Raw genomic sequence first — 51104 nt, 5'->3', positions numbered from 1 at the left:
GCTGTCTGAGCCTACGGCGAGTTCACGAATCCGGTCCACGTTTTTAGCGAAAAACGGAAAGTCTTAGTACTTCTTAAGCCCCGAAGCCCGCACAGGAACAGGAAGTATCTGCCTGCCGCAGCCCCTGGAGGGGTTCCTCTTTCGCGTACGGTTTTTCACATCTCACTTCACAGTGTATCGCACTGAACCTAAGTTCCGGAGAAAACCATACGCATAGTAAAACTCGAAGAATTCTCACATACAGTTGCTGAACTAAAGCACTCTTTAATCTATAATATCGCTTGGGCGAAAAAGCAGATAAATGCAGCGTATCATCCTCTGATAAAAATAACTCTGCGATCATATTGTAAATTCACAATTATGATCAATATTTTTGAAAACTACTTGAGCTTTGCAGAAAAATGTGATATGCTAGGGAAAATTGAATAACGAAAACAACAGGTGACAGATTTTGTTCAGATAAAATGGACAATTCATGTATAATAGGGAAACAGGTGAGAATCCTGTACGATCTCGTCACTGTATTTAAGGAGTACAAGACTATGTGAATGGACACAGTCACTGGGAAACCGGGAAGGCTGTCTTGTATGTAGAATTATAAGCCAGGAGACCTGCCTGTTGTTGGTACGGGAACATGATGTTCCAGATCACGAGTAATTGATTGTACCGAGTGGAAGAGCATGAATCTGTTTTTCCTGATACGATCCTTTTACCTATGGTGAGAGGATTTTTTTTATATCATAAGAAAATACGAAGCATTTTCCTGTAATATAAAAAAATCCTTCTGGTGGGATTCTTTTTAATACATTATTTGATGTACTGGAGTATAGAAAGGTGAAATGGAGATACTTTCACAACTTGTAGGACAAGATGAAAATATCTGCTCATGTTGTCGTACCTTACAAAATTGCTGATGCAAAATTTGAACATACATCAGAAACATTATTTTTCTCACAGGTAAGGAGGAGACAAAACATGAGAAACAAAGCATTTAGAGCACTGGCATTAGGACTTTCTGCAACTACCCTGATGATGATGGGAACTGTACCGACTTTTGCAGAGGAAGAAACAGCTGTAGAGGCAGAGGCTGATACTGAGGAAACAGGAGAAGAGACAGCAGAGGAAGGCGCAGACGCAGACCAGGAAGCAGCTGACAATGTTGCAGCACTGATCGATAAGATTTATGTTCAGGAAAGAACGGAAACTACAGACGAGGACTGTGTAGCTGCAAAAGAAGCCTGGGATGCTCTGACAGATGCTCAGAAAGAACTGGTAGAAGGCGAAGAAGCAAGCCCGGATTATTTCGGACTGGATACCGGTGATGCGTCTGCTGATGATGCACTGAACCAGGATGAAATCGGTGAAAATGAGCTTCTGGTAGTAAGCTTTGGTACTTCCTATAATGACAGCCGTGTAGAAGATATCAAAGGAATTGAAGATGCTCTGAAGGAAGCTTATCCGGACTGGTCTGTAAGAAGAGCATTCACTGCACAGATTATCATCAACCACGTACAGGCAAGAGATGGTGAGGCCATTGATAATATGCAGCAGGCACTGGACCGCGCAGCAGCAAATGGTGTTAAGAATCTGGTAGTACAGCCGACTCATCTGATGCATGGTGCAGAGTATGATGAAATGAGAGAAGCTCTGGAAGAATATCAGGATCAGTTTGAATCAATCGCCATTGCAGAACCTCTTCTTGGTGAGGTTGGCGATGACGCAACGGTTATCAATGCTGATAAAGAAGCAGTAGCCAAAGCTGTTACAGATGCAGCAGTTGCAGATGCAGGATATGAGAGTATGGAAAAAGCAGCAGAAGACGGTGTGGCATTTGTATTTATGGGACACGGAACTTCTCATACAGCAAAGATAAGCTACAGCCAGATGCAGACACAGATGGATGAACTGGGATTTGCCAATGCATTCATTGGTACTGTAGAGGGTGAACCTGAAGATACGGCATGTGAAGCAGTCATTGACAAAGTAAAAGAAGCCGGATACACAAAGGTTATTCTTCGTCCTCTTATGGTAGTAGCAGGTGATCATGCAAACAACGACATGGCAGGTGTTGAAGAAGATTCCTGGAAGAGCTTGTTTGAGGCATCCGGAAATTTTGACAGTGTAAATGCTCAGATTGCTGGTCTTGGAAGAATTGATGCAGTAAAACAGCTTTATGTAGACCATGCAAAAGCAGCAATCGATTCTCTGGCAGAGTAAAGGAAGTTGTTATAAGATGCTGCGGCTGTTTTCTGATAAAGATACCGGATAGGAGAACGGTCACATAATGAGAAAATACGACTGTGAACAATAAAAAATACTGCCCGGAATCAATCTGCTGATTTCCGGGCAGTTGTTGTAGGAGGATAAATGAATGAAAAGAAGATGCGTGATGTTGTTTACTGTATTTGCTGTGTGCATTTCTGCTGTAACGGGAGGTTATCATACTGTTCTGGCAGAAGATGCTCAGGAAGAAACTGCGGAAGTATCTCCGGAGGAGACGGAAGAGGCAAAAGCGGAGGATGGTGTATTGGAAGACGGTGTTTACAGTGCGGAATTTGATACAGACAGCAGTATGTTCCATGTAAACGAGGCTAATGAAGGACGGGGCATTCTGACTGTAAAAGATGGAAAGATGACTCTGCATGTAAGCCTTGCTTCGAAAAGTATTGTGAATCTTTTTGTCGGACTGGCAGAAGATGCACAGAAAGATGGGGCAGAGCTTCTTAAGCCGACTACCGATACCGTTACATACAGTGACGGAATCACAGAAGAAGTGTATGGCTTTGATATCCCGATCCAGGCTCTTGATGAGGAATTTGACCTGGCATTGATTGGGACAAAGGGGAAATGGTATGACCATAAAGTCAGCGTTACAGATCCCAAGCCGGAAGAATCTGCGGAGACAGGGGAAGCAGAATTTCAGGAAGAACTGAATCTGGAAGATGGAATCTATACAATTGAAGTCAAAGATTCAAAATACAGAGTAATTGAGTCAGGAGAAGAAAAATGAAAAGAAATTCCAGAAAGTTCCTGGCGCTGTTTCTGACAGCAGCGGTGTCCATTACTCCGGCAGCTTATTCTTATGCTTCGGATCAGGAAGTAACTGCTGAGGAAAAACAAACACAGGAACAGAATGAAAAAACAGAAGGGACACAGATCAAAAGTAATACATCCGTTGAGGGGAGTAATGCAGAGGAAGCTTCCGTAGATCAGGACGATAATACCGAAAAAAATACCGCAGAGGATTCGAAAGAAAAAGAAGATTCAGCAGATACAGACAGTGAAAAAGACGATAAAGAAAAGCCTGATTCTGCGAATGAAACATCGGAAGCGGAAGAAAATAATGATGCGGATGAAGAATCGGAAGCAGATGGAAATAATGCAGCGGATGAAAAATCGGAAGCGGAAGGAAATAAGGAAGAGGCGGCGGAAGAAGCCGGGAGTGCGGATACCCCCATGCTTCAGAGCATTGTTGTCGATGATGCTGTATATGAAGACGGAGATTACAACATTGACATTACCAGTTCTTTCCGTATGTTTCGAATTGCAAAAGTAACCGCAACGGTAAGTGGTGAGAAAATCACAGTTACTCTTGACAGTGCCAATGCAACGTATGACAGGATTTATCTTGGATCTGCAGCCGATGCGGAAAAGAGCAGTTTTATTCAGGGAACCTCTAATGGAGACGGATATCGTTATGTTTTTGAGCTTCCTGTTGAGAAAATGGGACAGACGATTACTTTTGTTCCCGGAAAATCAGCAGACGGAAGCTGGTATACAACCAAAGAATGTTTCCTGACGGTTCCGAAGGTCATGACAAAAGATGAAACAGAGTCCACACCTGCCCCCACTGTGGAACCTACGCAGGCACCAACCCCTGTTCCAACAGAAGCACCTGATCCGACTCCTACGGAAGCACCCTCCATAGAACCGGATGCATCTGTGGACGATGCGGGAATGAAACTGGAAAAGGAAGACGGAAACGAGTTTAAGATGTTTGTCATTACAGATTCTTCCGCAAAATTATATGGGGATCAGATTGAAGTGACCATTTCTACAGAAAAGCAGAACTATGATAAGCTTTATCTGGGAAGCTATACAGACGAAAATAAAGAAAATATCATTACCGGTGTGCCGAATGAAAAAGGTGGTTACACCTATACCTTTACCGTCCCTGCAGAGAAAGGTGGTCAGAAGGTGAACGTTGCAATCTGTGCTCTGTCCAGCGGCAACTGGTATGCCAAGGGGGAACTGACGCTTACCATTCCGGAATTGACAAAAACGCCGGAAGAAACACCAACTGTAACTCCGGTACCGACAGAAGCACCGACTGTGACACCACAAGCAACGCCGACACCTGTTCCTGCACAGAAACCGGAAATACTGGAAGATGGAAAATATACGGTTAATGTAGAATCCAGTTCTTCTATGTTTCGTGTAGTAAACTGTGAACTGACATCCCAAAAAGGAAAAATGACAGCGGTTGTTACTCTCAGCGGTGTCGGATATGATTATCTGTTTGCAGGAACTGCCGCTCAGGCCGCTGCAGCCGGAGAGTCTTCCTGGGTTAAATTCAAAGAAAACGAAGAGGGACAGTATACATTCCGGATTCCGGTCAGTACTCTTGATGAGGGAATCAGCATTGCAGCACATTCCGTAAAAAATGATACCTGGTATGACAGAACTCTTACCTTTAAAACAGAAGGCATGGTAAAAATTGATACCGAAAATCCGGAGAAACCGGTTACTCCAACTGCAGCACCGACACCTTCTCCAACGCCGGTTCCGGATGATAAACCGGAGAGTGAATCCGCACACGAATCCGATCTGAGCGGTTCCACATCTGCAGTGGATAATTCCACAAGCCTGCCGGATGGTGTGTATACTCCGGATCGTTTCACCTGGTCAGGAGGAAGCGGACGTACCAATATTTCCTGCAGTAAGGTAACCATCAGCGGCGGAAAAGCGTATGCAACGATTTCCTTCAGCAGTACATCTTTTGTCTATGTAAAGGCAGCCGGAAATCAGTATACAGGAGCCGGAACGTTTACCATTCCGGTAACATTGAATCAGAATAATACGATTATCGGTATGACTACCAAGATGTCCGTACCTCACGAGATTACTTATCATATTTTTGTATATCTGGCAGGTGCTGATAAAAAAGGAACGGACAGCACAGATTCTTCTAATCCATCTTCCGAGGACAGTATGATCTCTACCGGTAATCTGAAGCTTGATGAAACGGCACCGGAAATTATCGGTCTGAATCTGGAATCAGAAGAGAAACTGGAATATGCGGAATATTTTAAGATTTTCCATTATGAAAATGATATTACTCTTCTGGAAATTGATATGGTAAGTGATACCGAACGTACCGCAGAAACTCTGGAGGATACAGAACAGGATTCCACTGCGGCTTCTGATGTTTCAGAAACAGAGGAGCAGCATGCAGAAGACGGTTCTTCAGAAGAAGCTGCCACAGCAACTGATACAACAGAAGAACTGTACAGCGGAAATGTAGTAAAATATCTGATCGTTCCGGAAAATCAGGAAGTACCGGCAGGACTTGACAAGGATACCATTATTGTGAGACAGCCGCTGGAGAAAATTTACAGCACTTCCGAGGCAGGCAGGGATACCCTGGAACAGCTGAAACTTCAGGATTTCATCGCTTCGGAAGGTGATTATACAGATATGGAATTCCGTGACATTATTCAGAATGAATGTGATCTTGTGATTCTTCCGGCAGATGTTCTGAAAAGTGAAGAGGGAGAGCAGATTCTGAAAGAAACGGCCCGGAAAATGTCACTTCTTAATATCCCAATGATCGTGGACCGTTCCGAAGACGAAGAGAATGAAATGGCAAAAGCAGAATGGCTGAAAGCGTATGGCGTACTGTTTGATTGCAGTGACCTTGCAGCAGAACTGATCAGTGAAGAAAAATAAGAAACAGGTTATTAAGTGAAAGCTGCTGTAATGGCAGCTTTCCTGATTCCTTGTTTCTTAAATAACGATGTACTGGTAATCGGAGATGATAAAAGAATGAACAGGAAATACTTAACGAAGAAAATTCTGGCAGCTGCGACTGTTACAGTAATGATGTTTGGAACAGTACCGTGCCAGTCAGTATGGGCGGAGGAAGCCCCGGAGATTGATGGTCTGACATTTGAGTCAGAGATGCCGCTGGAGTATGCGCAGAAATTTAAAATATACAATTATTCAGATGATTACCGGCTGCTGGATATCAATGATGGAACACAATATCTGGTGGTTCCTGAGGGAAAGGAAGCCCCGGAAAACCTGGACAGTGATATCACTGTTCTTCAGATGCCTCTGGACAGAGTTTATCTGACCGCTACTTCCGTAATGTCTCTGTATGATTCGCTGGATGCGATTGATCAGATCCGCCTTTCCGGAACACAGGCAAACGGCTGGTATATTGATGATGCAGTCAGCGCTATGGAAGCGGGAGATATCCTTTTTGCTGGAAAATACAATGAACCGGATTATGAACTTCTGATCAGTGAAGACTGTGATCTGACCATTGAATCCACGATGATTTTCCATTCCCCGAAAGTCAAAGAGATGATCGAGGATCTGGGAATTCCGGTTCTGGTGGAATATGCCACCTATGAACCGCATCCTCTTGGAAGAGTGGAATGGATCAAGCTTTATGGCGTTTTGACAGGAAAAGAGCAGGAAGCAGAAGAACGTTTTGAAGAACAGAAGGAAATCGTGGATGAAATGGGTAATTACCCAAATACCGGAAAAACAGTGGCTTATTTTTATGTGAGCAGTGACGGAAAAGTAGTTGTCAGGGATTCCAGTGATTATATTGCGCGCATGATTGAAATCGCAGGCGGACAGTATATTTACACGAATCTGATCAATGAGGAAAGCTCTCTTTCTTCTGTGAGTATGACTCTGGAAGAATTTTATAACAATGCAATTGATGCGGATTATCTGGTCTATAATGCCACCATTGACAGTCCGATTTCTTCTATCGATGATCTTCTTGCAAAAAGTGAATTATTTGCAGATTTCAAAGCGGTAAAAGAAGGGAATGTCTGGTGCAATGATAAGAAAATGTATCAGTCTGTTGACCGGATCGGCGATGCGATCAGGGATTTTCATCTGATTCTGACAGATGGAGATGAGAGCCAAATGACTTTTATGAATAAAGTGAATTGATTTTTTTGCAGAGAAAAGATAGGATAGACACGGTTATGGAAAATAAGAATGAGATATCATCCGGGACAACAAGTTTTCATATGGAAAATTTCAAAAGGCGCACGCGGTATTTTATGGTTTTTGCGGTGCTGGCAGCGGCATTTTTTGCCATTATTGTGCTGAATATCAATACAGGAACCGTACATATTTCTGTTCCGGATGTGCTGCGTATCCTTTCCGGAAAAGTCAATAATGAGACAGAATACAATATCATATGGAAGATCAGGCTGCCCCGTATTTTTATGGCGGCAATTCTGGGCGGAGCGCTTTCTCTGTCCGGTTTTCTGCTGCAGACATTCTTTGCCAATCCGATTGCAGGACCTTTTATATTGGGAATTTCTTCGGGAGCAAAGATGGTGGTTGCATTGATGATGATCGTGTTCCTGCAGTATTTCCAGTCGTTTTCTTCGTTTACAATGATCGCGGCTGCATTCCTGGGATCTATGCTGTCCATGGGATTTATTCTTCTTGTCTCCAGGAAGCTGAAGAATATGGCAACACTTCTGGTAGCCGGTACCATGATTGGTTATATCTGTTCTGCGGTGACGGATTTTGTAATTACATTTGCGGATGATTCGGATATTGTTAATCTTCATGGATGGTCCCAGGGCAGCTTTTCCGGTATGAACTGGAGTAATGTCAGGGTTTCTGTTGTGGTTGTTGGAATTTGCTTTGCCATTGTATTTCTGATGTCAAAGCCGATCGGAGCGTATCAGATGGGAGAATCCTACGCACAGAGTGCAGGGGTTAATATTAAAGTGTTCCGGATCAGTCTGATTCTGCTTTCCAGTATTCTCGCGGCATGTGTAACTGCATTTGCGGGACCGATTTCCTTCGTTGGAATTGCAGTTCCTCATCTGGTAAAAATGGGACTCAAAACTTCCAGGCCGATTGTGGTGATCCCGGGGGTTTTTCTCGGCGGAGCGGTGTTCTGTATGCTGTGTGACCTGATCGCACGAATGGCTTTTTCACCGTTGGAACTGAATATCAGTACAGTTACTTCGATATTCGGTGCACCGATTGTGATTATTATGATGCTGAGAAAACAGAAAGGAAAGCAGGTATGACAGACTATTATTTTCGTACAAAAGATCTTGCCGTCGGATATCATAAAAAGGTCCTGATTCATGACATACAGCTTGATATTGAACGGGGAGAAATTGTGACTTTGATCGGTCCGAATGGTTCCGGGAAATCAACGATTCTGAAAAGTATTACCCGTCAGCTGCAGATGATTGGGGGAACGGTCACTATTGACGGAAAAGACCTGAAATCTCTTTCTCATAAAGCACTCTCGCAGCAGATGGCAGTTGTACTGACGGAACGGATTAAGCCGGAGCTGATGACCTGTCAGGAAATAGTGGCAACCGGAAGATATCCATACACTGGCCGTCTGGGGATTCTTTGCCGTGAGGATGAGGATAAGGTGGATGAAGCGATGCGGGCGGTTCATGCACAGGAACTTGGCAGCCGGGATTTTAACGCCATCAGTGACGGACAGAAGCAGAGGATTCTTCTGGCACGTGCCATCTGTCAGGAACCGGACATTATTATTCTGGATGAGCCGACTTCTTTTCTTGATATCCGTCATAAGCTGGAGCTGCTTTCCATTCTGAGAAGTATGGCAAAAGAGAAAAAGATCACAGTGATCATGTCTCTCCATGAGATCGATCTTGCGCAGAAAATCGCAGATAAAATTATCTGTGTAAAAGGGGAAACGATCGCTCACTTTGGACACCCGGAGGAAATCTTTAAAGAGGAAATCATACGTGATCTTTATGAGATCAACAATGGGTATTATGATCCGGTGTTTGGAAGTATTGAATTACCGAAACCGGAAGGAAAAGCGGATGTTTTTCTGATCACAGGCGGTGGAACCGGCATACCGGTATTCCGAAAACTGCAGAAAGAAAACGTACCGTTTGCAGCTGGTATTTTGTATAAGAACGATGTGGATTATCGTGTGGCAAGAGAACTGGCGGAAGAGGTGATTACAGAAAAACCGTTTATCGAAATCAGTGAAAGTACTTATCAGAAGGCGCTGGATGTAATGAAATCATGCAGCAGAGTCATCAATACCGGAGTTCCCATCGGCAGCTGTAACCGGAGATTGGAGCACCTGCTCAGGGAAGCAGAACGGATGGGAAAACTTGAAGTTATGTAAATGAAAAAGAAGCACAGAATTATGATCATTCGTATCGATGCCAGATGCGCTAAGTATCATAATTCTGTGCTTTTTAGGATTTCGGGAGCACAAAGTGTAAAGAAATCCGTGTATTCGATGGGGCAAAATACCTTTTGCCTCCATCCTCATTGTATTAAAGCAATTTTCAAACAGGTTCTAAAGTGATTTCCAAGCAGGTTTTACATTATACGTCTGCTGTTTTATTCTTCTGCAGGGGATGCTGAAGAATTCTGAACCCTGCAAATTTCTGCATTTTTCCATGGACCATTATGGTAGAAGAATACAGAAAGTGCAGTGGCAATGCTCCATCCGATCGGCCATGCACACCAGATTCCTGTGGCCTTAAGTGCTGTTTTTGAAAGGAAAATGGCAAGCACGACACGCAGGATCAGATCGGTGAATGTGGATACCATAAACCGGTTCATGATGCCTGCACCACGCAGAGTACCGTCTGCTACCAACTTGGCTGAAACAACGAAATAGAATGGTGCAAGAATCCGAAGGAATGTGATTCCCGTCTGTACAGCGGTACCTGTGGGTGAATCCATAAACAGGTAAAGAAGCCACCGTCCGCCAAGGAAATAAAGCAGGCAGAGAGGCAGGCTCAGAAGCCATACAAGCTTGATTCCTGCACGAAAGCCTTCTTTGACTCGTCCCGGTTTATCGGCTCCGATGTTCTGGGCAGTATAGTTGGAGATACCATTACCGAGGGTAGTGAAGGAAGTAATCACAAGATTATTGAGCTTTACCGCGGCAGCGTACCCTGCAATGACACTGGCACCGAATCCATTGATGACGCTCTGAATAATAATATTTCCTGCGGAAATAAAGCTTTGCTGCAGAATACTCGGTATGGCAATGGATGCTACCTTTTTGAGAATCGGCAGAGAAAAGAGAGGTACATGTCCGGTGGCTTTAATGGATTTCAGGCGGCGCTGCACTACTGCAACGGCAAGGATACAGCTGATTCCCTGGCACAGGAAAGTTGCCCATGCAACACCTGCCACGCCCATATGAAGGGTGGTGACAAAAAAGATATCCACTGCAATGTTGACTGAGGAGGAAGCCGCGAGGAAAAGAAAAGGTGTGCGTGAATCTCCCAGCGCAGAGAAGATACCTGTGGCAATATTATAGAAGAACATGAAAGGAAGTCCCCACATATATATATCCAGATAAAGCTGTGAATCGCTGAGAATTTCTGCCGGAGTATTGATCAGATTCAGAAGCTGCCGGCATCCGAGAATACCGAAAACCATCAGCAAAAAGCAGAGAACAGCACTGGAGATCATGGAAGTATAGACTGCGGTTTTCATTCCATTGAAGTCTCTGGCTCCGAAAAACTGAGATACGATCACAGAGCATCCGATGTTGCATCCAAAGGCGAATGCAATAAAGATCAGAGTGATCTCATAGCTGTTTCCTACAGCGGCGAGGGCGTTTTCTCCAATGAATTTGCCTGCGACAAGACTGTCGGCAATGTTATAGAGCTGCTGAAAGATAATGCTGCCAAAGAGGGGCAGACAAAATTTCCAAAGTACATTTTCCGGTCTTCCGACCGTAAGATCCTGGTTCATGGTTGGTAAATCTCCTTTTTGTTTTTTCTATCCTGTGGTATTATACTGATTATAAAGTAATATGTAAAAAGTATATTTCATATATCAGCTATATCAAAATAATATGACTGGAGGACATGAGATATGGCGGTGACTTATGATTATTACCGGATCTTCTATTTTGTTGCAAAATATCGCAGCTTTACGCGGGCTGCACATATTCTGATGAATAGTCAGCCTAATATCACAAGGGCGATGAATAATCTGGAGCAGGAACTGGGCTGTACGCTTTTTCTGAGATCCCACAGAGGAGTGACGCTGACTCCGGAAGGGGAAAAGCTGTTTGCCCATGTGCAGATCGCGCAGGAACAGTTTCAGGCTGCAGAAGCAGAGCTTGCCAGTGATAAAGCATTGCAGAAAGGACATGTTTCTCTGGGTGTCAGTGAAATTGCCATGCATTGTCTTCTTCTTCCTGTTCTTCGAAAATTTCACCTGGCTTATCCCGGTGTACATATCCGCATTACGAACTGTTCGGCACCTCAGGCAATCAATGCCGTGAAAAGCGGACAAATGGAATTTGCAGTAGTAACTATGCCGGAAGAAATGGATAAAGCAGTGCACAAACTGCCGCTTGCGGAGGTTCAGGATATTGTTGTGGCAGGAGAGCAGTTTGCCGGATTGCGGGACAGGACGCTTGGTATTGAGGAAATAACGGAGTATCCTTTGATATGCCTGGGAAGAGATACAAAAACGTTTGAATTTTACAGTCATTTGTTTGCAGATTACGGGCTTGTACTGGAACCCGATATTGAGGTGGCTGCGACAGACCAGATTCTGCCGCTGGTAAAAAATGATCTTGGACTGGGATTTTTGCCAGGAGCGCTGGCAGAAGATGCAATCCATAAAGGGGAAGTGTTTGAGATTCACCTGAAGGAAAAGATACCTGCACGGCATATCTGTATGGTGTGGGATCCGGGGCGCCCGATTGGAATCGCTGCCAGGGAATTGGAAAAAATGATTCGTGAGTCGGCTCACCCGGAGAAACAGGGTTCCTGAATTATTCTTCAGATAAGACGCCGGTTTTCTTCATAAGATCGGCAAGTTCCTGGTATTTGCCTGTGACGTAGCCGTAGTTTTCTTTTTTGTGAGGCAGCTGGCAGTTGGTACAGTCTTTGATTCCTTTTTCCGTGATGCGGAAATTCCCGCCGCATTTGGTGCCCAGAGCATAAAGCGGACAGTAACAGAACAGACAGTTAAAATTATCCGGATCAGCACCTGCGTGGCAGGGAAAGTATTCACATTTTTTGTGGCTGAAATAAGAATATTCTTTGTCTTCCCAGTATTTCTTTTTCATGATAAGCTCCTTTTGATGAAATGGAATTTTGAGGATGCAGAAATTGTGTTCAATAAAAGTGAACAGATTCCTTTATAAAAAATAAGATGACAGGATTGCAGGAAAATGCGGAGCACTTTCCTGTAATATAAAAAAATCGACGTCAAATAACGTCGAAAGTGTAGTAGGAGGGACGATCTGCTTCGGGGTAGACAATGCATCATTCAAATATGCGGAGGGAATGAACGCATCCGAAGCAGTATCGCCTGCCATTTAATCATGCCTTCTCAGGCAGCTGCTGATAAGCAGCGTATAATTCATACGAACAGGCGAATTCCATAAAAAAATGCCTGCTTCCTAAAAAGCAGACAACGCCATGTGATTGCGGATATCACAGGTTGGTTGTTACACTTTACACGGAAGTTTAACCTCGCCATATAAAGCAGGTTTCCTGACTTCAGAATCATCGCTCATTCTCCCCTTCTCATACAATTGTACAATGGGATATCGAGAACTTACTCCTCTGTTACAGTGACCGGATCGTTCAGGACTTTCACCTGATTCCCTTTTCTGTCCACCACGCGGATAGTGGCCAGCACTTCATATGTTCTATATGGAATTATACTGGTATTATAATAACACTAATTGCATCAGGTGTCAACTGTGTTTAGCTGATTTTTGCTGCCGGATTATTTTCTTTCCGGCAGCATAGACATCTTATGAAATTCTTTTATCACAAGGACGATTGCGAGAATTCCTGCAGCAGCATCGGAAATAGGACCTGCAAACATGATACCGTCGATTCCCATGAAAATCGGGAAAATGATCATCAGAGGTACCAGAAAAATAATCTGTCTCGTCATGGAAAGAAAAATTCCCTTCGTGGCTTTTCCGATGGAAGTGAAGAAATTGGAAGTTACCGGCTGCAGTCCGTTAAAGAAGGTGCAGAACAGAAAAATCCGGAAAAATTTTACGGCAAACTGGTAATATAATTCATCTCCGTTTCCGAACAGACTGATAATCTGACGTGGGAACAGCTGGAAACAGATAACCCCGAGAATGGCTACGACAGTAGCAGCACCGGCGGCTTTTAAGTAAGTCTCTTTTACGCGGGAATATTTAACGGCACCGTAATTGAAGCTGATGATCGGCTGCGCTCCCTGAGAAAGTCCGATGACGATGGAAAGAAACAGCATGTTGACTTTCATAACGATTCCTACCACTGCCAACGGAATATCGCTGCCGTACTCGGAAAGAGAACCGTAGTGACGCAGTGTATTATTCATAAGAATCTGCACGACCGTAATGGCAAGCTGGTTCAGGCATGCGGCAGAACCAAGGGATATAACGGCTTTCAGACATCTCGGATCAGGGATGAAATCTTTGATCTTTAGTGAAGAGTGCATGTACTTTGGCAGGTATACGAGTACCAGAATTGCAGAAAAAATCTGGCCGATGACGGTTGCCCATGCAGCTCCCTGAATTCCCCATCCGAATACAAAAATAAAAATCGGATCGAGAATGGTGTTGATGACAGCTCCGGAAAGTACCATGATCATGGAATATGTAGGTTTGCCGTCTGCACGGATTAGGTGATTTCCCCCTGTGCCAAGCATGTAGAAAGGAAAACCAAGGGAAGTGATTCCTACATAAGCCAGAGAATATTCCAGTGTCTGGTCAGTGGCACCGCATGCCAGAACGACCGGTTTCAGAAAGAGACGGATGACCAGGCAGAAAAGAATACCGGAGAGAAGCAGTGTCCCGAAAGCCGTACCGGCAATCTTTTTTGCATGCTCTTCCTGACCGCGGCCAAGGGCAAGGTTGAAATTGGCTGCACCACCGATACCAAGAAGCAGGGCAATCGCTACAGTAATCGTGGTCATGGGAAAGGCGACATTGGTAGCTGCATTTCCAAGCATTCCTACTCCCTGACCGATAAAAATCTGGTCAACGATGTTATAGAGTGCGCTGACCAGCATACTGATGATACTTGGAATTGCAAATTTGCGCAGAAGACTTCCGACCGGTGCATAACCGAGCGGATTTTCGGCGTTTAATGAGTTGGCATTTGTCTTCATAGATGAATCCTCCTTATGTGAATCAGCAGGAATCCCGGTCATATATGACCGGGATTCCGTACTTTGAATTTTCATCTTGTCTGCAGAAAAACTTTCAGCTGTGGAAGCTGATTATTGAGAATCAGACTTTCCGGGAACATGGCCTGATGAACAAATTCTTCTGCATAAGTAAAATCTCCGATATGGTCTGAGCCGTGACTGTCACTGGACAATACAACAGGAACCTGATATCTGGCACAGCAGCGCAGAATTTCGTAATTGTTAGCTGTGGTATCTCCACGGTAGCCATAGGGAGCAAGGGAAGCTTCGTTGATCTCAAAAATAACCTGATGTTCTTTGGCACAGACAGCCAGTACTTCATAATCTACCGGATAATGAGGATTGTCACAATGTCCCAGAATTTTTACATGAGGATTTTTCATGACATTCAGATAAGCCCGGGTATTTTCCTCCCGTGTCCCGCTGCGGTAATTCTGTGCATGCATACTTGCAATGGCGTAATCCAGCCTGGAGAGAAGGTTCTCTTCCAGATCCAGTGTTCCCTCTGTGTCCAGAATATTTAATTCAATTCCATACAGCAGTTCTACTCCGAATCGTTTCCTGGGGGAAAACGTAAGACTGCGAAAATAGGAAGGTGTTCCTGCAGCCAGAGTGGCGGGACCGTGGTCTGTGATGCCGAGAAGCTTTATGCCCCGTGCAGCTGCCTGCTTCGCCATTTCGGAAATGGTACAGGTGGTGCCGTGACCACTGGCAATGGAATGTGTATGCAGATCGGAAAGATACATAGTCTCAATCCCTTTCTTAATAAACGGAAATGCCTGTCCACACAGACATCCTGAATGACAGAAGTTGATTATCATGCATTTGTGCTCCTGCTTTTCGGCGAAAAAAGAAACACTATTTTCAGTATGGCAGAGGGGAAATAGATTGTCAAGGAAAAAATACAGGGGAAAAGAGTGAAAAAACAAAGAGAAAAAGAGTGATAAAAATGCAGGGATAAACAGAAACTGAAAATTGTTTCTGAGAACGGAGAGAATGATCACACAGAGCGAAAATAACAGAGGAGCAATGTCTGTAAAAGTTAGGAATAGAAGGAGATTAAAAATGGAAAACAACAAAAAACAAAATCAAAAACCAATAAAAACCACATGAAAATGAACGAAAAGCGTTGGATTTTGTTGACATCAGGTGCTGCCAGGCGTATAATGTTCATTATAAAACATAGCGGTTCTAAGCGTTATGAGAAAGGAGCAATGTGGACATGTTTCATACCACAGATATTCCCAAATCTTCCAGAATCACCAGATTAGTAGACAATCTGTATGCGAAGATGCCGGAGATTGAGTCTGCCAGAGCGAAGCTTATCACCGAATCTTATCAAGCTACGGAAGGCATGCCGATCATTACAAGACGTGCGGAGGCTTTTGCTCATATTCTTCGTCATATTCCCATCATTATCCGTGATGAGGAACTGATCGTAGGAAGCAGCACACTGGCACCGAGAGGCTGTCAGACTTTTCCAGAATATTCCTTCCAGTGGCTGGAGGATGAACTTGACACTGTTGAGACGAGGAACGCGGACCCGTTTTATATCGCAGAAGAAACCAAAAAAGAATTAAGAGAAGTACATAAATACTGGAGGGGAAAGACCACCAGTGAACTTGCGACTTCCTATATGGCACCGGAGGCGATCAGGGCCATTGACCATAATATTTTTACACCGGGCAATTATTTTTATAATGGTGTGGGACATGTGACGGTCAAATATGAAGAGGTGCTTGCCATCGGATATGAAGGAATCATCGCCAAAGCCCGTGCGGAACTGGACAAATGCCAGGTGGGTGACGGTGATTATGCAAGAAAATCTCATTTTCTGAACGCAGTAATCTTAAGCTGCCAGGCAGTGATTGAATATGCACAGCGATATGCAATGCTTGCCGATGAAATGGCTTCCCAGTGCAGTGATCCTGTCAGAAAACAGGAACTTTATGTGATTGCAGAAAACTGCCGCAGAGTGCCTGCGAAGGGGGCTTCCAGCTTTTATGAAGCATGCCAGTCTTTCTGGTTTGTGCAGCAGCTTCTTCAGGTGGAGAGCAGCGGCCATTCCATTTCTCCGGGACGATTTGACCAGTATATGTATCCTTATTACAAGAAGGATATGGAGAACGGCAATCTTTCCAGGGAATTTGCACAGGAACTTCTGGATTGTATCTGGGTGAAACTGAATGACCTGAATAAGGTGCGTGATGCGGCTTCCGCAGAAGGTTTTGCGGGGTACAGTCTGTTTCAGAATCTGATTGTGGGCGGACAGAATAAAGATGGAGAAGATGTCACCAATGATCTGTCGATTATGTGCATTCAGGCATCCATGCATGTGCATTTGCCAATGCCGTCTTTGTCTGTGCGTGTATGGAACGGATCTCCTCATGAATTTCTGATTAAGGCAGCAGAACTTACCAGAACCGGAATCGGACTGCCTGCTTATTATAATGATGAAGTGATCATTCCGGCTCTTCAGAATCGTGGAGCAACTCTGGAAGAAGCCAGAGGTTATAATATTATTGGCTGTGTGGAACCTCAGGTTCCCGGTAAGACCGATGGCTGGCATGATGCGGCATTCTTTAATATGTGCCGTCCGCTGGAACTGGTGTTTGCCAATGGGGAGGACCGGGGAGAGATGGTTGGACTTCCGACAGGGGATGTGACGAAGATGACTACCTTCCATGAGTTTTATGATGCCTACAAAAAACAGATGGAATACTGTATCTCGCTGATGGTAAATGCAGACAATGCCATTGATGTGGCACATGCGGAACGGTGTCCGCTTCCATTCCTGTCCAGTATGGTGGATGATTGCATCGGACGGGGGATTTCTGTTCAGGAAGGCGGTGCAGTTTATAATTTTACCGGCCCGCAGGGCTTTGGCGTGGCGAATATGGCAGATTCTCTGTATGCGATCCGCAAACTGGTCTATGAAGAGAAAAAGGTTTCCATGGAAGAGTATAAAGAAGCTCTGATCTGGAACTTTGGAAAAGGATTTGATCAGCAGACGATTACGGAAATGACAACTGACCTGCTGAAAAAAATGCAGGCAGAGGGTAAGCCGGTTGATGAAAAGACGGTTTCTTCTATATTAAATGCAGTCATGAATATGAAACCGACACCAGAGAAAAAAGCCAGATATGAAGAAATCCATAATTTGATCGATGAAGTCCCGAAATTTGGCAATGACATTCCGGATGTGGATTATTTTGCAAGGGATGTGGCATATACCTATTCCCGCCCGATGGAGAAATATAAAAACCCACGCGGCGGACAGTTCCAGGCAGGTTTGTATCCGGTATCCGCGAATGTACCGCTTGGAGGACAGACAGGTGCGACTCCTGACGGACGTTACGCTCATACACCTGTGGCCGACGGTGTTTCGCCATCGGCAGGTAACGATGTGAATGGACCTACCGCTGCGGCAACCTCTGTGTCCCGGTTGGATCACTTTATCTGTTCTAACGGTACTCTCTTTAATCAGAAATTCCACCCGTCTGCGTTGTCCGGCAGAGAAGGACTGGAGAAATTTGTTGCATTGATCCGTTCCTATTTTGATCAGAAGGGAATGCATATGCAGTTTAATGTTGTCAGCCGTGAAACACTTTTGGATGCACAGGAGCATCCGGAGAATTATAAACATCTGGTAGTGCGTGTGGCGGGTTACAGTGCATTGTTTACCACCTTGTCCCGTTCGCTGCAGGATGATATTATCCGGCGTACAGAACAGGGATTTTGATGTGTTCTGCCGTCATTGACAAGGAACTGAGCGGAAATGTCTGCTTACGCAGAATACCGTGTTCCGGAAAGGAAAAAGATGGATTATCTGGATACAAAAGGCAGGATTTTTGACGTTCAGCGTTATTCCATTCATGATGGACCGGGAATTCGTACAATTGTATTTCTGAAGGGGTGTGTGCTTCGATGCCGCTGGTGCTGTAATCCTGAATCTCAGGAATTTCGTATACAGACGATGAAAGTGCAGGGGAAAGACAAGATCATCGGACGGGATGTGACAGTCCGGGAAATGATCGAACTTGTGGAAAAAGACCGCCCGTACTATTATCGTTCAGGCGGGGGTCTGACTCTCTCGGGAGGAGAGTGTCTGTGCCAGCCGGAATTTTCCAGAGATCTTCTGCGTGCGGCGAAAGAACGGGGAATCCATACGGCGATCGAGAGCATGGCATGTGCGCCTTATGAGCATATTGAGATGCTTTTGCCGTATCTGGATATGTATCTGATGGACATCAAACATACGAATCCTGCAAAACATAAAGAGTTTACAGGGAGATCCAATGAACGGATGATGGAAAATGCAAGAAAGACGGCATTATCCGGCAAAACAGATCTTATTATCCGTGTGCCTGTGATTCCAACTTTCAATGATACCGTGGAAGAAATACAGGGAATTGCAGGATTTGCATCCACTCTTCCCGGAGTAAAAAAGATTCATCTTCTGCCGTATCACAGACTGGGGCAGGATAAATATGATGGTCTGGGAAGGGAATATTTCCTGGACGGGATTCTTCCGCCGTCAAACGAAAAAATGGAAACGCTTAAAAAGGCAGTTCATGCAGTCTGCGGCCTGGACTGTCAGATAGGAGGATGAATATGGCATATCTTGATCATCTGCCGCCGGATGAGAAACAGCGCATTGTTCAGGAACTTGTCCCTGGCAAACAGATTTCGCTGGCGCATATTATAGCCAATCCGGATCAGATCTTATATACGAAACTTGGACTGGATCCTGCTGTGGAATATTCCAGATCTGCAATTGGGATTATGACAGTCAGTCCGTCGGAAACAGCAATTATCATGGGGGATATTGCAATCAAATCTTCCGGTGTGGAACTGGGGTTTGTTGACCGCTTCAGCGGCAGCCTGATTATTACGGGAACAGTATCTGAAGTAGAAGCTGCGGTGAGTGCAATCCTTGCTTATGTAAGTGAAAAACTGGGATTCACCATTTGCCCGATTACAAGGACATGATAAAATGAAGAAAATTGCACTGATGGGCCGGAGCGAAGCTGGCAAAACAACTCTGACCCAGGCCCTGAAAGGCGAAAAAATCCATTATCATAAAACACAATATGTCAACAATTTTGATGTGATCATTGATACGCCGGGCGAATATGCCCAGACCAAAAATCTGGGACATGCCCTGGCACTTTATTCCTATGAAGCGGATGTTGTCGGGCTGATCTGTTCTGCCACTGAGCCGTACTGCCTGTTTCCGCCCTGCTGTACCAGTATGGCGAACCGCGAAGTGATCGGAATCGTAACGAAGATCAATCATCCTGAGGCAAGGGTGGAACGTGCGGCTTCCTGGCTGCGTCTTGCCGGGTGCAAAAAAATCTTTTATGTGGATTCCAAAATCCAGCAGGGAATTCCGGAGCTTCTGGAATATCTGCGTGAAGACGGCGATATTCTTCCCTGGGAACAAAAACCACAGAAAACCAAAAAAACATCTGTTGTAAAACCCAACAAAAAACAACAACAGAAACCAAACAAAAACAACACGAAACAACAAGGCGCTCTTGACAAATCGTGCTGAAAGGAGTAAAATCTCCATAGAAACAAAAAGAAACCACTAAGCTTAAGGAGGAAGAAAGCATGGTAAACGAATTTGAAATTAAGAAACAGATTTGCGACATCGGAAGGAGAATTTACAACCGTAACATGGTGGCTGCAAATGACGGTAACATTTCCGTTAAACTGAACGACAATGAATTCCTTTGCACCCCGACTGGCGTATCCAAAGGATTCATGACACCTGAGTACATCTGCAAAGTTGACAGAGAAGGTAATGTTATTCAGGCTAACCCGGGATTCAAACCGTCTTCTGAAATCAAAATGCATATGAGAGTATATGACAAGAGACCGGATGTCGGATCTGTTGTACACGCTCATCCGATTTATGCTACATCTTTCGCAATTGCAGGTATCCCGCTGACACAGCCGATCATGCCGGAAGCAGTTATCTCTCTTGGATGCGTTCCGATTGCTGAGTATGGTACACCTTCTACAATGGAAATTCCGGACAACCTGGAAAAATATCTTCCATACTTTGATGCAGTTCTTCTTGAGAACCACGGAGCTCTTACCTGGAGCACAGACCTGAATGCTGCATACATGAAGATGGAATCTGTAGAGTTCTATGCACAGCTTCTGTACCAGACCAAACTTCTGGGCGGCCCGAAGGAATTTGATGAGAAAAATATTGAAAAACTGTATGCAATCCGTCGTAAATTCGGTATGCCTGGCAAACATCCGGCAAGCATCTGCCTGAACAAAGACGGCAAAAACTGCCATAACTGCGGCGGCGCATGTCATACAGAAGAATATAAGAACTTCCCGGGATATCAGTATGATTTCGTTGGCGGTGACTGCGATAAAAAAGCAGAAGCTTCCACTGCAGATGCTGAATTAGTAGCAAATATCACCAAACAGGTAATGGCTCAGCTGGGACTGAAATAAGAGAATTACCGTATAATAGAAGGAGGACAATCTCATGCCAATTAGTGAAAGCATGGTACAGGAAATTGTACAGGAAGTAATGGCAAAAATGCAGATTGCTGACGCTCCGGCCGGGAAACATGGCGTTTTTAAAGATATGAACGATGCGATCGAAGCTGCGAAAAAATCAGAACAGATCGTAAAAAGAATGTCCATGGACCAGAGAGAAAAAATTATTACCTGCATCCGCAAGAAAATCAAAGAAAATGCAGAAATCTTTGCCCGTATGGGTGTTGAGGAAACAGGAATGGGTAATGTTGGAGATAAGATTCTCAAGCATCACCTGGTAGCTGATAAGACTCCTGGAACCGAAGATATCACAACAACTGCATGGTCTGGAGACAGAGGACTGACTCTGATCGAAATGGGACCGTTCGGTGTGATCGGAGCAATCACTCCGTGTACTAATCCGAGTGAGACCGTTCTGTGCAATACCATTGGTATGCTGGCAGGCGGAAATACTGTTGTATTTAATCCGCATCCTGCAGCAATCAAAACATCGATTTATGCAATCAATCTGGTAAATGAAGCTTCTCTGGAATCAGGAGGCCCGGATAACATTGCTGTAACTGTTGAGAAACCGACACTGGAAACCAGTGACATTATGATGAAACATAAAGATATCCCGCTGATCGCAGCAACCGGCGGCCCTGGCGTTGTAACGGCAGTGCTTTCTTCCGGCAAGCGCGGTATCGGCGCAGGCGCAGGTAATCCTCCTGCACTGGTAGATGAGACAGCTGATGTTCGCAAAGCTGCACAGGATATCGTAAATGGATGTACCTTTGACAACAATCTTCCGTGTATCGCAGAGAAAGAAATCGTTGCAGTTTCTTCCATTATGGATGAACTGATGCACTATCTGGTTACAGAAAATGACTGCTACCTGGCTTCCAAGGAAGAGCAGGATAAGCTGACATCTGTTGTACTGGCAGGCGGTAAACTGAACCGCAAATGTGTAGGACGTGACGCAAGAACACTTCTTTCCATGATCGGAGTTGATGTACCGGCAAATATCCGCTGCATCGTATTCGAAGGACCGAAGGAACATCCGCTGATCGCAGAAGAACTTATGATGCCGATTCTCGGTGTTGTAAGAGCCAAGGATTTTGATGATGCAGTAGAACAGGCTGTATGGCTGGAACACGGCAACCGTCATTCTGCACACATCCATTCCAAAAATATTGACAACATTACCAAATATGCGAAAGCAATCGACACCGCAATCCTTGTTAAGAATGCTCCTTCTTATGCAGCTCTTGGATTCGGAGGAGAAGGCTACTGTACATTTACCATCGCAAGCCGTACAGGTGAGGGACTTACAAGTGCAAGCACCTTTACCAAGAGAAGACGCTGCGTAATGTCTGACAGCCTTTGCATTCGTTAATAGGAGGAGAAGAACATCATGGATATGAATAATATTAATATTGAAGAAATCGTAAAACAGGTTCTCTCCGGCATGACAGGAAATGCACCTGCAGCAGCTCCGGCTCCGGCAGCAGGCGGTGCGATCCCGAAAACCGCAAGAGTAGCAGTTCTGACAGAGAAAGAGCATTTTGAATTAAAAGAATACCCAATTCCTCCGCTCGGAGATAATGACCTTCTTGTCAAAGTAGAAGGCTGCGGCGTATGCGGTACAGATGCTCATGAATTTAAGAGAGATCCATTTGGTCTTATTCCGGTAGCTCTGGGACATGAAGGAACCGGCGAGATCGTTGCAATGGGCAAAAATGTAAAAGTTGATACAGCAGGCAAACCTGTAAAGGTTGGTGATAAGGTTGTTACATGTATGATCTTTAAGGATGATCCTGAAATCACCATGTTCGATCTGAATAAGAAAAATGTAGGCGGAGCTGATGTATACGGACTTCTTCCGGATGATGACATTCATCTGAACGGATGGTTTTCCGATTACATCTTCATCAGAGGCGGAGAATTTGGATCCACATTCTTTAATGTAAGTGATCTGGATCTGGATTCCAGAATCCTGATCGAGCCGTGCGCAGTTCTCATTCATGCAGTTGAGAGAGCAAAAACCACCGGAATCCTTCGTTTCAACAGCAGAGTTGTTGTACAGGGATGCGGACCGATCGGTCTGATCTGTATTGCAATCCTTCGCACTATGGGTGTACAGAATATCTGTGCAGTAGACGGTGAGCAGAAACGTCTTGACTTCGCTAAGAGAATGGGCGCTGATATGACTGTAAACTTCAAAGATCACAAGGGAATTGAAGCTCTTGCAGGTGCAGTAAAAGACGCATTCGGAGGACATCTTGCAGATTTTGCATTCCAGTGTACAGGATCACCGATCGCTCATGCAAATATCTACAAATTCATCCGCAACGGCGGCGGTCTCTGTGAACTTGGATTCTTTATCAACGGCGGAGATGCTACGATTAACCCGCACTTTGATATCTGCTCTAAAGAGATTACAATTGTAGGCTCCTGGGTATATACCTTAAGAGACTATGTAACAACCTTCGATTTCTTAAAGAGAGCAAAAGGCATCGGACTTCCAGTAGCAGAGCTGATCACAGACAAGTTCCCGTTAGAGGAGATCAACGAAGCTCTTAAGACAAATCTTGCAATGACAGGACTTAAGATCGCAGTAGTAAACAAATAGAAACTGTAGAGTGATGGTTACAATAAGTAATCCCGACAGTGAAGGAGAAGCAAGATGGCAGAAGCTGTAGGAATTTTAGAGGTGTTCGGGCTGACAACAGCTTTCGTAGCAGCCGACGCCGGATGCAAGGCAGCAAATGTCCGCCTGGAGGTGTTTGACAAGAACAAGCCGGCCAATGCAGACAGCCTGCCCGTACCGCTTCTGGTCTGCATTAAATTCCGTGGAAGTGTAACGGATGTAACGGCAGCAGTGGATGCCGGAATTGAAGTTGCGAACCGGATGACTGGTGTGGTACAGCATTATGTAATCCCGAACCCGGAAGAGGGTACGAGAAAGATGCTGAAGATCAGCGCCCTGGATAAGGATTAGCGATCCGGCATTATAGAAATCAGTTATTAATTCTGTAACCGTTTTGAGATGACAGCGGTTACGCCCCTTACATAAACAAGTGTTATTCAGGAGGAATGAATCATGGCACAGGAAGCATTAGGAATGGTAGAAACCAGAGGACTTACCGCTGCAATCGAAGCAGCAGATGCAATGACAAAAGCTGCAGAAGTTACTTTAGTTGGAACAGAGAAAATCGGTTCCGGTCTTGTAACTGTTATGGTTCGCGGTGATGTAGGAGCTGTAAAGGCAGCTGTTGAGAGCGGAAGCGCAGCAGCATCCAGACTTGGTGAATTAGTGGCAACACATGTAATCCCAAGACCTCATACAGACGTAGAAAAGATTCTCCCTACCATCTAACTTAAGATTTAAAGGAGTTCGCTCATGAGTAAATCATATGGTTTTATCGAGATCACAGGTGTGGTAGCGGCACTGGATGCCCTTGACATCATGTGTAAAACTGCAGACGTTGAGCTGGCGTCATGGGAACGTAAGCTGGGCGGACGACTGGTGACCATTATAGTGGAAGGTGATGTGGCAGCTGTAACGGAAGCTGTGGAAGCGGCTGTTGCGCATGCCATCAAGAAACCGGCGAGTTATGCAGTGATTGCACGGCCCCATGAGGAAATCGTAAAACTTGTGGAATTAAGTGCAAGCAGGTGGAAAAAGGTTAACAACGACGAAGAAGAAAGTAAATAAATTTGAAAGGTTCAACACCTATTAAGGAGGAAAATTATGACACAGGAAGCATTAGGAATGGTAGAAACCAGAGGACTTACAGCAGCTATCGAAGCAGCAGACCAGATGTGCAAAGCTGCTAACGTTGCTTTAGTTGGAACAGAAAAAATCGGTTCCGGTCTTGTAACTGTTATGGTTCGTGGTGATGTAGGAGCTGTTAAATCTGCAGTAGAAAGCGGAAGCGCAGCTGCATCCAGACTTGGCGAATTAGTAGCTACACATGTAATCCCAAGACCACACACTGACGTTGAGAAAATTCTTCCGGTTTTGAAATAATCAGAAATTTCAGTGAAATACATAACCAGGAAAGAAAGCAGGTGTATTCTTGGAAGCGAATAATATCGAGTTAATTACCAAAATGGTTATTGACGCCATTAATAAAGGCGAAAGAAAAACCAACGGATTTATGGTTCCGATCGGAGTTTCCGCGAGACACATTCACCTGACCCAGGAGCATGTGGAAGCATTATTTGGACCGGGATATCAGCTCACAAAGAAAAAAGAGCTGATGGGCGGACAGTTTGCATCCAATGAAACGGTTACGATCGTTGGCCTGAAGCTTCGTGCAATCGAAAATGTACGAATTCTCGGACCGGTTCGTAAAGCATCTCAGGTAGAAGTATCTGCGACAGATGCTATCAAACTGGGAATGAAAGTTCCGGTGCGTGAATCCGGTGATGTAAAGGGCAGTGCTCCAATTGCCATCGTAGGACCAAAAGGTGCTATTTACCTGCAGGAAGGCTGTATTGTGGCAATGCGTCACATTCACATGTCTCCGAAGGATGCGCAGGCAGCCGGTGTCAAAGACGGTGATATCGTATCTGTAAAAGCTGATAATGAGCGTGGTACGATTTTCAATCAGGTGAAAATCCGCGTTCATGACAGTTTTACACTGGAAATGCATATTGATACTGACGAAGCAAATGCAGCACAGATTGCCACTGGCAATACAGTAACCATTATAAAATAACATTCCTCCATGACAGAGCCGGTGGCAGTAATGTCACCGGCATTAGGAGGATTTAGGGGATTGTTCTGGAAAGAACAGTTTCGGAGATAAAAACGCGGAGGCTCATATGATTGTAGGCAAAGTAGTCGGAAGCGTAGTATCTACGCGCAAAAGTGAAAAGTTAATCGGACAGAAATTTATGATTGTTGAGCCAGTGAATCATATGAAAGCTGACCTCAATCGGATTGTTGCAATCGACATGATCGGTGCAGGAATCGGAGAATATGTATTGGTGGCACAGGGAAGCGCAGCACGAATTGGCTGCGGCGTAGAAACAGCACCGGTTGATGCCGCGATTGTCGGTATCATTGATGATGGTGCAGGATTGGAGTAACGCCATGGAAATCAAAGAATTACAGAAAATTATGCAGGAGAATGGTGTAGTAGGTGCCGGTGGCGCTGGTTTCCCGACATATGCAAAACTTACGGACAAAGCCGACACGATTCTCATGAACTGTGCAGAGTGCGAACCTTTACTGAAGTTGCACAGGCAGCTCCTCGAAAAGCATGCCTATGAGATTATGAAGACATTTAACCTGATAGCGGAAACCGTCGGTGCGTCGGAAGCTATCATTGGAATCAAAAAATCTTATGTACAGACAGTAAAAGCGTTAGAGCAGCATATTGAAGAATTTCCGAACATGCGGATCCATCTTCTGGAAGAAGTATATCCCATGGGAGATGAGGTTGTCCTGATCTATGAGGCAACCGGAAGAGTAGTAAGACCAGGCGGACTTCCTATTGAGCAGGGAGTTGCCGTATTTAATGTAGAGACTATTTATAATGTTTACCGTGCTGTTGAAAAACAGAGGCCGGTAACTGATAAATATGTATCCGTTGTTGCTGAAGTCAGCGATCCGGTCACAGTCAGAGTTCCGCTTGGCTGTACACTGGATGAAGTCGTTGCCCAGGCCGGCTCGGTTACGATCAAGGATCCGGTTTACTTTGTAGGCGGACCGATGATGGGACGAATTGGAAACGGTTCTGAACCGGTAACCAAAACAACGAATGCGATCCTGGTCCTTCCAAAGGATCATCCTATTGTAATGAAGAAGTTGAGAACTTCTGCTATAGATCTGAAACGCGCAGCATCCATTTGCTGCCAGTGTAATACCTGCACGGATCTTTGTCCGAGAAATAATCTTGGACATCCGATCGATCCGGCCCGTTTCATGAGAGCAGCATCCAATGGTGATTTCAGAGATCTGAATCCTTATCTGGATGCAAGTTTCTGCAGTTCCTGCGGTGTCTGCGAGATGTATTCCTGTCCGCAGAGCCTGGCACCGAGAACACTCCTTGCTGATATGAAGGGTGGACTCCGAAAAGCAGGTGTCAGACCTCCTCAGGGTGTTCAGCCAAAAGCTGTACAGCCTTCCAGAGAGTACCGTAAAGTTCCGGAAGAACGATTAATGGCACGTTTGGCTCTGACCAAATATGACAAGGATGCACCAATGGATGAAACTCTTGTGGGAGTTCCGAAGGTAAAAGTCCTTTTAAGCCAGCATATCGGTGCGCCGGCACAGGCAATTGTAAGCGTAGGCGATGAAGTAACCAGAGGACAGATGATTGCACAGCCGGCAGGCGGATTAAGTGTTGGTATTCACGCAAGCATCTGCGGAAAGGTAACAGAAGTTACTGACCGCCATATTGTAATTGCAGCAAAGTAGAAAGGACGTGCAGAACATGAGTAAAGCAATCGGAATGATTGAATTTAAAACCACAGCCACAGGTATAACTGCAGCAGATGCCATGGTTAAGACATCTGAAGTGGAGATTGTGGAAGCGCAGACCGTATGTCCGGGCAAATATATTGCAATTGTTACCGGCGACTTAAGTGCGGTAAAAGCAGCCGTTGATGCAGCGGTTACAACGTATGAAGACAAATGTATTGACAGCTTCGTGCTGGGCAATCCTCATGAATCAATTTTCCCGGCTATCTATGGAACCACTTCCGTAGAAGACATCAGTGCGCTGGGAATTCTGGAAACCTATGATGCAGCTTCTATTATTGAGGCGGCAGATCAGGCAGCGAAAACAGCAATCGTAGATCTTATCGAACTTCGTATTGCCAAAGGTATGTGTGGAAAATCCTATATGCTCATTACCGGAGAGGTTTCTGCTGTAGAGGCTTCCATTGAAAGAGCCAAAGAGCTTGTTGCAGAGAAGGGCATGTATCTGGATTCTTCCGTTATTGCTCATCCGGACAGGCGCATGATTGATTCCATCTTATAAGCATTACCATCCTTAGTAAAGGAGGGCAAAACATCATGCTGGCACTAGAAAGACGTAATCTGATCCTCGAGAAGCTGCAGAGTGAAAAAAGGGTAGTTGTCAGTGAACTCAGCCAGATGTTCGATGTTTCGGAGGAGACGATCCGCCGGGATCTGGACAAACTGGAAAAGGAGGGACTTGCAACCAAAAGCTACGGCGGTGCAGTGATCAACGAGGATGTAGGTATCGATTTGCCCTTTAACGTTCGTAAGAACCAGAATGTTGCGGGAAAGCAGAAAATGGCTGAGATCACAGCTTCACTGGTACAGGAGGGAGACCATATTTTTCTGGACGCCAGTACTACAGCTGTTTTTGTAGCGAAGGCGCTGAAAGAAAAAGAACGCCTGACAGTCATTACCAATTCGGTGGAAATTCTTCTGGAATTATCCGATGTATCCGGATGGAATATTATTTCCACCGGCGGAGTGATGAAAGAAGGATATCTTGCTTTCCTTGGATCCAAGACGGAAGAAGCAATCCGCTCTTATTACGTTGATAAGGTGATTTTCTCCTGTAAAGCCCTGGATCATAACTGGGGAATCATGGAGTCTCAGGAACCGTTCGGAACGACCAAAAAAGCAATGGTTGCCTCCGCACGTGATAAAATCCTGGTGATCGACAGTACAAAATTTGACCAGACCGCGTTTTCTGTAGCAGGAAATCTGCGGGATGTGGATGTGGTTGTAACAGATAAAAAACCATCGGAGAAATGGCTGAAGCATTTCGATGAACTGGGAATTAAATGCAAATATCCTTCAGAAGCATAGTATATGACAGGAATTTGCGCGGCATCGGATCATCCACAGATAAGGAGCACTAGATATGAAAACCTTTGAAATGAAAACAGTCATTCATTTTGGCGATAACTCCCTGGACAGACTTCGTGTACTTCCATACAAACGGGTTCTGATCATTACCGATCCGTTTGTTGTACAGAGCAAAATGATTGACCTGATAACTGCGCCACTGGAAAAAGGCGGAATCCAGTTTGATATTTTCTGTGACGTAGTACCGGATGCACCGGTAGGGAAAATTGCGGAGGGTGTTAAAAAGTTTCTTGAATTTCAGCCGGAAGCGATTGTGGCAGTCGGAGGCGGTTCCGCCATTGACTCGTCCAAAGCGATCCGTGAATTTGCTTTAAAAATCAATAACTATGGTAAGGTAGGACTGATTGCCATTCCTACCACCAGCGGAACAGGATCTGAGGTAACCTCTTTTGCAGTGGTCAATGACACAGATGCAAAAGTAAAATATCCTCTTGTTTCTGACAGTCTTACAGCTGACGAAGCAATCCTGGACGCAGAACTGGTAAAAAGTGTCCCGCCGGCCATTACAGCAGATACCGGTATGGATGTATTTACCCATGCACTGGAATCTTATGTAAGTACAGAACACAATGAATTTTCTTCTGCTCTTGCAGAAAAATCCATTGAAATCTGCGGTGTTTTCCTGCTTCGTGCTTATCTTGACGGCAGTGATATGCATGCACGCCAGAAAATGCATGTGGCTTCCTGTCTTGCAGGTCTTTCTTTTAATACTGCAGGACTTGGAATTACTCACAGTATGGCTCATCAGCTGGGTGCGATGTTCCACATTCCTCACGGCAGGGCAAATGCGATGCTCCTTCCGCATATTGTGGAATATAATGCGAACATCAATAAACACAGCAGAAGTCAGAAAGAGTATCTTCCGGCAGTGAAGAGATATGCAAATATCGCTCATATCCTTGGATTGAGCAATTATAATAAAGTCATGAGCGTTCGCTCTCTGGTAAACTGGATACAGTTTATGCTGAAAGAGATGAATATTCCAATGACCATACAGGAAATCGGAACGATCACTCCGGATGCTTATTTTGCAGCTGTTGACAAGATGGCGGAAGCCGCACTGGCAGATGCCTGCACAGCTAATAATCCGAGAGTTCCTACCAAGGAAGATATCATAAAGATTTATACCAAACTGTGGTCATTCTAAAGGAAAAGGTCCGGTTTTATCCCCGGACTTTTTTGGAAAAAGGGTAGACAATATGAAACGATCGAAAAGAATCGAGGCATTGGATCAGCGTGCTGTCAATAAAGATGGATTTATTGATGAATGGCCGGAGATGGGCTTTGTTGCAATGAGCAGCCCCTATGATCCAAAGCCTTCCATAATTGTAGAAAATGGAGTCATAACAGAACTGGACGGAAAGAAACGCGCGGATTTCGATTTCCTGGATCAGTTTATTGCTGACTACGCAATCCGTATTGACAGGGCGGAAGCGTCTATGGCAATTCCTTCTCTGGAGATTGCCAGAAAGATTGTCGATATTCAGACATCCCGCAAAGAGATTCTGGAAATTGTGTCCGGAATTACTCCAGCCAAGATGGTGGAAGTCATTAACTACTTGAATGTAGTGGAAATGATGATGGGTATGCAGAAAATGCGTGCCAGAAAGGTGCCTGGCAACCAGGCTCATATCACTAATCTGAAAGATGATCCGGTACAGATTGCCGCAGATGCGGCAGAAGGTGCACTTCGTGGTTTCAGTGAAGAAGAAACGACCATGGGTGTTGCCAGATATGCACCGTTCAGTGCGATGGCACTGCTGATCGGTTCTCAGGTAGGACGTCCCGGTGTACTGACTCAGTGTTCCGCAGAGGAAGCAACTGAGCTGGAGCTGGGTATCCGCGGTCTTACCACCTATGCGGAGACACTTTCCGTATATGGAACAGAAAAAGTATTTATCGATGGTGATGATACACCGTATTCCAAGGCATTTTTGAATTCTGCCTATGCATCCCGCGGACTGAAGGTACGTTTTACCTCCGGAGCCGGTTCTGAGGTACTGATGGGTTCCAGTGAACGCAAATCCATGCTGTATCTGGAATGCCGCTGTCTCTATGTGACCAAGGGTGCAGGAAGCCAGGGAATCCAGAATGGTTCTGTAAGCTGTATCGGTGTGGCTGCCGGTGTTCCGGCAGGTATCCGCGAAGTTATGGGCGAAAACCTGGTGGCAGCACTTCTTGGATTGGAATGTGCATCATCCAATGATCAGAGTTTTTCCAATTCCGATATGAGAAGAACTGCAAGAACCATGCTTCAGTTTATGCCGGGTACGGATTTTATTTTCTCCGGATATGCGGCAGAACCGAACTACGATAATATGTTTGCAGGTTCCAACTTTGATGCGGAAGACTTTGATGATTATAATGTTATGCAGAGAGACATGCAGGTGGACGGCGGTCTTCGTCCGGTAACAGAGGAAGATGTGATCCGCGTCCGCCGTGAGGCAGGTAAGGCAGTTCAGGCGGTATTTAAATATCTGGGACTTACAGAAGTGACCGATGAACAGGTAGAAGCTGTTACTTATGCGCATGGAAGCAAAGATACCCTGAAACGTGATGTTGCTTCTGACCTGATGGCGGCAGATGACATGATGAAACGGGGAATTACAGGCATCGATGTGGTAAAAGCCCTTGCAGAAAGCGGCTACACAAAGCTTGCTGAGAATATCTTGAATATGCTGAAGCAGAGAGTCATTGGTGATTATATGCATACTGCAGCGATTCTGGATGAGAATTTCCAGGTAATGTCCGGTGTAAATACTCCGAACGATTATATGGGACCGGGAACCGGTTATCGTGTTACCGGCAAACGCTGGGAGGAAATTAAAGCAATTCCTCACAGAATTGATGTAAATGAATTTTAGGAGGTCCGGCCATGGAAGTGAATGAACAACTGATACAAGCCATAACCAAAGCGGTCGTGGAGCAGTTGCAGCGAGGTGGTGCACAGCCTACGACCACGTCTTCCAGCGGACCGCAGAGTCTTGCCGGAAAGACAAGAATGCGCCCGAAACGTTCCTATGAAGGAGCGGTGAGAGCAAAACAGGGGACAGACCCGAAAGAAGTTGTCATTGGTGTAGGAGCTGCTTTCCAGACAGAGATTACCAAGACCATCGGTGGAATTCCGCTGGATGAGGTACTTCGCAATGTAAAAGCCGGAATTGAAGAGGAAGGAATGGTTTCCCGTGTGGTAAAAGTTCTGGATACTTCTGATGTAGGCTTTATGGCACTGCAGGCAGCAAAACTTTCCGGTTCCGGAATCGGCATCGGAATTCAGTCCAAGGGAACAACGGTCATTCATCAGAAAGATCTTTATCCGCTGACGAATCTGGAGCTTTTCCCGCAGGCACCATTGATGGACCTTGAAACCTACCGCAAGATCGGCAGGAATGCAGCGAAATATGTAAAAGGGGAAAAGGTTACTCCGATTGAGTGCACCAACGACCCTATGGTACGTGCGAAATTCCAGGTAAAAGCAGCACTGATGCATATCATTGAAACAGAGCAGCTTGATCCGGACAAAGGCATGATTGTATGGGAGGGCGCAAAATGAGTAACTATCCTTTAGGGCAGAACGAAGCCGATACCATCACATCCAAAACCGGGAAAAAACTTTCCCAGATTACACTGGATGAAGTAAAGCGCGGCAACGTTGCTGCGGAAGATATCAAGATATCTCCGGAAATGCTGAAGAGGCAGGGCCAGGTGGCAGCTGCCGCAGATAATCCTCAGATGGAGGCGAATTTTGAGAGAGCTGCAGAGCTTTCCAATGTTCCGGATGATGTCATTTTAACCATGTATAATAAGCTTCGCCCGAATCGTTCCACCAAAAAAGAACTGGTTCTTATGGCACAGGAACTGCTGGAGAAATACCATGCACCGCATTGTGCCAAACTGGTGCTGGAAGCTGCTGAAATTTATGAAAAAAGGGGAATTCTTCTTTGAAACTGATTGCAGGTGTTGATATAGGAAATTCCACAACTGAAGTATGTATTGGTGCAGTGGGAGAAAACGGATACTTCCGTTTTCTCTCCAGTGCTTCCCGAATGACCACCGGAACAAAAGGAACACTTCCCAATGTTCTGGGAATCAAGGCGGCGCTTGAGGAAGCGATGGACAGAATCCATCAGCCTCTCAGTGCCCTGGACCTTGTACGCTTAAATGAGGCCGCTCCGGTCATCGGCGATACAGCGATGGAAACAATCACAGAGACCATCATTACGGAATCTTCCATGATTGGGCACAACCCGTCGACACCGGCAGGTGCAGGGGAAGCTGTCGGAGAACTTCTTTTTCTGGAAAATATCTGGAAGGGAAAACCGGGAGTGCCGTACATCGTAGCGGCAGCCAGTAAGTTTTCCTATGAAGAAGTTGCCGCAAGGCTGAACCAGCACATCCCGGAACTGGATGTCCGGGGATTGATTCTCCAGGCAGATGAGGCAGTCCTTGTGGAAAACCGTCTGAGCAAAAAGATGCCGATTGTGGATGAAGTACGCCATATCAGCAGAGTGCCGGAAGGCAAACTGGCGGCAATTGAAGTGGCACTTCCCGGTACAAGTATCCGTATGCTCTCCAATCCATATGGAATTGCAACGCTTCTGGGACTGAATGCAGAGGAGACAAAGTCCGTTACCCCTATTGCCAAGAGCCTTGTGGGGAAGCGGAGTGCGGTAGTGATTCGTACCCCTCATGGAAATATCAGAGAAAATATACTTCCTGCCGGGGAAATTGTTTTTCACGGCGAAAAGGAAGCGAATGTAAATATTGATGCCGGAGCAGACAAAATCATGGAAACTCTGGCGTCTGCTGGAGAAATCCGCGATATTGACGGTGAGCGTGATACCAATGTTGGGAATATGCTTCGCCGGATCAAGACAAGTATGGCGGATGTGGCGAAAGAGCATGAAGGTGACAGTGAAATCCGTATTACGGATATCCTGGCGGTGGATACTCTTGCTCCGGTGGAAATCGCAGGCTCTCTTGCAGGAGAAACCTGTATGGAAAAAGCGGTTGGAATTGCTGCCATGGTAAAAACCCAGCATCTTCCCATGCAGAAAATTGCAGAGAGACTGGAACAGGAACTGCATGTGAAGGCAGTTGTGGCCGGTGTGGAGGCTGTAATGGCTTCTCTTGGTGCAATGACCACACCCGGTACGAAGCTTCCGCTTGCGATTCTTGATATGGGAGGCGGTTCTACAGATGCTGCGGTGCTTCAGCCGGATGGAAGTGTAAAAACCACACATCAGGCAGGTGCCGGTGAACTGGTTTCCATGCTGATTCAGACAGAACTTGGTCTGCACAGCAGAACAACAGCAGAACAGATTAAGAAATATCCGATGGGTAAGGTGGAAAGTCTTTTCCACATGCGTCTGGAAAATGGATCCATGCAGTTTTTCGAGGAATCCATTGATCCCAGATATTACGGTCATGTGGTTCTTCTTGCACCAGGTGAAATGCTGAAAGTGGAAGAAGATATTCCTATGGAGAAGATTCTTGAGGTCCGCCGGGATGCCAAGAAGAAGGTGTTTGTGCGAAACTCACTTCGTGCACTGGAAATCGTAGCGCCAGATCATGACTTGCGGAAAATTCCCAACGTAGTCCTGGTTGGCGGTTCAGCAGAAGACTTTGAAATTCCGGAGATGCTGATGGAAGTATTGGCGGATTACCGGATCGTCTGTGGAAGAGGAAACATCCGCGGAGTGGAAGGACCAAGAAATGCAGTGGCTACAGGATTGCTGCTGTCATATCTGGGATAATTCTTATCAGGGCCGGTATATGGAATCATAACCGTGTAGACAATTATTTTTTTCAATGTATCGGAACATGTTTGGTAATTTCTTTACGCTATGTGTATGTTCCACTCTACAGTATATTTGTCTCGTATTCGGTCAGTATAGCCTGCTATTTCTTCCTTATTTGGGACGATATAATATATGTGGTGTATTTCTGTCGGAAAGCAATTTTCAAGCTTTCAAGCATGTTCTAAGTTGTTGAAAGTTATATAGTATCGGATAGATTGTGAGGGACGGGTATGGTTGTAAATAAGCCTGCAATTATTATATATGTACAGAAGCCGGATGAAGATCTTCTGAGAGAGGTGTGTGCCGGAATTGAAGAAGAAGGAGTTCTTTTTCAGGTGCAGACTCATGAGGGAGATTTGGACGCTCTGGCTTATGATGCGGCAAATGAATCCATGCTCGGCGCTGGAATCGGCATGACCGGAGTCAGACTTGCTATGCAGATGCAGAGACTTCCCAGAGGAAAAAATGTGTTCGAACTGAATGCACCGGCGTTCTGGCAATGCCGGAATCTTGGCGCGAACAGCGCGAGAGCAATAAAAAAAATGCCGTTTAAATCCATATATCAAACAGAAACGATAAACTGAAAACACAGTGGAGTTTTTGTATATGGGAATATTTACAGTTGATTGTATAAATGATATAGTAGTTTAGAAGCGCTTATAGTATTTTGGCAAAAACTGCTTTCATTGAGTCATTTATTTTTCGGGGGATGCCGTTATGAACATTTATACCAAGAACGGAGACAGAGGCACTACAGACCTGATCCGTACGAAAAACGTTTCCAAGTCGGATGACCGTATCCAGCTTGTTGGAACCATAGATGAGCTGACAAGCCATCTGGGGCTGGTGAAAACCATGCTGAAGGATCAGGAAGCAATCCGCACTCTGGAGAAAATTCAGGGTACGTTGATTACGGTGATGGCTGGAGTGGCAGACCCTTATAACAGAGATTACAAGATCGATGACGATAAGACAGAAATCCTGGAAGAAGAGATCGACCGTATGGAAAAACTGTTTGATCGTCCGAAAAAGTTTATCCTTCCGGGAGCATGCCGTTTATCCGCAGAAATCGATGTTGCCCGTACTGTGGCAAGAAGAGCGGAGCGTGCACTGGCTCTTGTCAGTGTAAAATTCGGTGCAGATACCGGAACCAAGAAATATATGAACCGTCTGGCAGATTATCTTTATGTCCTTGCACGGTATACGGATGCAAAAGAAGCCGGGAAGCTTCATTCTCAGGCAGATGGTCAGACACAGACTGCAGAAACAGGAAAGGTGACCTCTATGGGAGAAAATCAGAATGGGGCAGCCAGTGAGGCTGTCATTCAGGAAGTTCTGAAACGCATGGGAATTCAGGGAAAGATCACTCTGGCAAGTGCCAAGAGACTGATTGAAAAGATCGAAGAAGAGGCTAATCGCCGGGGTAAAAAGGCAGTTATTGCCATTTGCGGTCCGGATGGAAATCCGATAGCGGTTCATGTTATGGATGGTGCATTTCTTGTCAGCTTTGATGTGGCTCTGAAAAAGGCCTATACATCTGTGGCTGTAAAGATGACTACAATGGAATTGAGCAAGCTTGCTCAGCCGGGCGGCACTTTTTACGGTGTTGATAAGATGGATGGCGGAAAGATCGTTATTTTTGGCGGTGGTGTTCCGATCAAAGTGGGAGATACCATTATCGGTGGTCTTGGTGTCAGCGGAGGCACCGGAGAAGAAGACCACAGTCTGGCAGAGTATGGGCTGTCGGTCTTACATGAGGTTTTGTAATCAATATCTGGGATGAAACAGGAGAAGAGCTGTTGCAGCAGATGGTCATATAGAATTGACCGATGCTGCAGGGGCTTTTTTTGTTAAGTATCAAGGGATTTGTATTGATGAGTTAAGGTGGGGCTTTGTGAATGAAAGTGGGCTTTAGAGAATTAAAGAGTGCTTTAGTTCAGCAACTGTATGTGAGAATTCTTCGAGTTTTACTATGCGTATGGTTTTCTCCGGAACTTTGGTTCAGTGCGAAACACTGTGAAGTGTGATGTGAAAAACCGTACGCGAAAGAGGAACCCCTCCAGGGGCTGCGGCAGACAGTTAGCGTTTCACGGGAAGTTATGGGTTGAAAAATCCGGGAGGGAATTGGAAACGGAAGATATGGATTCATGGGTTTTAAATCGACAAATGATTTGCTTACATGCCCAGTTCGAAAAGAATAATCCATACCGCCACTGTACATTCAGTCAATTGCAATGGCTATAGTTCCCATGCCACGAAAACAAAATGGCATTTTGTTGCGAAAAAGCATAGACGTTAAAAGCTAATTTCACCTTAACAACAACATTTTCCTGATGCAAAGTGGTTCGTAAAAACTATCCGATTTATGATCCCTTTCCGGATTTTTCATCTTCTCTTCCAGTGAAACGCTAACTGACAGCGGAAGAGAGCCCCTGAGGGCCGGGCAGACATACCCTCGGTTCCGGTGCCTTCTGCAGGGATATTAGAAGTACTTGGGCTGTGGATTTTTGCGTTGTGAGCGGGATTTCTGCTGTCTGAGCCGAAGGCGAGTTCAGAAATCCTGTTCACGCTTTTAGCAAAAATACACAGTCCTTAGTACTTCTTATACCCCGAAGCCTGCACCGGAACCGAAGGTATGTCTGCCCGGCCCTCAGGGGCTCTCTTTCGCGTACGGTTTTTCACGCCTCCCCCCTCACAGAGTTTCGCCCTGAACGGAAGTTCCGGTGAAAACCATAGCACAACCAAACGCAAAAAATCCCCACGGATTAATACAGAACTAACGTCTAATTCATTAAAACCCGCTGTAATTAACTAAAGCCTTCTTTAATTCACCAAAAACATTTTTATTAACTAAAGCCTTCTTTAATTCACTAAAGCCCACTTTAGTATATAAATGATAGTTATTCGGTTAACTTACTCCTGCTCCAACATCCATTCCAGGCATTCCAGAACTTTCTGGAGATTTTGGATATTTCCCATCGTATCCCCCTGTTTTTCAAGCGAGTGGTTGCATCTTTCAAAAACACCGCCAGTCTTTTCTGGATAGAGACGAGCTGCCTGACGAACAGTTTTTTCCGGAATATAGGGATCTGCAGTTCCGGAGAAATAAACACCGTTTACTTTTTTCAGATAAGGAATGGCTGCAGGAATCGGAGTCAGGAGAAAGTGACGGACTTTGCCTCGGAGGCCAAGAATGGATTCAGCTTCGCATGCAATTACAGTTCCGATACTTTTGGAAATGAAAATAATCCGGTCATACTTTTCAAAAGTCAGATCTTCCAGTTGGCGAATGGTCCGCTTTAAAGCAAGGGATGTGACCGGTTCTAGTTCCAGAGGGGTTCGTCCGCGAAAACTGTGGATATCCTGTCCGTAATCAAGCCGTATGATTTCGTAATCTTTGTCAGCTGCAAGGGAGGCAGTGTAATATAAGAGCGGTTTTGCGCAGGTATAACCTACACCTGGAAATATAATAGCAAGTTTTTTCATAATCAATCATCTCCTGTATAATATAGCTGAAATATATGTTTGATGAAAAAGGAATAAGAAGCACTTAGAGCATGTTTGAAAATTTATCTGTGTCTTATTGTGGATGTTTTGAAAGGGAATGTCAAGATTTTCGAGATATTATGAATGAAAAAGGATTGACATTATAAAAAATTGGTATATAATTTAAAATCAAACAGTTAAATAATTTATGACTTTAGTAATGCTTCGCTGGAAGCGTATTTTTTTACATGAGAATTAGCACTCGATGAATGGGAGTGCTGATAAAACAAGGAGGGATTGATTATGGTAGTTATTCCAACACATGATTTGATTGTTTTGCCGGGTGTGACGTTTTATTTCCAGAAGGAGTATTTTCAGGAAATTGTACGGAAGGAAGCGGTAGTGGGCGAGGAGGCTATTTTCCTGATGCTGAAGGAAGACAGGGCTCGTTCCGACATGAAAGAGGAAGATTTTTACTATATTGGTGCCAGTGGCGTGATCGATAATATTGACAAGGATGGAAATGTTGGAATCAAAGCGGTCAGTCGTGTGATGGTGGATATGCTGGATGTAACACCGGAAGAAATTTTGGTGACAGCTACGGACCGGCCGGATATTGAAGACATGGACGCTGATGAACAGAAAAAGCATTATGATGCGGTGAAATCTGCTGTATTGCAGTTTGTCCAGGGATTTCAGTGGGGAATTGTTGCAAGAAACTATATCAACCAGTGGAAAACCATGGCAGAAATGGTCTGCACCATGTCTTATCATCTGAGTATTTCTACAGAAGAAAAATATGCCATTATGGAAGCTGATAAGATTTCCGTCAGAACAGCTCTGATGGAAAAAGCACTGTATGAATTCATTGAAGTGACAAAAGTAAGCAATGAAGTACAGAAAGAGCAGGCGGAGACCCACGAGCAGCTTTACAGAGAGGAGGCCATCCGCAAACAGATTGAGATCCTTCAGAGACAGCTGGATGAAATGCATCCGGAAAATGTATCCGACCTTCGGAAATTCCAGCAGAAAATTCAGGAATCCAGCATGAACGATACAGCCAGAGCAGAAGCGGAAAAAATCCTGAACCGTATGAAGCAGGAAGGAGAAAACGGACATGAATATGGAATGCTGTACGATTATCTGGACTTTGTGACAGGACTTTGCTGGGATAAGGCAGAATTTTCAGAAATAGATCTGGGAGAAGCGGAGAAGATTCTGGACGAAGAGCATTTTGGCCTGAAAAAAGTGAAGGACAGAGTAATTCAGCAGATTGCAGTGATGGCTCTTAATAAAAAACAGTCCGGTTCCATTTTGCTGTTTGTCGGAGCTCCCGGAACCGGAAAAACCAGTATCGGCCAGAGTATTGCAAAAGCGCTGGGCAGGAAATATGTCCGTGTCAGTCTGGGCGGTATCAGGGATGAGGCAGAAATCCGCGGCCACAGACGTACTTATGTAGGTGCCATGCCTGGACGAATTATGGATGGGATCAAACGAAGCGGTGCATCGAATCCGGTTATGGTGCTGGATGAAGTGGATAAGCTTTCTCATGATTACAGCGGAGATCCGGCAAGTGCCCTGCTGGAGGTACTGGATCCGGAACAGAATTCCACATTTACCGATCATTACATGAATGTACCGTATGATCTTTCGGATGTATTGTTTATCTGCACAGCCAATTCTACAGATACCATACCGGAGCCGCTACTGAATCGAATGGAAGTGATTCAGTTCCCGGGTTATACAGAATCCGAAAAAGTACAGATTGCCAGAAGACATCTTCTGCCGAGAGCAATGAAGACCATGGGAATTAAGGCTGCCAATCTGAAGGTTTCCGATGAAGTTCTGCATGCGATTATTTCAGACTATACAATGGAAGCCGGAGTCCGCGGGCTGAAAAAAATGCTGGATACACTTTGCCGGACAGCAGCCGTGAAGCTCGTAAAAGGTGAACAGAAATCCCTGACTGTAAGTACGAAACGTCTCCGTGAATTTCTGGATCAGAAGCCGATGATTCATGATCATATTCTGGAGGAGAAAAAGCCTGGTATTGTAACCGGACTTGCCTGGACACAGGCCGGAGGGGATATTCTCTTTATAGAAACACTGTTTACCAAAGGAAGCGGGCAGATCATCATTACCGGACAACTGGGAGATGTTATGAAAGAATCGGTACAGATTGCAGTCAGTCTGGCAAAGAGTATGTTCCCGGATAAGGCACAGCTGTTTGAGGAGAATGATCTGCATATTCATGTTCCTGCCGGTGCAGTGCCGAAGGATGGCCCTTCTGCGGGAATTACCCTTACAACAGCTATTTCCTCTCTGCTTTCGGGAAATGCAGTCAGTGCCAGCGTTGCTATGACAGGGGAAGTGTCTTTGCGAGGCGTGATCATGCCGATCGGAGGGCTTCCGGAAAAACTGATGGCTGCCGTACGCGCAGGAATTACGACCGTATTTATCCCAAAGGAAAATATAGAAGACCTGGAGGATGTGGCAGATGAAATTAAGGAGAAGCTGGAGATTATTCCGGTACATAAAGTAGAAGAAGTCCTGAAAAAAACAGGAGTGATTAAATAGAGATTACTTGCCATATGTTGACAGAAACGTCTCCTGAATGTGAGAAGCACATCGGGAGACGTTTTTGTATTACAGGAAAGCAATCCGCCTGGTATATGAGAAAATCATTCTGCGTGTATAGCATGTACCAGAGCGTGCTTGAAAAATTCCGGATATCCGCCGTGTGGTGAGTTCCGTAATCATTACCAATATCTTAAGATTTCTTAAAGTTCCTAAGATAGCCTTGTGAGTTTACAGAAAACTTGATATACTCATATCAATGAGCAGATAATTAGCGAAAGGAGAGGTATGAAAAAAATAAGGAAATTATTGACATCGCTCGTTCCCGAATACAGTCTGTTTCCTCTTGTTCTGGCCGTCTTATTCAATTTTTCCGTCTATTATGGTTCGCGAGTAATTGCCGGAGGCTGGCATCATTACAATATTGAGAGCAGATTTGATGAACTGATTCCTTTTTGGCCGCCGTCTGTGCTGATCTATTTTGGAAGTTATGTGTTCTGGATTGTGAATTACATACTGATGGCGCGTCAGGGAAAAAAAGAAGTCTGCCAGTTTTTTTCATGCGATTTTCTTTCGAGAACCGTCTGTCTGATTTGTTACATATTATTCCCGACTACGAATACACGTCCTGTTGTGGCATCTTCCGGGCTATTTAACCAGATGATGGTTTATTTATATACTATCGATGCGGCGGATAATCTGTTCCCGTCCATTCATTGTCTGGTAAGCTGGCTTTGTTATATAGGTTTGCGCGGAAGAAAAGAGATTTCCGGCTGGTATCGGAAATGTTCCTTTCTGCTGGCAATTCTGATCTGTGTTTCCACGCTGACGACGAAACAGCATGTGATCTGGGATGTGGCAGGAGGTATCTTGCTTGCGGAGTTCTGTTTTTATCTTGGAAAAAAACAGGTCGTATGGGAAACATATCAGAAACTGACAGACAAAGTGACCAGTAAAATTTTTCACAAAACAGGTGCAGAGTAAATGCAGACAAAGAAGAAGGTAATAGGAAATACAATTTTACTGGCTGTTGTTTTCGGGCTTACCATTTATGGTGTTTTTCACGGGGAAGATCTGGGAGCACTGAAAGAGTCTATTATGCATGCGGATATCCGATGGCTGATTCCGGGAATAGGTCTTGTGACTTTTTTTATCTGGGGAGAGTCTATTATTATCTGGTATATGATGCGCACATTTCAGATACATCTGAAAAAATGGATCTGTTTTCTGTTTTCCTCAGTTGGTTTTTTCTTCAGTTGTATTACGCCATCGGCAACCGGCGGACAGCCTATGCAGATTTATTACATGAAAAAGGAAAAGATTCCCATTCCGGTATCGACCGTAATATTGATGATTATTACCATAACCTATAAGCTGGTTCTGGTTGTGATCGGCGTTGGGATTCTGATTTTCGGAAGAGGATTTCTTCACCATTATCTGAAAGAAATTCTTCCGGTTTATTATCTGGGACTGGGGCTGAATGTTTTTTGCGTGACTTTTATGACCGTTCTGGTCTTTCATCCGCTTATGGCGGAGAAAATCATCATTGCAGGAACGCATTTTCTGGAAAAAATGCATCTGATGAAACACGGGGAAGCGCACAGGGAAAAACTTCAGACTTCCATGGAAACCTACAGGGAAACAGCCGCATATCTACGTGGACATAAACGGGTGATTGTGAATGTTATCCTGATCACGTTTGTTCAGCGTATGGCGTTATTTGCTGTAACGTGGCTGGTGTATTGTTCTTTTGGGAGGAACGGGACTTCCATGTGGGATGTGATTTTTCTGCAGGCAGTAATCTCCGTTTCCGTGGATATGCTGCCGCTTCCGGGAGGAATGGGGATTAGTGAAACTTTATTTCTGCAGATTTTTGCGGCAGTTTTTGGCGAACTCACGCTTCCGGCTATGGTTATTTCCAGGGGTATGGCTTATTACAGCCAGATTGTGATCAGTGCTCTTTTTACTCTTACGGCCCAGATTTATTATATGTTCCGGAAGGAAAAAGCACAGAAATTAAGTACATCGTAAGTGAAATAATGGATACATCTGACTTGTTTATGTTTCTGTATGTATTTTCCGATGTACTGTTTAGAGCATGTGTGCAGACAGATGGAATGAATTTTCAGGCATGCTCAGAGATTATGAGAAGGGGAAGGTACAAATGATTGGTTTTTATGATTATACAGTAATACTTACATATCTTAGTTTTGCATCTGCGTCAGCAGGGATTTTCTGTGCAGTGACGATGCATTTGCGCGTGGCGATTTTCTTTCTGGCTTTGTCCGGTCTTTGCGATATGTTTGACGGGAAAATTGCAAGAACAAAGAAAAACAGAACGGAGGATGAAAAAAGCTTTGGCATACAGATCGATTCTCTTTGTGATATAGTCTGTTTTGGAGTTTTGCCGATGATCATCTGCTTCAAACTGGGAATGGACCATGTTTACAGCATGGCAATTCTGATTATGTATGGTCTGGCGGGACTGATCCGACTGGCATTTTTCAATGTAATGGAAGCCAAACGCCAGGAAACTTCGGCTGAGGCACGAAAGTATTATCAGGGACTGCCCATTACGTCCATGGCAGTGGCGCTTCCGCTTCTGTATCTGGTATCTCCGCTGTTTCCGACGCGGGATATGTTTATTATTGCTCTGCATATTATGGTGGCACTGGTTGGAGTTTTGTTTGTTACAGATTTTAAATTCCGCAAACCATCTACAAAGGAAGTATTTCTGCTGGTGGCAGTTGTTGCGGCGGCCGTTCTGGTCATTCTGTTTGTATGGCGTACCTGGTGGAAATTGCTGCATTTTTATGAGTGATGCAGGTACAAAGATTTTGGGGGATAATAAGCCGATAATAAATATCCGACACATGGAAGCAGGGATGAAAAATAAGGCAGGTTTATGTGGCAGCTGCTTATTACTTGTTTTAATACGATCAGGATTTATAACTGTCAGTAACATGACAGGATACGGAAGAGAAAAAGTCATGTGTTTCATGCCTGCATGAAAGAACATGACTTTTGTGTCAGAAGGACAGAAATGTGTATTGTGGTTTATATGGATACAGCGATAAGTAAATACGGAACGTATCACTGATCTGGTTTTCAAACACACTCTAGCGTTATTTGAGAGAACAGGAGGAATAGGATGCATCTTACAGCAGACAGAAAAGGAAATATTACAGAAGAGAATTCCCTGCAGGACCGTTTTCTGCAGGTACTGTACGGCAGCAGAATAGGAAGAATGCTTTTGAAACCAATGGTTTCCCCTGTGGTATCCAGAGTCGGGGGAAAGCTTCTGGATACGTGTGTTTCCAGAATTCTAATTCGTCCTTTTATCAGAAGCCATTCCATTGACATGACGGATTACGAAGACAGAAGGTTTACTTCCTATAATGATTTTTTTAAAAGAAAGCTGGCTCTCGGGGCACGCAGAATAGACGAAACACCGGAGACTCTGATCAGTCCGTGTGACAGTCGGCTGAGTGTTTATAAAATCGGAGAGAACACTTCTTTTTGCATCAAAGATACGTTTTATACCGTACAGAGTCTTTTGAGAGATCAGAAACTGGCAGAAAAATATGCGGGGGGATATATCTGGGTATTTCGTCTGTGTGTGGATGATTATCATCGATATGTGTATGCGGATCAGGGAATGGTATCCGGCAGCCGGAAGATTCCGGGGGTATTTCATACGGTCAATCCCGCGGCAAATGATCAGTTCCCAATCTATAAGGAAAATACAAGAGAATACTGTCTGCTGCGTTCGGAAAATTTCGGTACCATTCTGCAGATGGAAGTGGGGGCTCTGCTTGTCGGGAAAATTGAGAACCGTCCGGGGAAACGGAAGGTTGGCAGAGGGGAAGAAAAAGGAAATTTTGCGTTCGGAGGTTCCACCGTTATTCTTATGACGCAGGCAGGAAAGGTCATTCCGGATGAGGATATTCTGAGAAATTCTTTTCATGGGATGGAGACCCGGGTGAAACTTGGAGAACATGTGGGAAGAAAGTGAGGAATGCGAATGGAATGCAGTGAAAAATATCGCAAAAAAGATAAGGAAAAGTACAGTGAAGCAAATTATGAAACAGATAATGGGAAATCCGGGAAAAAATACGGGATTTTAAAACGTTATTTTGGCTATGATCAGTTCCGGGAAGGGCAGGAGAAGCTGATCGACTGTATTCTTGCCGGGAAAGATGTTCTTGGCATCATGCCTACCGGAGCGGGGAAATCTCTTTGCTATCAGATCCCGGCTTTGATGATGGATGGGATTACTCTTGTCATCTCTCCGTTGATTTCTCTGATGAAGGATCAGGTGAGCAGTCTGAATCAGGCTGGAATATCGGCTGCATATCTGAACAGTTCCCTGACCGTAAATCAATATTACAAAGCTCTTCAGTACGCATCACAGGGACGTTATCCCATTATTTATGTGGCTCCGGAACGACTGCTGACAGAATCGTTTCTGGATTTTGCCTTGCATGCACAGATTGCGATGGTAGCTGTGGATGAAGCGCACTGTGTTTCTCAGTGGGGGCAGGATTTCCGGCCAAGCTATTTGAAAATTACGGAATTTATTGAAAAATTGCCCAGACGGCCGGTAGTCAGTGCGTTTACTGCCACAGCCACGAAAGAAGTCCGGGATGACATCATTGACCTTCTGATGCTTCAGGAGCCATATGTAAAGACCACCGGATTTGACCGGAGCAATCTGTTTTTTGAAGTACAATCCCCGGGGAATAAGTACGAAACGGTCAGGGAATATGTGTCAAACCATCGCACAGAAAGCGGTATAATTTACTGCCTCACCCGCAGACTTGTGGAAGAAGTGTGTGAAAAACTCACAAAAGACGGATTTCAGGTGACGCGCTACCATGCAGGCCTGTCTGATGCGGAAAGACGCAGCAATCAGGATGATTTTATTTATGACAGAAGCCGGATCATGGTGGCGACCAATGCCTTCGGAATGGGAATTGACAAATCCGATGTGCGTTTTGTGATTCATTATAATATGCCGAAAAATATGGAAAGCTATTATCAGGAAGCAGGACGTGCCGGCCGTGATGGAGAGCCTGCCAGATGTATTCTGCTCTACAGCGGACAGGATGTTGTAACGAATCAGATGTTTATTGATCAGAATCGTGACAATCAGGAACTGGATCCGGTGACAAGAGAGCTGGTTCAGGAACGCGACCGGGAACGTCTGAAAAAGATGACGTATTACTGCTTTACCCATGAATGCCTGAGAGACTATATTCTGCGTTATTTTGGGGAATATGGTTCCAATTACTGTGGAAACTGTTCCAATTGCCTGACCGAGTTTGTGGAAACAGATGTGACACGGGAGGCACGTGCCATTGTTTCCTGTGTGAAAAGCTGCCGCCAGAGATACGGGATGACAGTGATTCTCGATACACTGAGAGGCGCAAAAACAGCAAAACTCCGTAAATACCGGATGGATGAAAGCTCCTGTTATGGGATATGTGAGGATGTTCCCATCTATCGTCTGAGACAGATTTTTAATCATCTTCTGATTGAGAATTATCTCACCCTGACCAATGATGAATATACTCTGGTAAAACTTACGGAGAAATCAGGAGAACTCCTGGAAGAAGATACTGTTCTGACAATGAAAATGGCCAGGGAGAGAAGACCGGAGCCGAAAAAGAATACGGAGAAGAAAAAAGGAAATACCGCAGGAACGCTGCTGGACGAAAAAGACGAACCGCTTTTTGAGCGGCTTCGTACTCTTCGTATGCAGATCGCGCGGGAGGAGAAAGTTCCCCCGTATATTGTTTTTTCAGACAGAAGCCTCGTACATATGTGTATTCTGAAGCCAAAAGATAAAGCAGAAATGCTTCAGGTAAATGGTGTGGGAGAACATAAGTACAGCAAATACGGGGAAAGATTTCTGGAGGAAATCAACAGAGCCGTATAAAAATCAGGAACGCTTATATTTTCCCGGGGTGATTCCCTTATATTTCTTGAAGGTCCGGATAAAATAACTCAGATCGTTAAAACCGCTCCTGTAGGCAATTTCCGTAATGGAATCGTCGGTGGTGGACAGCTGGTAGCATGCCTGCTCGATTCTTTGATGATTCAGGTAGTCCATGGGTGTCTGATGGGTCATTTCTGAGAAAAATCTGCAGAAATATTTGGGTGACATGGAGACAGAGGCCGACAGCTGCTGAAGTGTCAGCGGTGAGGCGTAATTGTGCTCGATGAATTCCAGTACCTGTTTCAGCTGGAGAATACGCTTATAATCTCTGCGGGCTTTGGTAACACCGTCCAGATAGTAATGATTACTAAAAACGAGACCGAAAAAGTGGTAAAATTGTCCAAGAACAATCAGTTCATAGCCGGGATTTTTTTTCCACATGGCGTCAAAAATACTGTTTAAAACAGACTGGATCTCCGGATATTTTTCTGTAAAATGATGATAGATGAGGATATCCTGGTGAATCACCTTCTGCATATATCCTGCGCAGACGGAATTATGCTTCAGAAAAAGATTTCCGTCAAAAACAAGGCACTGGTAAATACAGTCAGAAGGAATTCCGCTGTGAAGGATTCCACTATGGACAAAAATTACATCTCCAGGTACAGCTGTGAAACTTTTTTCGTCTAAAGTGACGGCGAGAGTGCCCTTGAGAATGCGGATGATTTCATATTCCACATGCCAGTGGTAAGACATGACATAACTGGGATGCGAACTTTCCACATGATGGAATTCAAAGGGAAAATCATAAGTGCCTCTTGGCCGGTCTTCATTGTGGTCTAAATCGTGCAAAAAACCACCTTCCTTCCTGCAGTTTATAAAAATTTTACAGACATTTTAGCAAGAAATTTAAAAAAGTGAATATTGTCCTATTTTTTGCTATTATAACACAAGTAATTTTCATTTTGCAATCGTATAATTCAATTATAAATGTTGCCGGGGTTAGGCAGCAGAGAAAGAGAATTTTTATAACGGAGGTATTTTTAATCATGGCAGAAAGCAGATTAATCGGAAGCTACCCAGTAATCGGTATCAGACCAACAATTGACGGACGCCGCGGTGTTCTGAAAGTTCGTGAATCTCTGGAAGAGCAGACCATGAACATGGCAAAATCCGCAGCAAAATTATTCGAAGAGAATCTGAGATATTCCAACGGTGAACCTGTAAAAGTTGTTATCGCAGATACCACAATCGGACGTGTTGCTGAGTCCGCAGCATGTGCAGACAAATTCAGAAAAGAAGGCGTTGATATCACTGTAACAGTTACTCCTTGCTGGTGCTACGGTTCTGAGACAATGGATATGGATCCTCAGACAATCAAAGCAGTATGGGGCTTCAACGGAACAGAAAGACCTGGTGCTGTATATCTGGCATCCGTTCTTGCTACACATGCACAGAAAGGTCTTCCGGCATTCGGTATCTACGGACATGACGTTTGCGAAGCAGACGACACCACTATTCCGGAAGATGTTAAAGAAAAACTCTTAAGATTCGGACGTGCAGCCGTTGCAGCAGCTTCCATGAGAGGCAAATCCTATTTACAGATCGGATCCATCTGTATGGGTATCGGCGGATCCATCATTGATTCTGATTTTATCGAATCTTACCTTGGAATGCGTGTAGAATCTGTTGACGAGGTTGAGATCATCCGTCGTATGACAGAAGGCATCTACGATGAAGCAGAATATCAGAAAGCTCTTGCATGGGCAAAAGAAAAATGCAACATCGGTTTCGATAAGAACCCGGCAGAACTGCAGATGTCTGATGAGAAGAAAGAAGAGCAGTTCGAATTTGTTGTTAAGATGGCAGTTATCATCAAAGACCTGATGAATGGAAATAAGAATCTTCCGGCTGGATGTGAAGAAGAGATGGTTGGACACAATGCTCTTGCTGCTGGTTTCCAGGGCCAGAGACAGTGGACAGACTTCTATCCGAACTGTGACTTCCCGGAAGCTATGCTGAATACTTCCTTTGACTGGAACGGAGCAAGAGAACCGTACATTCTTGCTACAGAGAATGACGTTCTTAACGGACTTGGCATGATGTTCATGAAACTTCTTACCAACCGTGCACAGATGTTTGCAGACGTTCGTACATACTGGAGCCCGGAAGCAGTTAAGAAAGCTACAGGATATGATCTGGAAGGCGTTGCAAAAGAAAGCGGCGGATTCATTCACCTGATTAACTCCGGTGCATGCTGTCTGGATGCAAACGGTGCAGCAAAAGATGCTGACGGCAACGGCGTTATGAAACCATGGTATGAAGTAACTCAGGAAGATCAGGATGCAATCATGGCAAATACTACCTGGAACTTCGCAGACCTTGGATATTTCCGTGGCGGCGGATATTCTTCCAGATTTGAAACAAAAGCAGAAATGCCTGCAACTATGATTCGTCTGAATCTTGTAAAAGGACTTGGACCGGTTCTTCAGATCGCAGAAGGCTGGACTGTACATCTTCCGGAAGAAGTTTCTGACAAACTCTGGAAACGTACAGACTACACATGGCCATGTACCTGGTTTGCTCCAAGATGCACAGGCGAAGGCGCATTCAAGACCGCTTACGATGTAATGAACAACTGGGGTGCTAATCACGGCGCAATCTCTTACGGACACATCGGTGCAGATCTGATCACAATGTGCTCTATGCTGAGAATTCCGGTTTGCATGCACAACGTACCGGAAGAAAAGATCTTCCGTCCGGCAGCATGGAACGCATTCGGCATGGACAAAGAAGGCGCAGACTTCAGAGCATGCAAGACATACGGACCACTTTACAAATAATCAATTAGCATTTTGCAGGTCCTCCGGAATATCCGGAGGACCTTTTTTCTGCATGATGGAAAAGTGCTTGTTCGCAGTAATTAATTGTCGAAGTTTTTCATAAAAAATATAAAAAAAGGGATTACTATTTTTTAGCAGTTGTGATAGAATGGTAACAGCATCATGAAATGGCATAATTGGGAAAATAAGCGTAAGTTAAAATAAAGAAAAAGATTGAAGGGGACGTTATGAAAAAATGTATGAGAACATTTCTGACTTTGCTGTTCTGTCTCATGATGACGGTGAATGTCTATGCAGATGAAGCAGGCAAATCTCAGAAACCGGATATTATCACAGATTATTACATGGTTGTAGAATCTCCGGACGGAGGCGTGGATTTTTATTCCGGTGCAAGTTTTGACAGTACGAAACTGAATAATGCACAGATTCCCAATGGAACTGCCTTTCATATCGAAGGTGAGAAGACGGATGAGAATCAGCGTGTATGGGGCTATACACAGTATAGCGGAATGTATGGCTATGTCCCGGAAGATGATTTGAAAGTAGTCACCAGATCAGAAGCTATCGAATCTGAGCTTTATCTGGCAGGTGCAGATCATGTGGACTATAGTGCGGATTATGATGTGGAGCCGAGAGACGATGCCGGTACTGTGTACCTGTATCAGGGACCTGGTGAGAAATATGGTACGATTTCAGGAAATAAAGAAGTACCTGCCGGTTCGAAGCTTCAGGTTTTTGAAGATGCAGAACTTGCTGACGGAAGCCACTGGGCACAGGTTCGTACCGAAGACGGTACAGAAGGCTGGGTCAATATGGAACTGATGAAGCCATATGGAACCGAGGACAGTGAAGTTGTCAGTATGGAATCCCCTGCTGTGAACGGTGAAGCACAGGGGGCAGAAACAATAGTGGAAGAAAATGCAGAAGAAGCTGCTCTTCTGGCAGCAGGAGCTGCAGAGCTTACTCCTACACCTTCTGTAACCGTAACCCCGACACCGAAGCCGACTGCAACCCCGACCCCAACCGCAGAGCCAACGAAGGAACCGACTCCGACCGCAGAACCAACAGAGGAACCAACTCCGACTGCAGAACCGACAGAGGAGCCGACCCCAACCGCAGAGCCAACGGAAGAACCGGCTCCGACAGAAGAAGCTGCAGAAGAGGTAACGCCAACAGCAGCAGAGAGTCAGGAAGCATCTGCGACTCAGGTATCCAGTGTTTCCAAAGTAGTGAAGAGTCCATTTCTCTGGATTCTGATCGCAGTGATTATTGCAGTAATTGTCCTGCTGGTATATCATTTTAAAAAGAGAAATAAATAAGAATGAGTAAATCATAAAAGAGAAAGTCCCCTGCCGTCGAATAATGGAAGGGGGCTTTTTCTATGGAAATTTCCGTTAATTAAAGTGGGCTTTAGTGAATTAAAGAGTGCTTTAGGTAATCACAGCGAGTTTTAATGAATTACAGTAGATCTTAGCTTTGCAGAAATCCGTGGGGATTTTTTGCGTTTTTGTGCTATGGATTTCTCCGGAACTTCCGTTCAGTGCGAAACTCTATGAGGGGGGAGGCGTGAAAAACCGTACGCGAAAGAGAGCCCCTGAGGGCCGGGCAGACATACCTTCGGTTCCGGTGCAGGCTTCGGGGTATAAGAAGTACTAAGGACTGTG

General features: G+C 44.8%; 45 protein-coding genes and 2 riboswitches. Of the genes, 38 read left to right on the top strand and 7 right to left on the bottom strand.

Features of this window, described 5'->3' with window-relative positions:
- The first annotated feature begins 422 nt into the window (after window positions 1-422).
- Window positions 423-633, top strand: a riboswitch (cobalamin riboswitch).
- Between the two features lie 342 nt (window positions 634-975).
- The 6 genes from ACTNEW_RS12635 to ACTNEW_RS12610 all read left to right on the top strand — a co-directional run bounded on the left by ACTNEW_RS12635 (window position 976) and on the right by ACTNEW_RS12610 (window position 9397).
- Window positions 976-2217 (top strand): sirohydrochlorin cobaltochelatase, encoded by a 1242-nt coding sequence (locus ACTNEW_RS12635; protein ID WP_441061573.1) that lies wholly within the window; start codon window positions 976-978, stop codon window positions 2215-2217.
- A gap of 154 nt (window positions 2218-2371) precedes the next feature.
- On the top strand, window positions 2372-3010 hold the full coding sequence (locus ACTNEW_RS12630) for a hypothetical protein (RefSeq protein ID WP_441061570.1): 639 nt from the start codon (window positions 2372-2374) through the stop codon (window positions 3008-3010).
- Window positions 3007-5949 carry a hypothetical protein gene (locus ACTNEW_RS12625; RefSeq protein WP_441061568.1) on the top strand — a complete coding sequence of 981 codons (2943 nt, stop codon included), beginning with the start codon at window positions 3007-3009 and terminating at the stop codon, window positions 5947-5949. The genes ACTNEW_RS12630 and ACTNEW_RS12625 overlap by 4 nt, the downstream gene beginning before the upstream one ends.
- Before the next feature lie 96 nt (window positions 5950-6045).
- The gene (locus ACTNEW_RS12620; RefSeq protein WP_441061565.1) at window positions 6046-7194 is read left to right on the top strand and encodes an ABC transporter substrate-binding protein; all 1149 of its coding nucleotides are present in this window, start codon (window positions 6046-6048) and stop codon (window positions 7192-7194) included.
- 80 nt (window positions 7195-7274) lie between these two features.
- Window positions 7275-8300, top strand: coding sequence for a FecCD family ABC transporter permease (locus ACTNEW_RS12615; protein WP_441061584.1), 1026 nt, complete (start codon window positions 7275-7277; stop codon window positions 8298-8300).
- The gene (locus ACTNEW_RS12610; RefSeq protein WP_441061562.1) at window positions 8297-9397 is read left to right on the top strand and encodes an ABC transporter ATP-binding protein; all 1101 of its coding nucleotides are present in this window, start codon (window positions 8297-8299) and stop codon (window positions 9395-9397) included. Before ACTNEW_RS12615 ends, ACTNEW_RS12610 begins: the two co-directional genes overlap by 4 nt.
- A gap of 221 nt (window positions 9398-9618) precedes the next feature.
- Here the strand turns inward: ACTNEW_RS12610 and ACTNEW_RS12605 are convergent, their stop codons facing one another.
- The gene (locus ACTNEW_RS12605; protein ID WP_441061560.1) at window positions 9619-10992 is read right to left on the bottom strand and encodes an MATE family efflux transporter; all 1374 of its coding nucleotides are present in this window, start codon (window positions 10990-10992) and stop codon (window positions 9619-9621) included.
- A 123-nt stretch (window positions 10993-11115) separates the two neighbouring features.
- Here ACTNEW_RS12605 and ACTNEW_RS12600 point away from each other — a divergent pair, with 123 nt between their 5' ends.
- Window positions 11116-12027, top strand: coding sequence for a LysR family transcriptional regulator (locus ACTNEW_RS12600; protein WP_441061557.1), 912 nt, complete (start codon window positions 11116-11118; stop codon window positions 12025-12027).
- Between the two features lies 1 nt (window position 12028).
- On the opposite strand, the gene ACTNEW_RS12595 is transcribed toward ACTNEW_RS12600, so the two are convergent.
- The 3 genes from ACTNEW_RS12595 to ACTNEW_RS12585 form a co-directional block, all read right to left on the bottom strand.
- Window positions 12029-12325 carry a cysteine-rich small domain-containing protein gene (locus ACTNEW_RS12595; protein WP_441061555.1) on the bottom strand — a complete coding sequence of 99 codons (297 nt, stop codon included), beginning with the start codon at window positions 12323-12325 and terminating at the stop codon, window positions 12029-12031.
- A gap of 403 nt (window positions 12326-12728) precedes the next feature.
- Window positions 12729-12922, bottom strand: a riboswitch (cobalamin riboswitch).
- A 71-nt stretch (window positions 12923-12993) separates the two neighbouring features.
- Complete coding sequence (locus ACTNEW_RS12590) at window positions 12994-14382, bottom strand: MATE family efflux transporter (protein ID WP_441061552.1); 1389 nt, start codon at window positions 14380-14382, stop codon at window positions 12994-12996.
- A gap of 71 nt (window positions 14383-14453) precedes the next feature.
- Window positions 14454-15242: a phosphatase gene (locus ACTNEW_RS12585; RefSeq protein WP_441061549.1), complete on the bottom strand. Its 789-nt coding sequence runs from the start codon at window positions 15240-15242 to the stop codon at window positions 14454-14456.
- 401 nt (window positions 15243-15643) lie between these two features.
- Between ACTNEW_RS12585 and ACTNEW_RS12580 the strand changes: the two genes are divergently transcribed.
- The 21 genes from ACTNEW_RS12580 to ACTNEW_RS12480 all read left to right on the top strand — a co-directional run bounded on the left by ACTNEW_RS12580 (window position 15644) and on the right by ACTNEW_RS12480 (window position 34548).
- On the top strand, window positions 15644-18163 hold the full coding sequence (locus ACTNEW_RS12580) for a glycyl radical protein (RefSeq protein WP_441061546.1): 2520 nt from the start codon (window positions 15644-15646) through the stop codon (window positions 18161-18163).
- A gap of 78 nt (window positions 18164-18241) precedes the next feature.
- Complete coding sequence (locus ACTNEW_RS12575) at window positions 18242-19033, top strand: glycyl-radical enzyme activating protein (RefSeq protein WP_441061581.1); 792 nt, start codon at window positions 18242-18244, stop codon at window positions 19031-19033.
- 2 nt (window positions 19034-19035) lie between these two features.
- Entirely contained in the window at window positions 19036-19413 is a 378-nt protein-coding gene (locus ACTNEW_RS12570) for a BMC domain-containing protein (protein ID WP_441061543.1), read from the top strand.
- A gap of 4 nt (window positions 19414-19417) precedes the next feature.
- A complete protein-coding gene (locus ACTNEW_RS12565) occupies window positions 19418-19978 on the top strand; it encodes a EutP/PduV family microcompartment system protein (RefSeq protein ID WP_441061541.1) in 561 nt (186 codons plus the stop codon).
- Window positions 19979-20037: 59 nt separating this feature from the next.
- Window positions 20038-20901, top strand: coding sequence for a class II aldolase/adducin family protein (locus ACTNEW_RS12560; RefSeq protein WP_441061538.1), 864 nt, complete (start codon window positions 20038-20040; stop codon window positions 20899-20901).
- A gap of 34 nt (window positions 20902-20935) precedes the next feature.
- Complete coding sequence (locus ACTNEW_RS12555) at window positions 20936-22324, top strand: aldehyde dehydrogenase family protein (protein ID WP_441061535.1); 1389 nt, start codon at window positions 20936-20938, stop codon at window positions 22322-22324.
- Window positions 22325-22342: 18 nt separating this feature from the next.
- Window positions 22343-23560 carry a zinc-binding dehydrogenase gene (locus tag ACTNEW_RS12550; protein ID WP_441061532.1) on the top strand — a complete coding sequence of 406 codons (1218 nt, stop codon included), beginning with the start codon at window positions 22343-22345 and terminating at the stop codon, window positions 23558-23560.
- Window positions 23561-23614: 54 nt separating this feature from the next.
- Complete coding sequence (locus ACTNEW_RS12545) at window positions 23615-23929, top strand: BMC domain-containing protein (RefSeq protein ID WP_441061530.1); 315 nt, start codon at window positions 23615-23617, stop codon at window positions 23927-23929.
- Window positions 23930-24031: 102 nt separating this feature from the next.
- Window positions 24032-24307, top strand: a complete 276-nt coding sequence (locus tag ACTNEW_RS12540; RefSeq protein WP_441061528.1) for a BMC domain-containing protein — start codon at window positions 24032-24034, stop codon at window positions 24305-24307.
- A gap of 24 nt (window positions 24308-24331) precedes the next feature.
- On the top strand, window positions 24332-24646 hold the full coding sequence (locus ACTNEW_RS12535; protein ID WP_441061526.1) for a BMC domain-containing protein: 315 nt from the start codon (window positions 24332-24334) through the stop codon (window positions 24644-24646).
- Window positions 24647-24682: 36 nt separating this feature from the next.
- Window positions 24683-24961: a BMC domain-containing protein gene (locus ACTNEW_RS12530; protein WP_005427721.1), complete on the top strand. Its 279-nt coding sequence runs from the start codon at window positions 24683-24685 to the stop codon at window positions 24959-24961.
- A gap of 82 nt (window positions 24962-25043) precedes the next feature.
- Window positions 25044-25655, top strand: a complete 612-nt coding sequence (gene pduL, locus ACTNEW_RS12525; protein WP_441061579.1) for a phosphate propanoyltransferase — start codon at window positions 25044-25046, stop codon at window positions 25653-25655.
- A 106-nt stretch (window positions 25656-25761) separates the two neighbouring features.
- Window positions 25762-26028 (top strand): EutN/CcmL family microcompartment protein, encoded by a 267-nt coding sequence (locus tag ACTNEW_RS12520; protein WP_441061523.1) that lies wholly within the window; start codon window positions 25762-25764, stop codon window positions 26026-26028.
- A 4-nt stretch (window positions 26029-26032) separates the two neighbouring features.
- Window positions 26033-27361 (top strand): 4Fe-4S dicluster domain-containing protein, encoded by a 1329-nt coding sequence (locus tag ACTNEW_RS12515; RefSeq protein WP_441061520.1) that lies wholly within the window; start codon window positions 26033-26035, stop codon window positions 27359-27361.
- 16 nt (window positions 27362-27377) lie between these two features.
- Window positions 27378-27926, top strand: a complete 549-nt coding sequence (locus ACTNEW_RS12510; RefSeq protein WP_441061517.1) for a BMC domain-containing protein — start codon at window positions 27378-27380, stop codon at window positions 27924-27926.
- Window positions 27927-27961: 35 nt separating this feature from the next.
- Window positions 27962-28732 (top strand): DeoR/GlpR family DNA-binding transcription regulator, encoded by a 771-nt coding sequence (locus ACTNEW_RS12505; RefSeq protein ID WP_441061514.1) that lies wholly within the window; start codon window positions 27962-27964, stop codon window positions 28730-28732.
- A 55-nt stretch (window positions 28733-28787) separates the two neighbouring features.
- Window positions 28788-29939 carry a 1-propanol dehydrogenase PduQ gene (locus ACTNEW_RS12500; protein ID WP_441061512.1) on the top strand — a complete coding sequence of 384 codons (1152 nt, stop codon included), beginning with the start codon at window positions 28788-28790 and terminating at the stop codon, window positions 29937-29939.
- A gap of 52 nt (window positions 29940-29991) precedes the next feature.
- Window positions 29992-31656: a propanediol/glycerol family dehydratase large subunit gene (locus ACTNEW_RS12495; RefSeq protein ID WP_441061509.1), complete on the top strand. Its 1665-nt coding sequence runs from the start codon at window positions 29992-29994 to the stop codon at window positions 31654-31656.
- An 11-nt stretch (window positions 31657-31667) separates the two neighbouring features.
- Window positions 31668-32345, top strand: coding sequence for a propanediol/glycerol family dehydratase medium subunit (locus ACTNEW_RS12490; RefSeq protein ID WP_441061507.1), 678 nt, complete (start codon window positions 31668-31670; stop codon window positions 32343-32345).
- On the top strand, window positions 32342-32737 hold the full coding sequence (locus ACTNEW_RS12485; protein ID WP_441061504.1) for a diol dehydratase small subunit: 396 nt from the start codon (window positions 32342-32344) through the stop codon (window positions 32735-32737). The genes ACTNEW_RS12490 and ACTNEW_RS12485 overlap by 4 nt, the downstream gene beginning before the upstream one ends.
- Window positions 32734-34548, top strand: coding sequence for a diol dehydratase reactivase subunit alpha (locus ACTNEW_RS12480; RefSeq protein ID WP_441061501.1), 1815 nt, complete (start codon window positions 32734-32736; stop codon window positions 34546-34548). The genes ACTNEW_RS12485 and ACTNEW_RS12480 overlap by 4 nt, the downstream gene beginning before the upstream one ends.
- Before the next feature lie 83 nt (window positions 34549-34631).
- Here ACTNEW_RS12480 and ACTNEW_RS12475 read toward each other — a convergent pair whose 3' ends face one another.
- Window positions 34632-34718 carry a DUF6783 domain-containing protein gene (locus tag ACTNEW_RS12475; RefSeq protein ID WP_441061576.1) on the bottom strand — a complete coding sequence of 29 codons (87 nt, stop codon included), beginning with the start codon at window positions 34716-34718 and terminating at the stop codon, window positions 34632-34634.
- Between the two features lie 105 nt (window positions 34719-34823).
- Between ACTNEW_RS12475 and ACTNEW_RS12470 the strand changes: the two genes are divergently transcribed.
- Both ACTNEW_RS12470 and ACTNEW_RS12465 read left to right on the top strand, forming a co-directional pair.
- Window positions 34824-35177 carry a glycerol dehydratase reactivase beta/small subunit family protein gene (locus tag ACTNEW_RS12470; RefSeq protein WP_441061498.1) on the top strand — a complete coding sequence of 118 codons (354 nt, stop codon included), beginning with the start codon at window positions 34824-34826 and terminating at the stop codon, window positions 35175-35177.
- A 133-nt stretch (window positions 35178-35310) separates the two neighbouring features.
- Entirely contained in the window at window positions 35311-36360 is a 1050-nt protein-coding gene (locus ACTNEW_RS12465) for a cob(I)yrinic acid a,c-diamide adenosyltransferase (protein WP_441061496.1), read from the top strand.
- A gap of 1146 nt (window positions 36361-37506) precedes the next feature.
- Here ACTNEW_RS12465 and ACTNEW_RS12460 read toward each other — a convergent pair.
- Window positions 37507-38079 (bottom strand): hypothetical protein, encoded by a 573-nt coding sequence (locus tag ACTNEW_RS12460; RefSeq protein WP_441061493.1) that lies wholly within the window; start codon window positions 38077-38079, stop codon window positions 37507-37509.
- A gap of 303 nt (window positions 38080-38382) precedes the next feature.
- On the opposite strand from ACTNEW_RS12460, the gene lon reads away from it, so the two are divergent.
- From lon to recQ, 6 genes are all read left to right on the top strand, one after another.
- Window positions 38383-40656, top strand: coding sequence for an endopeptidase La (gene lon / locus ACTNEW_RS12455; protein ID WP_441061491.1), 2274 nt, complete (start codon window positions 38383-38385; stop codon window positions 40654-40656).
- Between the two features lie 288 nt (window positions 40657-40944).
- Window positions 40945-41640, top strand: coding sequence for a phosphatase PAP2 family protein (locus ACTNEW_RS12450; RefSeq protein ID WP_441061488.1), 696 nt, complete (start codon window positions 40945-40947; stop codon window positions 41638-41640).
- Window positions 41641-42687 carry a lysylphosphatidylglycerol synthase transmembrane domain-containing protein gene (locus ACTNEW_RS12445; RefSeq protein ID WP_441061485.1) on the top strand — a complete coding sequence of 349 codons (1047 nt, stop codon included), beginning with the start codon at window positions 41641-41643 and terminating at the stop codon, window positions 42685-42687.
- Between the two features lie 133 nt (window positions 42688-42820).
- On the top strand, window positions 42821-43477 hold the full coding sequence (locus ACTNEW_RS12440) for a CDP-alcohol phosphatidyltransferase family protein (RefSeq protein WP_441061482.1): 657 nt from the start codon (window positions 42821-42823) through the stop codon (window positions 43475-43477).
- 330 nt (window positions 43478-43807) lie between these two features.
- Window positions 43808-44671 (top strand): phosphatidylserine decarboxylase, encoded by an 864-nt coding sequence (locus ACTNEW_RS12435; RefSeq protein WP_441061480.1) that lies wholly within the window; start codon window positions 43808-43810, stop codon window positions 44669-44671.
- Between the two features lie 9 nt (window positions 44672-44680).
- Complete coding sequence (gene recQ / locus ACTNEW_RS12430; RefSeq protein ID WP_441061477.1) at window positions 44681-46597, top strand: DNA helicase RecQ; 1917 nt, start codon at window positions 44681-44683, stop codon at window positions 46595-46597.
- 3 nt (window positions 46598-46600) lie between these two features.
- On the opposite strand, the gene ACTNEW_RS12425 is transcribed toward recQ, so the two are convergent.
- A complete protein-coding gene (locus ACTNEW_RS12425; RefSeq protein ID WP_441061474.1) occupies window positions 46601-47449 on the bottom strand; it encodes an AraC family transcriptional regulator in 849 nt (282 codons plus the stop codon).
- Between the two features lie 197 nt (window positions 47450-47646).
- Between ACTNEW_RS12425 and ACTNEW_RS12420 the strand changes: the two genes are divergently transcribed.
- A complete protein-coding gene (locus ACTNEW_RS12420; RefSeq protein ID WP_441061472.1) occupies window positions 47647-49440 on the top strand; it encodes an L-fucose isomerase in 1794 nt (597 codons plus the stop codon).
- Window positions 49441-49667: 227 nt separating this feature from the next.
- Entirely contained in the window at window positions 49668-50759 is a 1092-nt protein-coding gene (locus ACTNEW_RS12415) for an SH3 domain-containing protein (RefSeq protein WP_441061470.1), read from the top strand.
- Window positions 50760-51104: the final 345 nt, after the last annotated feature.

Origin of the sequence: Blautia sp. HCP3S3_G3 (genome assembly GCF_052063365.1) — a bacterium.
Taxonomy (GTDB): Bacteria; Bacillota; Clostridia; order Lachnospirales; family Lachnospiraceae; genus Blautia_A.
This window is presented reverse-complemented; position numbering and strand designations above follow the sequence as displayed.

Bases quoted from the DNA above. Each gene is read 5' to 3' on its own strand.
- ACTNEW_RS12490 (WP_441061507.1), top strand. From the start codon at position 31,668: ATGGAAGTGAATGAACAACTGATACAAGCCATAACCAAAGCGGTCGTG.
- ACTNEW_RS12495 (WP_441061509.1), top strand. From the start codon at position 29,992: ATGAAACGATCGAAAAGAATCGAGGCATTGGATCAGCGTGCTGTCAAT.
- ACTNEW_RS12510 (WP_441061517.1), top strand. From the start codon at position 27,378: ATGAGTAAAGCAATCGGAATGATTGAATTTAAAACCACAGCCACAGGT.
- ACTNEW_RS12570 (WP_441061543.1), top strand. From the start codon at position 19,036: ATGGCATATCTTGATCATCTGCCGCCGGATGAGAAACAGCGCATTGTT.
- ACTNEW_RS12440 (WP_441061482.1), top strand. From the start codon at position 42,821: ATGATTGGTTTTTATGATTATACAGTAATACTTACATATCTTAGTTTT.
- ACTNEW_RS12595 (WP_441061555.1), bottom strand. From the start codon at position 12,325: ATGAAAAAGAAATACTGGGAAGACAAAGAATATTCTTATTTCAGCCAC.
- ACTNEW_RS12585 (WP_441061549.1), bottom strand. From the start codon at position 15,242: ATGATAATCAACTTCTGTCATTCAGGATGTCTGTGTGGACAGGCATTT.
- ACTNEW_RS12485 (WP_441061504.1), top strand. From the start codon at position 32,342: ATGAGTAACTATCCTTTAGGGCAGAACGAAGCCGATACCATCACATCC.
- ACTNEW_RS12515 (WP_441061520.1), top strand. From the start codon at position 26,033: ATGGAAATCAAAGAATTACAGAAAATTATGCAGGAGAATGGTGTAGTA.
- ACTNEW_RS12550 (WP_441061532.1), top strand. From the start codon at position 22,343: ATGGATATGAATAATATTAATATTGAAGAAATCGTAAAACAGGTTCTC.
- ACTNEW_RS12555 (WP_441061535.1), top strand. From the start codon at position 20,936: ATGCCAATTAGTGAAAGCATGGTACAGGAAATTGTACAGGAAGTAATG.
- ACTNEW_RS12630 (WP_441061570.1), top strand. From the start codon at position 2,372: ATGAAAAGAAGATGCGTGATGTTGTTTACTGTATTTGCTGTGTGCATT.
- ACTNEW_RS12605 (WP_441061560.1), bottom strand. From the start codon at position 10,992: ATGAACCAGGATCTTACGGTCGGAAGACCGGAAAATGTACTTTGGAAA.
- ACTNEW_RS12580 (WP_441061546.1), top strand. From the start codon at position 15,644: ATGTTTCATACCACAGATATTCCCAAATCTTCCAGAATCACCAGATTA.
- ACTNEW_RS12620 (WP_441061565.1), top strand. From the start codon at position 6,046: ATGAACAGGAAATACTTAACGAAGAAAATTCTGGCAGCTGCGACTGTT.
- ACTNEW_RS12465 (WP_441061496.1), top strand. From the start codon at position 35,311: ATGAACATTTATACCAAGAACGGAGACAGAGGCACTACAGACCTGATC.
- ACTNEW_RS12625 (WP_441061568.1), top strand. From the start codon at position 3,007: ATGAAAAGAAATTCCAGAAAGTTCCTGGCGCTGTTTCTGACAGCAGCG.
- ACTNEW_RS12520 (WP_441061523.1), top strand. From the start codon at position 25,762: ATGATTGTAGGCAAAGTAGTCGGAAGCGTAGTATCTACGCGCAAAAGT.
- ACTNEW_RS12610 (WP_441061562.1), top strand. From the start codon at position 8,297: ATGACAGACTATTATTTTCGTACAAAAGATCTTGCCGTCGGATATCAT.
- recQ (WP_441061477.1), top strand. From the start codon at position 44,681: ATGGAATGCAGTGAAAAATATCGCAAAAAAGATAAGGAAAAGTACAGT.
- ACTNEW_RS12415 (WP_441061470.1), top strand. From the start codon at position 49,668: ATGAAAAAATGTATGAGAACATTTCTGACTTTGCTGTTCTGTCTCATG.
- ACTNEW_RS12590 (WP_441061552.1), bottom strand. From the start codon at position 14,382: ATGAAGACAAATGCCAACTCATTAAACGCCGAAAATCCGCTCGGTTAT.
- ACTNEW_RS12540 (WP_441061528.1), top strand. From the start codon at position 24,032: ATGGCACAGGAAGCATTAGGAATGGTAGAAACCAGAGGACTTACCGCT.
- ACTNEW_RS12635 (WP_441061573.1), top strand. From the start codon at position 976: ATGAGAAACAAAGCATTTAGAGCACTGGCATTAGGACTTTCTGCAACT.
- ACTNEW_RS12535 (WP_441061526.1), top strand. From the start codon at position 24,332: ATGAGTAAATCATATGGTTTTATCGAGATCACAGGTGTGGTAGCGGCA.
- ACTNEW_RS12530 (WP_005427721.1), top strand. From the start codon at position 24,683: ATGACACAGGAAGCATTAGGAATGGTAGAAACCAGAGGACTTACAGCA.
- pduL (WP_441061579.1), top strand. From the start codon at position 25,044: ATGGTTATTGACGCCATTAATAAAGGCGAAAGAAAAACCAACGGATTT.
- ACTNEW_RS12435 (WP_441061480.1), top strand. From the start codon at position 43,808: ATGCATCTTACAGCAGACAGAAAAGGAAATATTACAGAAGAGAATTCC.
- ACTNEW_RS12450 (WP_441061488.1), top strand. From the start codon at position 40,945: ATGAAAAAAATAAGGAAATTATTGACATCGCTCGTTCCCGAATACAGT.
- ACTNEW_RS12575 (WP_441061581.1), top strand. From the start codon at position 18,242: ATGGATTATCTGGATACAAAAGGCAGGATTTTTGACGTTCAGCGTTAT.
- ACTNEW_RS12505 (WP_441061514.1), top strand. From the start codon at position 27,962: ATGCTGGCACTAGAAAGACGTAATCTGATCCTCGAGAAGCTGCAGAGT.
- lon (WP_441061491.1), top strand. From the start codon at position 38,383: ATGGTAGTTATTCCAACACATGATTTGATTGTTTTGCCGGGTGTGACG.
- ACTNEW_RS12470 (WP_441061498.1), top strand. From the start codon at position 34,824: ATGGTTGTAAATAAGCCTGCAATTATTATATATGTACAGAAGCCGGAT.
- ACTNEW_RS12445 (WP_441061485.1), top strand. From the start codon at position 41,641: ATGCAGACAAAGAAGAAGGTAATAGGAAATACAATTTTACTGGCTGTT.
- ACTNEW_RS12615 (WP_441061584.1), top strand. From the start codon at position 7,275: ATGGAAAATTTCAAAAGGCGCACGCGGTATTTTATGGTTTTTGCGGTG.
- ACTNEW_RS12500 (WP_441061512.1), top strand. From the start codon at position 28,788: ATGAAAACCTTTGAAATGAAAACAGTCATTCATTTTGGCGATAACTCC.
- ACTNEW_RS12420 (WP_441061472.1), top strand. From the start codon at position 47,647: ATGGCAGAAAGCAGATTAATCGGAAGCTACCCAGTAATCGGTATCAGA.
- ACTNEW_RS12545 (WP_441061530.1), top strand. From the start codon at position 23,615: ATGGCAGAAGCTGTAGGAATTTTAGAGGTGTTCGGGCTGACAACAGCT.
- ACTNEW_RS12560 (WP_441061538.1), top strand. From the start codon at position 20,038: ATGGTAAACGAATTTGAAATTAAGAAACAGATTTGCGACATCGGAAGG.
- ACTNEW_RS12565 (WP_441061541.1), top strand. From the start codon at position 19,418: ATGAAGAAAATTGCACTGATGGGCCGGAGCGAAGCTGGCAAAACAACT.
- ACTNEW_RS12600 (WP_441061557.1), top strand. From the start codon at position 11,116: ATGGCGGTGACTTATGATTATTACCGGATCTTCTATTTTGTTGCAAAA.
- ACTNEW_RS12460 (WP_441061493.1), bottom strand. From the start codon at position 38,079: ATGAAAAAACTTGCTATTATATTTCCAGGTGTAGGTTATACCTGCGCA.